Raw genomic sequence first — 54,519 nt, 5'->3', positions numbered from 1 at the left:
ATTAAGGTTCGTGAATATCTCGAGAAAAAACTGGCGAAAGCGTCAGTGAGTAAAATCGTGATTGAACGTCCTGCACAGAACGCCAAGATTACGATTCACACAGCCCGTCCCGGCATTGTGATTGGTAAGAAAGGCGAAGATGTTGAAGTATTGCGTAATGACGTGTCCAAAATGATGGGCATTCCAGTACACATCAACATTGAAGAAATTCGTAAGCCTGATTTGGATGCGGTATTGGTCGGCCAGAACGTGGCTAGCCAGCTGGAACGTCGTGTGATGTTCCGTCGTGCCATGAAGCGTGCGGTTCAGAACGCTATGCGTGCTGGTGCCAAAGGCGTCAAAATCCAAGTAGGCGGACGTTTAGGCGGAGCTGAAATCGCGCGTACCGAGTGGTACCGCGAAGGTCGTGTGCCTTTGCATACTTTGCGTGCCGATATTGACTACGCAAACATCGAAGCACAGACCACCTACGGTATCCTGGGTATCAAAGTGTGGATCTTCAAAGGTGAAGTTCTGGGCGGCATTGAAGAAGTGCGCGCACAAGAAAAAGCACCCAAGAAGAAAGCAGCGCGGTAAGGAGTAGGTCATGTTACAGCCAAAACGTACCAAGTTTAGAAAAATGCAGAAGGGCCGCAACCGGGGCTTGGCATTGCGTGGTAGCAAAGTCAGTTTCGGTGAATATGCCCTGAAATCAATGGGCCGTGGCCGCATTACATCCCGTCAGATTGAAGCAGCGCGTCGTGCCATGACGCGTAAAGTCAAACGGGGCGGTAAGATTTGGATCCGAGTATTTCCTGACAAACCAATTTCCAAGAAGCCTCTTGAAGTGCGGATGGGTAAAGGTAAAGGTAGTGTGGAATATTGGGTTGCCCAAATTAAACCCGGTAAGGTCCTGTATGAAATGGAAGGTGTGTCTGAAGAATTGGCGCGTGAAGCATTCTCGCTTGCCGCAGCCAAACTTCCCGTACCTACCGTATTTGTAAAACGGACGGTGATGTAATGAAAGCTAACGAAATCCGTGAAAAGTCAGTTGAAGAACTGAACAAGCAATTGTTGGACTTGCTTCACGACCAGTTCAAATATCGTATGCAAAAGGCCACCGGCCAATTGAACCAAAATCATGTTTTGGGTCAAGTGCGTAAAGATATCGCTCGTGTCAAGACCGTGTTGAACGAGAAGGCGCGTGAGAAGTCAGGAGCTTAACATGTCAGAATCAAATGCTCGTACAGTAGTAGGTCAAGTGGTCAGTAATAAAGCCGACAAGACCATTACTGTTTTGGTTGAGCGCAGCGTGAAACATCCGATGTATGGAAAGATCATGACGCGTTCAACAAAATTACATGCGCACGATGAGAACAATGAATGCCTAGAAGGCGACGTTGTCACGATTCGGGAGTCGCGTCCGTATTCCAAGCAAAAAACTTGGACTTTGGTCAACATCGTTGAGCGTGCTGCCAGCCTTTAAGGCTGGTAACGCTCAGTGTCTGTGGAGTTTGTAAGATGATTCAAACACAAACGATACTCGACGTGGCGGACAACAGCGGTGCCAAACGTGTTCAATGCATCAAGGTACTGGGTGGTTCTCACCGTCGTTATGCAAGAATTGGTGATCTGATCAAGGTCTCCGTGAAGGAAGCAATTCCCCGCGGCAAGGTCAAGAAAGGTCAGGTTATGAATGCTGTAGTTGTACGTACCAAGAAAGGCGTGCGTCGTGCAGATGGTTCGGTAATTCGGTTCGATACGAATTCCGCAGTGTTGTTGAACAACAACCAAGCACCCATCGGTACACGTATTTTCGGACCTGTTACGCGCGAACTGCGTACTGAAAAATTCATGAAGATCATTTCCCTGGCGCCGGAAGTTCTGTAATTAAAACAGGCTAGACGGTAGCAGGAAGTGGAGGAACGATGAGAAAGTTGAAAACAGGTGATGAAGTCATCGTGATTGCCGGAAAAGATAAAGGCAAGCGCGGTAAAATCACCAAAGTGATCAAAAACGAGCGGTCAGGTGACAAGTTCGTGGTTGCAGGCATCAATAAGGTGAAGAAGCACCAGAAGCCTAATCCACAAGCTAACGTGGCCGGCGGTATTGTAGAAAAAGAATTGCCCATCGCTGCATCTAACGTTGCGATCTTCAATCCGGAAACCAGTAAAGGTGACCGTGTTGGGTTCAAGACATTGGAAGATGGCCGCAAGGTTCGTTTCTTCAAGTCCAATAGCCAGCAGATCGACGAGTAAGGGCGGAATCGGATATGTCAAGACTTAAAGAATTGTACAAATCTGACGTAGTGCCTGCTCTGACCCAAGAGTTTGGCTACAAGAACGTCATGGAAGTGCCACGCGTAACCAAGATCACCCTGAACATGGGTGTTGGTGAAGCGATTGGTGACAAGAAGCAGATTGAAAACGCCATTGCTGATTTAGAAGCCATAGCGGGTCAAAAAGCGGTTGTTACAAAAGCACGTAAATCCATCGCAGGCTTCAAGATTCGTGAAGGCTGGCCGATCGGTGCCAAGGTAACCCTGCGCAAAGAGCGTATGTGGGAATTCCTGGACCGTCTGGTTGATATTTCATTGCCTCGTGTACGTGACTTCCGCGGCATCAATCCTAAGTCGTTTGATGGTCGTGGTAACTACAGTATGGGTGTGCGTGAGCAGATCATCTTCCCGGAAATTGAGTACGATAAAGTCGACAAATTGCGTGGTCTAGATATCACCATTACGACGACAGCTCGTACTAACGATGAAGGCCGTGCTTTGCTGAAAGCTCTGTCCTTCCCATTCCGCAACTAAGCTACGGAGCAGGAGTACAGATATGGCTAAGCAAAGTATGAAGGCCCGCGAAGACAAGCGCGCCAAGTTGGTTGCCAAGTACGCCGAAAAGCGTGCGGCGCTGAAGGCAACCATTAACAATCCAAACAGTTCTGATGAAGAGCGTTGGGAAGCTCAGATCGCGCTGCAAAAGCTGCCGCGTGATGCGAGTCCGGTACGTCAGCAGCGTCGTTGCCAGCTGACTGGCCGTCCACACGCTGTTTACCGGAAGTTCGGTTTAAGCCGAAACATGCTGCGCGCGCACACAATGCGTGGTAATGTACCCGGCCTGAAAAAAGCAAGCTGGTAAAACAGCGCATCGATAAGCAGGGCTGAACGCCCTGTTTTCTGGTTTTAACCAGCCAGAGAACAGGGTTTAAGCCCTGCTGCACATGAGTGAGGAATAACCAATGAGTATGCAAGATACGTTGGCGGATATGTTTACGCGTATTCGCAACGGGCAGCAAGCGGGTAAAGAAACCGTTACCATGCCTGCTTCCAAGTTGAAGAAGTCTGTTGCTGAAGTTCTGATCGCCGAAGGCTATCTGGCTTCTGTAGAAGTGACTGAAGGCCCTAAGCCTGAATTAACAGTCGCCCTGAAATACTATCAGGATAAGCCTGTTATCGAGAGCATCAAGCGCGTTAGCCGCCCTGGATTACGTCAGTACCGTGGTGCTGATAAGATCACTAAGGTGTCTGCTGGCTTGGGTGTGTCCATCGTCTCCACCTCGCAGGGAATTATGACCGATCGTGCAGCCCGTCAGGCTGGCATCGGTGGTGAGATCATCTGCGAAGTATTCTAAGGGGGTTTAACGATGTCTCGTATAGCTAATCAACCGGTAGTTGTACCTGCTGGCGTGGAAGTAAAGATCGCCGACAGTACTGTTACTGTTAAGGGTGGCAAAGGTCAGTTGCAATTGAACCTGCACCCTACCGTCAGCGTCAAACAAGATGCTGGTGTATTGTCTTTCGCCGCCAATGACGGTGCAAAGCAATCGCGTGCCATGGCCGGTACTACCCGTTCTTTGGTCAACAATATGGTCATTGGTGTCAGTCAGGGCTTTGAAAAGCGTCTGCAGCTGTTAGGTGTTGGTTATCGCGCCAAAGCCAATGGTCGTACATTAAACCTGACCTTGGGTTTTTCTCACCCCATCGATTACGAACTTCCAGAAGGTGTAACGGCTGAAACGCCGTCACAAACTGAAGTGGTTGTAACGGGTGTTGATAAGCAACAGGTCGGTCAGGTGGCAGCCGAGATTCGCGCCTTCCGTGCACCAGAACCTTACAAAGGTAAAGGTGTTCGTTATGCGAACGAACAGGTTCGCCGTAAAGAAACCAAGAAGAAGTAAGGGGTAGGGCTAAATAATGGACGCTAAAAAGCAATCTCGTATTCGCCGTGCTCGTCGTAGTCGGATGAAAATTCGTGAACTCGGCGCGAATCGCCTGTGTATTCACCGTACGCCACGTCATATCTACGCCCAAGTCATCTCTCCAGATGGTGGTAAGGTGTTGGCCAGCGCATCGACATTAGATGCAGAGCTGCGCAGTGGTGCAACTGGCAATGTGGACGCAGCGACCAAAGTAGGTCAGTTGATCGCGTCACGTGCCAAAGCGGCTGGTGTTGAAAGCGTAGCTTTCGATCGCTCTGGCTTCAAATATCATGGCCGTGTGAAAGCATTAGCTGATGCTGCCCGCGAAGGTGGATTACAGTTCTAGAGGTGATTATGTCGAACGTCGATCAACAGCAGTCTGTAGAGCTGCAGGAAAAATTGGTTCAAGTGAACCGTGTTGCCAAAGTGGTTAAAGGTGGTCGTGTTTTCGGCTTCACCGCACTGACCGTGGTAGGCGATGGTAAAGGTAAGGTTGGTTTTGGTCGTGGCAAGGCAAAAGAAGTGCCTGCTGCTATCCAGAAAGCAATGGATGCGGCACGCCGCAACGTTGTGACCATTGATTTAGATGGCACCACTCTGCAATACCCGGTTAAAGCACGTCATGGTGCGGCCAAGGTATATATGCAACCGGCCTCAGAAGGTACCGGTATCATTGCAGGCGGTGCGATGCGCGCGGTGTTGGAAATCGCCGGTGTGCACAACGTATTGGCTAAATGCTACGGCTCAACCAATCCGGTAAACGTTGTTCGTGCGACCATTAAAGGTCTTAGCGCAATGCGTTCTCCAGAAGAAGTGGCAGCCAAGCGTGGCAAGTCAGTTGACGAGATTCTGGGGTAAATCATGGCTAACAAAACGTTGAAAGTTGAATTGTTTCGTAGCCCGATCGCAACACTGCCTAAGCACAAGTTGTGCGTACAGGGTTTGGGTTTGCGCAAAATCGGTCAGGTTCGTGAATTAGAAGATACGCCTTCTGTTCGCGGTATGATCAACAAAGTTAACTACATGGTCCGTGTAGTAGGAGAGTAAGTCATGCGTTTGAATGAACTGAGTCCTGCTGCTGGCTCTACGCACAGCCCCAAGCGTGTTGGTCGTGGTATCGGCAGTGGTTTGGGTAAAACGGGTGGCCGTGGTCACAAAGGTCAGAAATCACGTTCAGGCGGTGGTGTTAAGCCAGGCTTTGAAGGTGGTCAGATGCCATTGCAGCGTCGTCTGCCAAAATTTGGTTTTACGTCGCGTAAGCAAGCCGTGCGTTCGGAAATCCGTTTGCATGAGCTGGCAAAAGTTGAAGGCGACGTCGTTGATCTGAAAACGCTGCAAGATGCCAACGTGGTGACACGTAGCATTAAAGTGGTCAAGGTCATCAACTCTGGCGAAATCAATCGCGCTGTTACGGTTAAAGGCTTGAGTGTCACTGAAGGTGCCAAGAAAGCTATCGAAGCAGCGGGCGGAAAAGTAGAGGCGTAACGTGACTAAACAAGGTGCACTGCCGGCTGGCGCACAAAAAGGCATGGGTGAACTCGGTTCGCGCTTGCTGTTTGTGCTCCTCGCCATACTGGTTTATCGCATAGGTGCGCATATCCCAGTACCGGGAATCAATCCAGATCAACTGGCGGCGCTCTTTGAGCGTAACCGGGACACCATCCTGAGTATGTTCAATATGTTCTCAGGTGGTGCTCTTGAGCGGATGAGTATTTTTGCTTTGGGGATCATGCCGTACATTTCGGCATCGATCATCATGCAACTGCTCACGGTAGTAAGCCCACATATAGAACAGCTGAAGAAAGAGGGTGAGGCGGGTCGTCGTAAGATGAGCCAATACACGCGCTATGGCACCTTGGTGTTGGCAACGATTCAGTCGTTGGCCATCGCGGTAGGTTTGGCCAGTCAAGGCATTGCTTTTACTGACGCCTCCGGTGCCGTTTCTTGGCATTTCTATTTTGTGGCAATGGTGACATTGACCGCAGGCTCCATGTTTCTGATGTGGCTAGGTGAGCAGATCACTGAGCGCGGTGTTGGCAATGGTATTTCCTTGCTTATCTTCGCGGGTATTGTGGCCAGTTTGCCAGCTGCATTCGGTCAATCGTTCGAATCAGCTCGCCAAGGTCAACTGAACATCTTGTTACTACTGGGTATCGGTGTGTTCGCCATTGCTGTTGTTGCACTGGTGGTATTCATCGAGCGTGGACAGCGCAAAATAACCATCAACTACGCCAAGCGTCAGCAGGGTCGTAAGGTATTTGCTGCACAAACCAGTCATTTGCCGTTAAAGATCAATATGGCAGGTGTTATTCCGCCGATCTTCGCGTCAAGCTTGTTGATCTTTCCTGCGTCTATTGGCACATGGTTTGGGCAAAGCGAAAGCGCTGGGTGGCTGGCGGATGCAATGGTTTACCTGAGTCCGGGTCAACCGCTGTACTACTTGGTGTTCACTATCGCTGTTGTGTTCTTTTGCTACTTCTATACAGCAGTAACGTTCAATCCGAAAGATGTAGCAGAAAACCTGAAGCGCAGTGGCGCGTTTGTTCCGGGTATTCGCCCTGGTGAGCAAACGGCCCGCTATGTCGATGGTGTATCCGCTCGTTTAACGTTGTTTGGTGCTGGCTATATCGCCGTAGTGTCGTTGGTTCCTCAGGGCTTAGTGCAGGCCGCCGGGGCACCTTTCTTGTTTGGTGGCACGTCATTATTGATCGTCGTCGTGGTGGTGATGGACTTCATGTCGCAAGTGCAATCACACCTGATGTCGAATCAATACGCGTCCCTTATGAAAAAAGCTAATTTGAAAGGCTACAGCCGCTGAGGCTGTTGGTCGTCAGGAGAAAATCATGAAAGTTCGTGCATCTGTTAAAAAGATTTGCCGTAACTGCAAAATCATTCGCCGCAATGGTGCCGTTCGGGTGATTTGTTCAGATCCTAAGCACAAACAGCGCCAAGGATAAGCACTGGAGAATCAGCGCTTGCTTTTTTTAAAAGCAGGCGCTATTCTTCTGCGCCCTTCGTATCAGTGAACCTCTAGCACATATCGTGCTCACAACTTTGCAAACGGAGTAAACACATGGCACGTATTGCCGGCGTTAACATTCCTGACGCTAAGCATGCTGCGATTTCGCTCACCTACATCTTTGGGATTGGGCGGACAACTGCACGTAGCATCTGCGAAGCATCAGGCATTCAGCCAACTCGCAAGATTGGTGACTTGTCAGAAGACGAACTTGATGTCGTCCGTAATGAAGTCGCCAAGTACGCTGTTGAAGGCGACCTGCGTCGTGAAGTTCAGATGAACATCAAGCGATTGATGGATCTGGGCTGCTATCGCGGAATTCGCCACCGTCGCAGTTTGCCACTGCGTGGTCAGCGTACGAAAACGAATGCCCGGACTCGTAAAGGTCCGCGTAAACCTATTAAACGTTAATTAACCGAATTATTGACAGGAAATCGAAGATGGCTAAGCCAGGTACGAACAAGTCACGTAAGAAGGTGAAAAAGCAAATTGGTGATGGCGTAGCCCACATCTTTGCTTCGTTCAACAACACCATCGTGACCATTACGGATCGCCAAGGAAATGCCCTGAGTTGGGCAACGTCCGGCGGCTCCGGTTTCCGTGGATCGCGCAAAAGTACTCCTTTCGCAGCTCAGGTAGCAGCAGAACGTGCCGGTGTAGCCGCACAAGAGTATGGCGTTAAAAACCTCGATGTTGAGGTTAAGGGTCCCGGACCAGGTCGTGAATCGGCAGTGCGTGCATTAAACGCCTGTGGTTTCAAGATCACCAATATTACCGATGTAACGCCGATTCCACATAACGGCTGTCGTCCACCCAAAAAACGTCGCGTGTAAGGAGGGTTCAGAGAGATGGCAAGATATATTGGCCCTACGTGTAAACTGGCACGTCGCGAAGGAACAGATCTGTTCCTGAAAAGCGGTGTACGTTCACTCGATACGAAATGTAAGTTAGAAACAGCACCTGGTGTGCACGGCGCACGTCGCGGACGTCTGTCGGATTACGGCTTGCAGTTACGTGAAAAACAGAAAGTTCGTCGTATTTACGGCATTCTGGAAAAGCAGTTCCGCAACTACTATAAAGCGGCCGCTGCAAAGAAAGGCGCAACAGGTGAAAACTTGCTGCAATTGCTCGAAGGGCGTCTGGATAACGTGGTGTACCGTATGGGCTTTGGCTCAACACGTGCAGAAGCGCGCCAGCTCGTCGGTCACAAAGCGATCGAAGTTAATGGTCAACTGGTGAACATTCCTTCGTACCAGGTTCGTCCTGGCGATGTGGTATCTGTTCGTGAGAAGAGCCAAGCTCAGTTGCGCATCAAAGGCGCGATGGATTTGGCCGGTTCTCGTGCACCTATCGCTTGGATTGAAGTTGACAGCAAGAAGATGAGCGGTGTTTACAAAAACCGTCCAGAACGTTCTGATCTTGCTTCAGACATCAATGAAAACCTGATCGTGGAACTGTATTCCAAGTAATCGGATTGCTTAAAGGTAGGGGCATTTATGCAGCGTTTTATCAACGACTTTCTCATTCCACGACACATCGAGGTACAGGAGATATCGCCAACGCGCGCCAAAGTGGTGTTAGAGCCCTTGGAGCGTGGTTTTGGTCATACGCTGGGTAGTGCTCTGCGTCGTATTCTGCTGTCTTCATTACCCGGAGCTGCCATCACTGAGGTGGAAATCGACGGTGTGTTGCATGAGTACAGTGCTGTAGAAGGTGTAAAAGAAGATGTGTTAGACATCTTATTGAACCTGAAAGGCATTGCCATCAAGTTACACGACCGTGAAGAAGCCACTTTGACGCTGAAAAAGGCGGGCAAGGGTGTGATTACTGCCGGTGACATTCAATTGGATCACGGGGTGGAAATAGCTAACCCTGATCACGTTATTGCAACCTTGGCGGACAATGGCGCAATCAACATGACTTTGCATGTTGTCAGTGGCCGTGGATACCAAACAGCCGAATCGCGCTTTGCACCGGACGAGGATTCTCGTTCAGTGGGTAGGCTGCAATTAGACGCGTCATTCAGCCCTGTAGTGCGCATTGCATATAATGTTGATGCCGCTCGTGTTGAGCAACGTACTGACCTCGATAAATTGACATTGGATATCGAGTCCAATGGCACGATCGAGCCAGAAGAAGCGATTCGCTTTGCCGCAACGATTCTGCAACACCAATTGTCGTCTTTTGTTGACTTGCAGTCTGAGGCTCAAAAAGAGCCTGAGAAAGAAGAAGATCGTATTGATCCTATTCTGTTGCGTCCGGTAGACGATCTGGAATTGACAGTTCGTTCAGCAAACTGCCTGAAAGCAGAAAACATCTATTACATTGGTGATCTCATCCAACGTACTGAAGTTGAGTTGTTGAAAACACCTAACCTAGGCAAGAAGTCTTTGACTGAAATCAAAGATGTACTGGCTTCTAAAGGCTTGTCTTTGGGTATGGTGTTGGAAAGCTGGCCACCTGCCAGTCTGAAAAACGACGACAAAGTACTTGGGTAAACAACGAATCTGTAAGGAATTGAGTCATGCGTCATCGTAAAGCTGGCCGTAAATTCAATCGTAACAGTTCGCATCGCAAAGCGATGCTGCAAAACTTAACCATTGCACTGTTCGAGCATGAATTGATTAAAACGACTCTGCCTAAAGCGAAAGAACTTCGCTCTGTGGCTGAGCCATTGATTACAAAAGCAAAAGTGGATTCGGTAGCTAACCGTCGCTACGCTTTTGACCGTCTGCGTTCTAAAGATGCAGTAGGTAAGCTGTTCACCGATTTGGGTCCTCGTTATGAAGGCCGTCCCGGTGGTTATGTGCGTATTCTGAAGTGCGGTTTCCGCGCCGGTGATAACGCACCCATGGCTTATGTTGAATTGGTAGATCGTCCAGCAGCAGAAGATGTTGCTGAGGCAGCCGAAGCCGAATAAACGTAAGCGTAATGAAAAAAGGCCGCATTTGCGGCCTTTTTTTTGCTGTAAAGAAAGTACACTATTAAATCAGTGTAGTATCTGAACCGTTCGTGTATGTGAAAAGTTTGTGCGAATATCTCAGAGCCGCCTTAATAATTACAACAGCATAAAGTCGCTTGGAGGCTAAATGTTCAAACATGTTTCAATCGTAATGCTGTTGAGTGCCTTGCTGCTTAATTCAACCGTGTATGCTGTGGAATACATGATGGGCGAGCCACTCAGGGTTACGGTGAGTAGCGCCATTTTGCGTTCGGATCCTTGGGTGGGAGCACCCACCATCGATACATTGGATGAGTATGATAATCTGGTTTTTTTGGGTGAATATACGGTAGAACCCATCACGGCGACGGTCCGAGGTCGTTCTATTACAGCGCCTTTCATACAAGTGCGTACCGATGGCGGCCAAGTAGGTTGGATCTTTGCTGGCCTGGTTGAGGTGAACAATGATACCTCACTGCTGCGCGGTAAAGTGCGCTTGGTGGGCGAGGGCGCTTCACGGCAGCAGGTGATAGAGTTATATGGTCGTGATCAGGTGTTACATGATCGCCGCATGACCAGCCAACGTACCCGAGATTTGTTAGACCGCCTAGGGACGGATGAAGCATGGGAGTATTACTATTTCCGAGAAGGTGAGGGGGTTGCTTTCGGTTTCGTCGGTGATCGGGTGGAGGCGGTTGCCGTGCGGCAAGATGTCGTCAGTGACAACAACGCCGTCACCACCTTTTGGCGCTCCGTTGCGGGTTACCTGTCTCGTCCGTTGCGTCCAGAGTGTCATGAAATACCTGCCCCAGCCAGTTGCAGTGATTATCTCCGTTGATGGGTGTGCGGGCTAGTGTTGCGACGACAATACGCTGTGCACCTTGAGTGCGCAGCGTACGGGCGAGTTCATTGACGCTAGCCCCGGTGGTGAACACATCGTCAATCACCAGACAACCACCCTGTAAGCTTGGTGCAGTAAATACCTGGTTCATGGTGCGGGCGCGTTCCAAGCGCGATTGCTTTTCTAAGGCGGGTGTATGAATCACACGCTTCACCGTTGTAAGGTATGGCGCGCCTAGGCCGCATGCTATGCGCTGCGCCAGTAACTCAGCCTGATTATACCCGCGTCGCCAGCGTCGCCGCCGAGCCATCGGCATTCCTATGACCTGCCAACTTGCCCAGCCGTGATCAGGGACTTGAAGGTGCCGGATACGTTGCAGCAAAAGGTCGGTTAAGGGCCGGGCCAAACTCAGTTGTGCGCGGTATTTAAAGCCTTTGATGCATTCTGACCAGGGGCCGGAAAAGTCGCTCACGCTGATCAGTTGGTCGTAGTAGTGCCGTCTCTGCAAACATGCACCACAGACCATGCCAGATGCATACACAGGTGTTTGGCAAAACCGGCAACCGGGCGACGTATGAAGTAGGTCACGCTGGCAGGCTGAGCAAAATGCCCCCTGTAGGCTGGCCTCGCCACATAACGGGCAGTGTGTGCCTAGGCTTGTTGAAATTACGCGTTGGTAGGTGTGTCGAAGACGAGCCAAAATTTCCAATTATCGCATCCTTGATCGTAAACAGTGCAAATGTACGGTTCTTAATTTATTGAAGCAAGTCACACTTTTATTGGTTGATATTTGAACAGTTGATGGTGCGGTGCTAAACTCTATGTCATCAATGTCCACAGTAGGGGTCGTATATGTTGAGTTCTGCGATGAACGTGGGTGTGCAAGGCATTCAATCGGGTATGCGTCAGCTGGATCAGTCAGCTAATGATGTAGCGCGCGCATCGTTCCGTTCGGATACTAAACCCGTCGATACACTGGGTGCACGTGAAGGTTCTCTAGAGCAGGCGGTCGTAGAGCAAGTTGCCTCAACCTATATGGTGAAGGCTAATGCACGTACTGTAGAAGTCGCCTCAGAGACGTTAGGCACCGTGATCGACATGAAGGTGTAACGAGGTAGTCTCGATGTCCACCGTAACCGGTATGTTTCCTAATGCCATAACGCCAGCGTACTCTCTGGAGCGCGGGCAATTGGCTGTGCGGGCACCTGCCGTTGAAAGTGAGCTGTTCAAGCCCGTCAATGAGCCCGACGCCACCAGCGCCACGCTGAATCGCCGTGAATTAAACCCGGACGAACGTTTGATGGGCGGTGCGTCTTTATACTCGCCGAACAAATTTGATAAAACGCAAAAAGCCTCTGCAGAAGCAACAGAAGAACCGCTGCAATCGGAGCAGGAGCTGCGGGCCGCCAAGCGGCGGGGTGAACTGAACGCCGAACAGCAAGCCAAGCTGTCGGAAATAGAACAGTTGGCGCAGCGTGATCGCGAAGTTCGTCGCCATGAGCAAGCGCATCAAGCCGTTGGTGGTCAATATACCGGCGCTGTCAGTTATGTGTTTACGCAAGGGCCTGATGGCCGGAAATACGCCATTGCGGGTGAAGTCAGTGTGGATTTGTCGCGTGCGGGAGATCCTGAAGACACCATTCAGAAAATGGAGCAGATTAAGCGCGCAGCGTTAGCGCCCGCAGAACCTTCCAGCCAAGATCGCCAAATAGCCGCAGAAGCCGCTCAGATTATTGTTGATGCCCGCGCTGAAGCGCTGAAAATTCGCTTGGAGGAGAAGGAAGAGTCGTCTGAGAAACGGCGCAGTTTGCGCGAGGATTTTCAATTAACGACAGAACAACGACGAGAGCGACGTGAAGCCGAGAAAGCAGAGGAAGAGGCCACCAAAGGGATAGACGAAGACAGCAAACCAGTGAATACTGACGTATTGGCTCAGTTGTCTCGTACGCAACAGGTAATCGCTGAATTGCTGCGCAATCAAAGTATTCAAGCCACAAGAGACGAGCTGGGGAAATTCATTAACGCTCAGATTTAATTATGTCTCTTAGTTCAACGTCATTCCTTACCGAGTCACTCGACCCCACTGAAATGGGTTCTGAATTTACCGCCGCAGACGCGCGCTTTTGTTGGCTGGATCAAGGTGTATTAAGCATTGAACCAAACCAACCCAGCGAACTCCCTGCGGCCATACTGACCGTCGGCGTGCACGGTAACGAAACCGTACCCATCCGCTTAGTGGACCATTGGCTGCGTGAATTGTGCGCGGGTTCGACCCCAATTTCCCGACCATTGTTGATCCTTTTAGGTAACCCGGAGGCGGTAAAAATTGGTGAACGCTTTGTCGAGCACAATTTAAACCGTTTATTCAGCGTCGCCTCGGCCGATGCAACCGCACCGGAATGTCGGCGCGCCGTCACGCTCATGGGGTGGGTTCAGCAATTCATCGAGCGCCATCCGGATGGGCTGCATTTCGATATGCACTCCACCATCAAAGGCTCCGATCAAGACCGTTTTGCTATCATTCCAGACGCTTGCCAAGGCCGCAATCTCAACAACCTGCTCAGTTGGTTTAAGCACTTTAGGGTGGATGCTTGGGTACAGAATATTTCCCCTGCCGCAACCTTCTCCAGCTTTACCGCCAATTTGGGCTATCAGAGTGCCACCCTCGAATTGGGACAAGTCAGTACATTGAATGACCCCATTGACCGGTTTCTACCTTTGGTTGATGAGCTGAACCGATTAGCGTATGGGGCGGGTGGTGTATGTGAGCATGAACCGACGGGCTTTCATGTGGTTAGAGAAATTCTTAAATCAGAGGGGGAGTTTGACGTTTGTCTTGAGAATTTCGTCAACTTTCGTCGTTTACCCATGGGGACACTGATTGCCCGTGGCGCATTTGAGGAATGGCGCATAGAGCAAGAAGGTGACGCATTATTGTTTCTCAATCCAGCGGTGCCGGTCGGTCATCGCGTGGCCTTGGTGATTCGCGCCTTAGCTTGAGGTCCGAAGGCGACAGCCCCAAAGGGCTGTCTACAGAGTGGTTTATCGCATGCCGGGGTGTTGAAAGTCGTAAATAGACCCTACACCCAAAATGCGTGTTAATTCATCCAGCGCTGTACGAGATTCGTTCAACAGTGATGGATCCGCCAAGTCCTGCTGTGCCAACTCGTCCCGATAATGCTTTTCCACCCAGGCTGTCAGGTCTTCAAACAGCGCCGGGGTGATGATGCAATTCGATACGGCTTGTATTTCCTGTTCGTTCAGCGCAACGCGCAAGCGCAAGCATGCTGGGCCGCCGCCGTTGCGCATGCTCTGTTTAAGGTCCATCACCACCACTTTATTAATGGGGTTGCTGGTATCCTGTACCAGTCGGTCCAGCAGCTGCCGCACAGTGGTTGAGTCCTCACATTCCTTGGGTACGATCAACGCCATGTTGTCGTCATCCAGCGAGATAAGTTGGCTGTTAAACAAATAGCTGGCAATGGCCTCGGCGACGCTCAGTTCGTCATTAGTAATGCATACGGGGATTAAGTCGGCACCCACTAACTTGCGGTCTATTTCGGCCAGAACTTCATCCGTGTTCAGAAAAGCTTCTTCGTGATAGAACAGCACATTACGGTTGCCGACAGCAATCACGTCGTTATGGAATACGCCTTGGTCAATGACGGCTGGATTTTGCTGAGCAAAGACCACCTGATGCTCTTGTAATCCATGCAAGCGCGCAATGGCCTGACAGGACTCCAAGGTTTGCCGCGCCGGATATTTCATTGGGCGCGGTGCTTCGGCATTCAGGGCGATCTGACCATACACATACAACTCTACCGCCGGGCTGTCGTAGCTTGCACACAGTCGAGTGTGGTTCGCCGCGCCTTCATCGCCAAAATGTGGGCAGCTTGGCACGGCATTGTGTACCACGAAATGCTCTTCATTGGCGAAAATAGCGCGCAGCGCCCGGCCTGTTCCGGGATGTTCAATCGAGCGATGGAACTTGGCGTTCAGGTTCGCCGGGGTGAAATGCACCTTCCGGTCGGGGGTATCGGCACTGCTCGACACGGTCGCCGCATTTGCTGTCCACATCGGGGAGGCTGAGCTGACGGCCGAAAGCAGCGTGGGTGCTTCCTGTGCTGCTTTGGCTAACATCTGTGCCTCGGTGCCCGTAAAGCCCAGGGCGCGAAGGGTAGGCATGTGTGGCCGTTCGTGCGGCGGCAATAAGCCTTGCACCAAGCCCATGTCAGACAGCGCTTTCATCTTGGTCAAACCTTGCAGCGCCGCGGTGCGTGGCTGCGCGATCAGATTCTGGTGGCGTTCGGACGCCACATTGCCATACGACAAACCCGCGTAGTTGTGCGTTGGGCCAACCAGGCCGTCAAAATTTACTTCAAAGGCTTTCATAACGTCATTCCTGGTGGCAGGTTATCAGGCAGGGTAATGATAGAGTTTTCCAGTGAGGCGACCGGATAAGCACAATAGTCCGCTGCATAGTAGGCGCTGGGACGATAGTTGCCACTGAGCCCTACACCCCCAAAAGGCATGGCCGAGCTCGCTCCAGTGGTGGGTTGGTTCCAATTCACGATACCCGCCCGAATCTCACTGAGGAAGTGGTCGTATTCCGTCGCATCGTGGCTCAACAAGCCCGCAGATAACCCGTAGCGGGTATCGTTTGCCAGTGTCAGTGCCTCGTCGAAATTGGTGTAGCGGCGAATGGTTAACAGCGGGCCGAAAAACTCTTCGTCAGCGACCTTTACGCCTGTTAAATCAATGATGGCGGCCGACAATAATGCCGGGTGATCGTTTACCGGCGCCATGCGCAACAAAGAACGACCACCGGCGTTCAGCCAGTTGTCTTGCGCGGCCAATAGCTTGCCAGCGGTTGGCCGGTTAATCACTGTGCCCATAAAGGGTGTAGGGTCGGTTTGATCAAACGCGCCTGACTCCAGTTTTCCGGCAGCGGCTACCAACGCATCAACGAACGCGTCCCCGGCCTTACCTTGTGGCACCATCAAACGTCGCGCACAGGTGCAGCGTTGTCCTGCACTAATAAATGCTGACTGCAGCGTCGCCCATACCGCCGAGGCGGTTTCGATGTCCTGGCCGACAATCAGTGGGTTATTACCCCCCATTTCCAAGGCCAGAATTTTATGCGGCTGGCTTCGAATAGCGACTTGAATGGCCATACCGGTGATGGCGGAGCCGGTGAACAAAATGCCATTCACGGCAGGGTGCTGGGCGAGTGCTTCCCCCGTGGTTCTTGCACCCTGTACGAGGTTGAGTACCCCGTCGGGTAAGCCTGCTGCTTGCCATAATTGCGCGGTCAACTCGGCGGTTTTAGGCGCTTGCTCCGACGGTTTGAACACCACGGTGTTCCCAGCGATCAACGCCGGAATAATGTGTCCGTTCGGCAAGTGGCCAGGAAAATTGTAGGGTCCGAACACGGCCATTACACCGTGTGGACGATGGCGTAAAATGCGCTGCCCCCCAGGCAGGGGTTGGGCGTGTTCGCCGGTGCGTTCATGATAGGCTTTGATCGACAGATCAACCTTGCCGATCATGGCGGTGATCTCGGTGCGCGATTCCCACAACGGCTTGCCGGTTTCGTGGCCGATGGTATGGGCAAGGGATTCTTGGTGCTCTTCCAGTTGGGCCTTAAAACGTTGGATCACCGCAATTCGCGCGTCCAGTGCTGTCCGTTTCCAGCGTTGAAACGCAATCTGTGCAGCGCTGACTGCCGCGTCAACGGTTGCCGCCGAGGCTTCATGACCCGCCCATACCACGTCATCGGTCAGCGGATTACGTGATTCAAACAGGTTGCCGGTGCTGGCTAGCCATTGGCCATTGATCAAATGTACTTCAGGCATCTTGGGCCTCCTCAGGATTAATGCTCATCACACGTACAGGGTCGCCAGCGGTGATGCGTAACATCTCGGCTTGCTCTGGTGTGAGTTCAAGGGTGGGGCCGTCACGGTAGATATGGGTCGCGGTGATGGCGCGAAATTCGGAGAATCGTTCATTACTGATCATCCATGACGGGCGCACAGCGCTGTCTTTTTCGACCCGTTCGACGATCCGGGCATTAACCCGGTCGCTGCGTCTTACGCCTCCTATGCGCTGCAGTTCGCACTCGACGGCAGGGCCCGCATCAAAAATATCCACATAGCCATTCTTGCGGAAGCCTTCGGCTTCGAGCATGGCTAAAGCCGGTTGTGTGTGTGGATGAACGGCGCTGATCACGTCCTGCGCGCTGCGTGGCAGCATGGGGACGTAAATCGGGAACTTGGGCAGCAGTTCGGCAATAAAGACCTTATCGCCCGAGCCGGTTAAGAAATCGGCATCGCTAAATTCCATGTTAAAGAAGCGGCGACCCAGACCGTCCCAAAACGGCGAATTCCCTTCAGCGTCTGAATAGCCACGCATTTCAGCGATCACGCGCTGGCTGAACAGGTTTGGGAACGAGGCTAAAAACAAATAACGGCATTTGGACAACACCGAGCCATTGCGATTGCGTCGATTCGGTTCACGCAAATACAGCGAGCCCAACTCCGTAGCGCCGGTTAAGTCATTGCTCAAAAACAGCGTGGGTGTGCGGCGATACAAGCCCAGGGCTTTGGAGGCTTGAATCACTTCGCCAACTCGGTAGTTGTACCACACTTCATCACGGCCGATGCGGGCTTCAATACCACACAGGCCAACGGGTGGGCCATCGGGCGTTTCCTGAATAACAAAAATATAGTGTGCTTCTTCAGGACTCAAACGCTGTTGAAACGAGGCGACAGCGCGCGCCAATTTGCGCTTCATCAACTCGGGGTTGTCCGGTAGGCTGGTGACACCAATACCGGACTCTCGCGCCATGGCGATCAGCGCATCCACGTCCTGTTCGGCAATCGGGCGAATTAAGGCCATTACACACCCTCCTGAGGCAGACGCATTGCATCGGGTTCAAGCGGTAAAATCAGGCTGGGTGCACCATTGATCATCGCATTGGGCTCGGTCACCCTGAGGCCGTCGGCACGTACTTCCCCGGTCACCATCGCACAACGGAAGTCGACCCCTTCACCTTGGCTGACCAGCCAAGTTTGTGGATGTTCTACCGTCCCGGTGACAACTTCAGATACGGTCCGAATTGCCTGCATTGAGGTGAGTTCATCCAATGGGCCGCGAAAGGTCGGGCCCGCATCAAACGGGTCAACGAAACGGGTTTTGGCCAGACCTTCATACGCCAGCCAGTTCAGTGTGCGTTGCGTAGCCGGATGCGCTTGCCCGATGGCGTCCTGCACGGTTTCGGGCAATAACGTCGTGTAAATCGGGTACGGTGGTAACAGCTCGGCAATCACCGTTTTTCCGTGCAACGAGCATTGGTGGTCGGCGGTAATAAAGTCGAGACCGAAGAACAATTCCCCCACACTCTTCCAAAACACACTCTGCCCGGCACCATCCCAAATCCCCTGAATTTCACAAATCAATTCATCGGCAAAGGCATGGCGATGCGCGGCGATGTACAACAGGCGCGATCGGGAGAGCAGGTTAAATACCGGCGTCGGGCGTAAAGCCGCCGTGAGTGAAAATGAACACAGGCTGGTTAGGCCGGTCAGTTCATGCGACAAATACAGTGCCGATTGGCGCTGGTTGATGCCCAGGTGCCGTGAGGCATGCACTAACTCATCAATGCGATAGCTGTAGAAGGGTTCGTCACCGCCCGCATAAGGCTGAATACCGCAGACGCCGTGTAAATTATCGTCTTCATCGTGCAGGCCAAACAACAGCGTCGCCATGCTGTCCAAGCCAGCAAAGCCCTGTTGTGCTGCGGCTATACGCTCGGCCAGTTGATCACGCACCGGCGGTAAGGTGCTCAGGCGCAATGGGTTGGCATGTAAGAGCGCTTCGAGCGCGGGAAGATCCCGCGCATTAATGGGTTTGACCTGCCACATTACGATGTTTCCTTAGGCGTTGATCACACGGGCAACGGCGCGTTCCAAGCCTTGCATCGCAGCGTCGATGTCGGCTTCTGGAATCACCAGAGAGGGCGCCATGCGCAGTACATCCGGCCCGGCGACCAAGATCATCACACCTTCTTCCAGCGCAGCGTTCACAAAATCTTTGGCTTTGCCTTTCCAAGCGTCGCTCAGTTCAGCACCCATCAGTAAGCCTTGGCCGCGAATGTCTGCAAATACACCATGCCGCGAATTGATTTCCTGCAGGTGGTTCTTCAGGCGCTGATGACGTGCCGTAACACCCGCCAAAACCGACGGTTGGCTAACGATGTCCAATACTTTTCCCGCAACAGCGCAAGCCAGGGGGTTACCGCCGTATGTTGAACCGTGCGTACCCACCACCAAACAGGCCGCCGCTTTATCGGTGGCCAACATGGCGCCAATGGGGAAGCCGCCGCCGAGCGATTTGGCGGTGGTCAATACATCCGGAGTCACGCCATAGGTCATGTAGCTGTAGAGCTGGCCCGAACGGCCTACGCCGGTTTGTACTTCGTCGAACACCAATAAGGCGTCGTGCTCGTCACACAACCGCCGCGCGGCTTCCAAATAGGCTTGATCGGCCGGGCGAACGCCGCCTTCACCTTGTACAGGTTCCAGGACAATGGCACAGGTTTTAGCGCTGACCGCCGCTTCTAAGGCGGCAATGTCATTATAAGGCACATGGGTGATGCCACCCGGTGCCGGACGGAAGCCTTCCGTGTATTTTTCTTGCCCACCAACGCTCACGGTGAACAGCGTGCGGCCATGAAACGAGCCCCGCGCAGACACAATTTCATGCTTCTCTTCGCCGACCTTGTTCCAGGCATAACGCCGCGCCAGTTTGAACGCGGCTTCATTGGCTTCGGCGCCTGAATTGGCAAAAAACACCTTATCGGCAAAGGTCAGTTCGCACAGCTTCTGTGCCAGTGATAAGGCCGGTTCATTGGTATACACATTCGACAAGTGCCACAGTTTATCGGCTTGGTCTTTTAGCGCCTGTACCAGCTCTGGGTGGCAGTGACCCAAGGCATTCACGGCAATGCCGCCGGCGAGATCAATATACTCGCGGCCTTCTTGGTCCCACAGGCGCGAGCCTTCGCCGCGCACAGGAATGACGGAAACGGGTGAATAGTTAGGAACCATTACTTGGTCGAATACGGCGCGGTTGGGATGTAAATCAGTCATAGTCGGTAACCTTCTTTTTGTTGCTTAGCAGTGTATCCCTGTCTTCACGGCAGGCGTGTTTTAAAATGCGACATGGAATTGTGGAAATGCGCCCCTCGGTTAGGGGCTTAGAAGCGTCGTCGGCGGGGATGCTGACGCACGGCAGAGGGTGACAGGCCAAAGGCCTTGCGGTAACAGGTAGCAAAGTGTGCGGGGCTGGAAAATCCCGTCGCCATCGCAATGTCGGCCACAGAGTCTTTACTTTGTTGCAGCATCAGCTTGGCTTGATCCAAGCGTATTTGCAGGTAATACCGGGCCGGAGAAGAATTGAAATACTCTTTGTACCAGCGTTCCAACTGCCGCCGGGAAACACCAATCAATTGCGCCAGTTCGTCCGCCGTAAGCGGTTCCTGGATATTGTTGTGCATCAAACTGTTCACTTCCTGCAAGCCCACAGGCAGGTCGCCCGAGGCCCCTGCGTACGCCGGGTCCGTCGGCGTACGTTCGGCCAGCAAATAACTGTCGAGCTGACCGGCCAGCGCCGGGCTGAAATAGTGGCTCACCCATGACAAACCCAAGTCCCGCGCGGCACTATTACCCAAACAGGTGAAGCGATCTCTATCCACACACACCACCCGGGCGCTGCGCCGAATAGAACCGGGCACTGACCAATCCAAGTCGGCCGGGACATTGATGGTAGCTTCATGCCCGTCCAGCAAGCCTGCCGCTGCTAACCACAGGCTGCCATGGGCAACGCCACACCAGGATGCAAACGGCGTGGCTTCTTGCAGAACCTTGAACAGAGCACTGTCGAGGTCAGGTTTGCGTGCCGGGCCGCCCATCACAAACCAATGTTGAATAGCGGTGGGCAAGCTGGTGGGTAACGGTGAGCTGGGCCATGGTGCTGGCCAGTCGTCGGCCTTGGTGTTCTGTTCAGCAAAAATTTGCAGGGTCAAATCGGGCGCTTCAATTTCCTGCAGCGCGCGTAAAACATCCAATAGAGCCCCCAAGCTGCCCACCGCGAAGCCTGGCGTTAAAATAATACCGACGGTACTGGGCGAACTTTTTTTCAGCACCGGATGGCTCCGAGTGACGTAATATGGGTCATAAGGTTTGAACTTCGCGTGTCTTCGTAAAAGCGGGATAGGAACTTTGACAAATCCGTCACAGCGTCAATACTTTCATGCAGGTACTCACGTTGGTAGCACCTTGCTGCATTACATCATAATGGAGCCGATGGACAAAGCAACTGTGCAAAGCCGCCGAGGCGATCATCCGACAAAAGGATAAACTGTGAAACGAGCTGTCAAAGGTAATGTCCTTGCCACAACGTTCATGGTGTATGCCATGGGCTTTTTTCTATTGCTCACCTTGCTAACGGCGGGGGCGCAATACTATATGAGCTACAGTGTGGAGCAGCGGAATCGTGAAGACTCCATTGTCTATACGATCGATAACTTCGAGCCTTTTTTAGCGGATGCGCTGTGGAATTTCGCCGCAGATTTGTTGGCCGAACAGGTCGATGCCATGGCGCGCAACCCCTATATTACCGGCGTGCGTGTGCTGGATGTCGACGGCTTGATGACCAGCGAAGCGGGTGTTGTTTTGCCGAAACTCAATGGTATCCCCTCGGTGGCCAGTGATTGGGAGCGCGTGCGTCAACACGACACGGTCAAAGGCTGGACCAACGAATACCGTTTTCCTTTGATGCGTGAAATTGGTGGGGAGATGGTGTTGATCGGTGTGGGCCAATTGTTCTCCGCCGATTCGGTGGTGCAGAACCAGTTGCGTCCTGTTTGGGGGCTGACACTGGCGGTCATTCTACTGTCGGCCTTAGCGTTCACGGCCGTGTTGGTGCTGTGCATACGGTATTTTGTCGCCAAACCGCTGGAGTTGGTATCGAAGGCATTGCAGACCATCAGTCCGGGTTCGCACGCCGCGCCTATTTCTCCGCAAGAAGCGTTTTCACTGCAACGCCGCAACGATGAGCTAGGCGAGGTGTACCGTACCATCGAAACCATGCGGCTGGGATTGATTGCGCGCGATGAGGAAATTCGGGCGCACCAGGAAAATTTGGAGGCCATGGTAGAAGAGCGGACGCAGGACTTGCAGCAAGCCAACGACCATCTGGCAGAAACCATTGAAAAACTGACGGTGGCACAGCAGGAATTGGTCGAAGCGGAGAAAATGGCGTCCTTGGGTGGATTGGTCAGTGGCGTTGCCCATGAAGTAAATACGCCCTTGGGGGTTAGCGTAACCGCTGCCTCGCATCTGAGCGACGAGGTGCAGAATATGCAAAAAAGCGTCAACGCCGGAAGCCTTACCAAAACGCAATTCAATGAATTTGTCATCAATGCAGGTGAAAGTTGCGACATTATTTTGGGTAATTTACAGCGTGCTGCCAGCTTGATTCGCAGCTTCAAACAGGTAGCGGTGGATCAAACCAGTGAGGAGCGGCGGGAAATTAAACCGCATGCGTACTTGAATGATGTACTGCATAGCCTAGTACCCAAGCTCAAAAAGACACAGGTTACGGTTGCGGTGGAAGGGGGCGAAAACATTCGTTTGCAAACCTACCCCGGCGCCTTGGCGCAAATCATTACCAATTTGATCATGAATGCCCTCACCCATGCATTTCAAGACGGCGCGCGCGAAGGTCACATTCGGATTGGTCTGCATACGCAAGATGCCTATTTGGCGGTTGATTTTTGCGACGATGGCGTGGGCATGACGCCCGAGATTAGCCGACGCGTATTTGAGCCGTTCTTCACCACACAGCGCGGACGTGGCGGTAGCGGGCTGGGTTTGCATATTGTCTACAACCTCGTAGTGCAGAGGCTGCAGGGCAAAATTCGCTGTGTCAGTCATGAAGGGAAGGGCACCTGTATGCATATTTTATTGCCGCTGAAAGCTGACCAATAAGAAAACAACCGCCTGACGTTTCCAACGTGCTGCAAAGCTGTTAAATTACTGTGCTGAAATGCCGCGTGCTGCGCCTGTCATGAGTTGTTCTCTGGGGTGCAGTGGTGTGTTTTGCGGTAGTATTTTGATGCCATAGCGCTGGTAGGCTAACCTGGCCCAAGCGTACGAGGATTGAGTTGTGAAAAGACGTACCTTCCTAGAAGGCTTATTTGTCTCAGGCGCGGCAGCGGCCTGTGGTCATTACGTATGGTATCACAACCGACTTGGTCAGCCTGTTAAAGTGGCGCATCAACACATCACAGCGCAAGAAATTGCTAATTCGGTGCATATTGAAAATGCACACCAAGAACTGTCCGTGAACATCGAAGAGTTTGCCCGTGGCACTCGGCAGGAAGTTGAGTTGTTGCGCGAGATAGAAGCGCAGGCACAAGCCAGTCTGCCGCAAGATGTTATAGCGCGTGCGACTGAACAGGCCAATCAGTCTTTTCAAGCACCCCATGACGACCATGATCATGGCACTTCAACGGTAGAACACAACGAGCCAGACCCCGAGTACCTAGACCGTATTCGTCGGTTTGATGATGTGTTTGAAAATGATGTGTGGGTCGATCCTGCGGATTGGGAGTTGGTAATATCTGCCAATGCTCGTTTAGAGCGCGTGCGCGAGTGGGTCGGTTTTGGAAATTTTAATATTTTGACGTGGGACGACATGCTGCGTTTTGCGCGGAACGTGCCAACCATTGGTGAATTTACGCCTCGTGAAGTGGCGCTTATGGACGGTATGTTCCACCGGGATGCGTCAGAGCTGGGTTTCATGGGGGAGCGTACGACCACCAATATCGCCGTGCAAATCCGCCCGAACGACGTGGTCAGCATTCCTCGTTCGGGGCATTATTTGTACCGTGGTGAGTCATCTGAGTTGTACGCGCGCATGGTCAATGACATTGGTGATACTCTAATTTTGACGTCTGGTGTGCGCAATGTGGCGAAGCAATTTGACTTATTCCTGGCGAAGCTGCAGCAAACCGAAGGAAATTTGTCGCGGGCATCACGTTCGTTAGCGCCGCCGGGCTATTCTTTCCATGCGTTGGGTGACTTTGATGTAGGCCAGGTAGGCTTGGGGTTAGGCAACTTCTCGTCGGAGTTTGCGAATACCCGTGAATTCCGCAAGTTGCAGGAAATGGGTTACAGCAAAATCCGATACACGGTGGACAACCGCTTTGGCGTCCGCTTTGAACCTTGGCATGTTCGGGTGGGCTGAGCCTCCCTACGGCCAATAAAAAGCCCGTCAAATGACGGGCTTTTTGCTTCATGGCCTTCAGGTAGGGCCCTCTTCAGTCCTGAGCTGCGCGAAAGCGCTCAATCAGCGCCGCACTGGAGCTGTCATAGCCGACCGTATCGCCGGATTGCAAGGCTTTGTAAACCGCATTGCCAAGAACCTTGCCTAATTCAACGCCCCACTGATCGAACGAGTTGATGCCCCAGATATGCCCTTGTACAAACACCTTTTGCTCGTAAAGTGCGATCAGCGCACCAATCACTTCCGGGGTGCCAAGTGTAAACGTCATGGCGTTATGTGGCTGGTTGCCGGGAATTACCTTATGCGGTGCCAAGGCTTTGGCATCCGCTTCCGACATACCTTTGGCGAGCAGTTCAGCGGTAACTTCGGCAGCTGTTTTGCCTTCTAAAAGCGCTTGTTGTTGCCCTAAGAAGTTGGCAAACAACCACGCATGATGATCGGTAATCGGGTTGTGGCTGCGTAATGGCATTATAAAATCGGCCGGAATCAACCGTGTACCCTGATGAATCAATTGGTGGTAGGCATGTTGGCCATTGGTGCCTGTGCCACCCCACACCACGGCACCGGTTTGCCAAGTTACTGCCGTGCCATCTTTGGTGACGCGCTTGCCGTTTGACTCCATATCCATCTGTTGCAAGTGGGCGGGGAAGTCTTTCAGGTATTCGTCGTACACCAGTACGGCTTGCGACTCGGCACCCCAGAAGTTCTGATACCAGATGCCCAATAAGCCAAGTATAACCGGCATATTTTCACCTAAGGGTGCTGTACGGAAGTGTTCGTCCATGGCGTGTGCGCCGGCGAGCAGATGCTCGAACACATCCATGCCGAACACCAAGGCTTGTGGCAGACCAATGGCCGACCACAAGCTGTAGCGGCCGCCGACCCAATCCCACATGTCGAACATATTGTTGGCATCAATACCAAACTGAGTAGCAGCTTGGGTATTGGTGGATACGGCCACAAAGTGATGCTGCACATCAGCTTGGGTCGCGCCGGTGGCTAAAAACCAAGCTCGTGCTGCTTCGGCATTCTTTAAGGTTTCTAACGTCGTGAACGTTTTCGAGCAAATCACAAACAGGGTGGTTTCAGGATCCAGGCCTTTGCAGGCTTCACTGAAATCTGTGCCATCGACGTTAGCCACATAGCGTAAATCGAAACCGGGTTTCCAGTAAGGCTTTAATGCATCGCTCACCACTTTCGGCCCGAGAAAAGAGCCGCCAATGCCAATATTAATAATGGTGCGTAACGGCTTGCCGGTATAGCCGACGAAGGAGCCTTCATCGACGGCGGTCACGAAATCGCGCATTTTCTGCAGGGTTGCGCGTATGGTGGGCATTACATCTTCACCATCCACCGGAACGGGCCGTGCTGAGCGATTGCGTAAGGCGGTGTGCAATACGGCGCGGTGCTCGGTGTTGTTGATGGTGTCTCCCGCAAACATGGCTGCAATGCCTTCGGCTAAACCGCTCTCCTGTGCCAGTTGCAGCAATAAGGTTACAGTGTCATCGGTTAACCGGTTGCGGGAGTAGTCGAGGGTAATGCCCGCTGCCGACAGCGTGAAGCGATCGCTGCGTGCCGGGTCTTGTTGAAACAGCGAGCGCATGTGCTGATCAACGAGGGTTTGCTGGTGGGCGGCCAAAGCCTGCCATGACGGGAATTGGGTTGGCGCAACCATGATACGATTCCTTAACAAAAGTAATGATGTTCTTACGGCTGATCTCCTACGAGGTCAGTCTCATGTATTAGGTAGTCAGGCTGGGCGCAGTATTGTTGATTATTATGATGGTTTTAGGGTGTCGAATCATCGCACCCTACTATGACTTCTATGCGTTTACGCCATTTGCACTGGAATAGCGTTGCTGGTGTGACTGACATCATTGTCGGCGGTCATGTAGATCATGCGGGGCTTGAAGTTCGCCAATTCGGCATCGTCATACATGGCATAGGCACAGATAATGATCTTATCCCCTACGGATGCCTTATGGGCAGCGGCGCCATTCACCGAAATGATACGGCTGCCTTCCTCACCGCGAATCGCGTAGGTGGTAAAACGCTCACCGTTGTCGATGTTGTATATTTGAATTTGTTCAAATTCGCGTATCCCTGCCATGTCCAACAAGTCACCATCGATAGCGCAAGAGCCTTCATAGTTCAGTACCGCGTGGGTAACACGTGCTTGGTGCAGCTTAGCTTTCAACATGAGATGTTGCATACACATACCCATTCAGTTGCCAAAGTAGGTCAAAGTTAACAAGGACGTAGGTAGCTGTGTAAACGGTAGCATTCGCCGACCTTTACACAGCAAACGGGCGGCAAGTATGCCTGATTGGCCTACGCTGTTCAACGGCTCAGGGTGATGTTGTCAATGAGCCGGGCACGCCCTAGCCAAGAGGCGGCGAGGATAACCAGTGCGCGGTCTTCGGGCTCGGCCGGGGCCAAATCCGCTTGGCGGCATACGGTGAAATAGTCGAGCCGCCAAGGGCCCGATTCTAACTGTTCTTTAGCCCACGCGGTTAAGGCGTTGTAGTCGGTAACACCCGCCTCAATGCGTGCCTTGGCTTCTTGCAAGCAGGCATGCAATTGTGGCGCGAGCACACGTTCTTCCGGGGTTAAATAGCCGTTGCGTGAACTGAGTGCTAGACCATCGGCGGCACGTGCCGTCGGTACGCCGATGATTTCACAGGGTATAAATAAATCTTCGACCATACGTTGAATAACGGCCAGCTGTTGGTAGTCCTTGCGGCCAAAATAGGCGCAGTCGGGCTGTACCAGATTCAAGAATTTGCACACCACCGTTGCCACCCCACGGAAATGGTTCGGGCGACTGGCGCCGCAGTGGCGTTCGGTAATGCCATTGACTTCAACCCACGTCAGCTCCAAGTCAGAATACATGTCGTGCACGCTGGGGGTGAACAGCAGGTCGACCCCGGATTCATCCAGCAGGGCTTTGTCGGCATCCAGCGTACGCGGGTAGTTGTCGATGTCTTCGTTCATCCCGAATTGGGTGGGATTAACGAAAATACTGCATACCACAAAATCACAGCTTTCTTGAGCGGCCTTCACCAGGCTGATATGCCCGCCATGCAAATTGCCCATGGTGGGTACAAAGCCAATGCGTTTGCCAGCGGCGCGAGCTGCATTGAGCGCTTCACGCAGCGCCGGGCGAGTGGATACTTGTAACATTAGAAGCTGTGCTCTTCGGCTGGAAACGAACGGTTGCGTACCGCATCGGCATAGGCGGCTATAGCTGCTTGAGGGGTGTCGGCATCGGCCATGAAATTGCGCACAAAGCGCGCATTGCGACCGGGGTTCATGCCCAGCATGTCGTATAAGACAAGGACTTGTCCATCGGTGTCGGCACCCGCCCCAATACCAACGACCGGTACGCGAGATTGCGCGGTCAGGCGCTTTGCCAGTGGTGCGGGTATGCATTCAACCAATAGCACGTCGGCACCGGCGTCTTCTAAGGCTTTGGCATCGGCCAGAAGTTGTTCACCGGCAGTATCGGTTTTGCCCTGTACGCGATAGCCACCAAATTTATTGACCGCTTGCGGGGTTAGCCCCAAGTGTGCACACACGGGTACGCCATTGCGCGCCAAAATTTCAATCGCCGGGGCCAGCCAGGCGCCACCTTCGACCTTGATGATTTCAGCACCCGCTTGCATCAAGGCGTGGGCAGCCTCAAGCGTACGTTCTACCGTGGCCGCCATCATAAAGGGCACGTCAGCCATCAGTAATCCGTTCTGGTTACCTCGTGCTACGGCGCGTGTGTGATACACCATATCGTCCAAGCTCACCGGAACGGTGCTGTCATTACCCTGAATGACCATGCCGAGGGAATCACCCACCAGCAGGACTTCAACGCCCGCAGAACTGACCCAATGGGCTTGCGTGGCATCGTAGGCGGTCAACGCCGCAAAGCGCTGGCCTTCGGTTTTCATTTTTTGCAGGGTGTTGATCGTGACTTTCGTCATGGCAACCTCACACGTATAGAGAGGCGGGAACTATACCGAAAAGCGCGCAAGCGATAAACGCCAATGCAGCTTTTGGTGGTGCTGAGCACAACTATAGATGATTTTTTCTTAATCTGTGGCGTCAGCTCACAAAGACAGATGCTCAACACTCTGGTCGTCGGTCAGTGTCAACCAGTGCTCCAGCGGGTGATCCTGAAATACCAAGTCAGGGGCGAGATCATATAAAGGAATCAACACAAAGGCCCGTTCGGTGATGCGTGGGTGCGGCAACGTTAGCATTTCACTCTGCCGCGTTTCACCCTCGTAATAAAGCAGATCAAGGTCGAGCGTACGCGGGCCCCAATGGCGGTCACGAATCCTACCTTGCGCTTGCTCTATGGTTTGCAAAACGGAGAGCAATGCCTCCGGTTCGAGATTGGTTGATATATCAACCACGGCATTGATGAAGTCGTCTTGATCCTGCGGGCCAATGGGTTGGCTGCGATAATAACCCGACACAGCGACCAGCGAAACGCCTTCGGTGCGCTGGAGGGCATCAATAGCCTTATCTAACTGCGCAATAGGGTCGTCCATATTGCTACCGAGGCCAATAAAGGCCTGATGGAATTGTTTCATTGCGGGCGTCTCCGACGCCGGGCTGGGCGTTTTCCACCGGCCGGTGCACCCAATTTTTTCACCATGGCTACGCGGCCATCGACGTGTTCTTCCTGATAATCTTCCCACCATTGGCCTAAACCATCGGTGACTTCACCGGCAGCTTCACGCAGCAATAGGAAATCAAAGGCGGCACGAAAACGCGGGTGGGTAACCAAGCGTTCGGCGCGCTGACCATGGCGCTGAGGCAAGCGCAGTTGCATCTCCCAAATTTCACGGATACTGATTTGGAAGCGCTTGGGAATCGAGGTACGGCGACCTTGACGAGATAACGCGTCTTGCCCCGCTTGCTGATAGGCGGGCAACGTTGGCATGCCGTGCGCGCTCAACTCAGTGGCTTCGGTATGCATGACCGGCCACAGCATGGCTGCATATAAGAACGCAGGCGTCACCGGTTTACCCTGGGCAATGCGGTCGTTGGTATTGGCCAAGGCCTGACGAATCAATCGGTCATACGAGGCGTTGTCTGTTTGTTGCAGGATTTTCGCGGTGTCCGGGAACAACCGTTTGAACAGGCCGTATTCGTGCAATAAGTCATAGGTACGAACCGCATATCCACCCATGAACAGCTTGAGTACATCATCAAATAAACGCGCGGCGGGAATGTGCTCTAACAGTTCACCCAACGGTTTGATCGGGGCGGCGGTTTGCGCTTCGATGTTGAAATTGAGTTTGGCCGCGAACCGAACGGCGCGCAGCATCCGGACGGGGTCTTCACGGTACCGTTGTTCCGGGTTGCCCATGATGCGAATGAGGCGTTGGGCGATGTCTTCCATGGATTGCGGTAAGGTCACCAAGGAAAAATCTTTCGGCGTGTAGTACATCGCATTTACCGTAAAGTCACGGCGGATCACATCGTCTTCCAAGGTGCCATAGACGTTATCACGGAGCAGCATACCTTTCTGCGAGCGCACATGCGCCGCGTCTTTGCCGCTCGGTTCGTCATCGGTTTCTTCTGCACCGGTACGATAGGTGGCCACTTCAATCACTTCGCGACCAAACAGCACATGTACGATTTTAAAGCGCCGGCCAATGATGCGCGAATTACGAAACAAATCGCGGACCTGTTCCGGGGTGGCGTCGGTCACCACATCGAAATCTTTGGGTTTTAAGCCGACCAGTAGATCACGCACACCACCACCGACCAGATACGCTTCATGATTGGCTTTTTGCAGACGGTACAAAACCTTCAGCGCATTTTCGCTGATGTCTTTGCGTGAAATGGGGTGATGTTCGCGGGGTATATGGGTAAGCGTCACAGTGTCCGAGACCGGCGTGGTGGCTTGGCCAAATAGTCGCTTTATAGCTTGCAGCAACGGGTGAATTCCTTCAGGTGATCAAAAAATCTTCAATGCGGCGCAGTTTAACGCATGGCAGAAGGCCTGAACAGTAGAAGTGATGAGTTGTACCGAGGTTAGTAAGCAGAGCAGAAGATCATCAAGCTGGCCCGAAGGCCAGCTTGCGCAGCAAGTTCACTGTCAACGCATCTTTTTCTTGTTGTTTTCTGCGTCTGGCAGAAACGGCACCTTCTTTTTATTTTTAGGCGGCACCGTAATGTCATGCGCTCGGTTGTTATTTTTGTTTTAGAGCTCGTCTTTCGCACGCTACTAGTAGCAGGCGGCGTGCCAATTTTAAAAAACCCTTTAAAAACAATGTGTTAAGAATTTTCGTATCTTTACGTGAACTTGAATGTGTGACTTTTGTTACCGTTTTACCCAGTCGTGTGTTTCGGTAGGTAACAATGTTTTCATGCAAATTCGGTGACGCCAGAACGGCATGTAATTCCCTGCGTTCCTGATTCTTTGCTCGGAGCAGAACAGTTATACAGTCGAGGTTGACTAGATCAAAGCGTCTGGGCAATCAGGAGGAACGCGCACTTTAAGGTCTGCCGAACAGGGGATAGAAAGTATTGAAAAGTCGGGGGGTAGAGGGCGAAAAGTGAAATTTCAGACAAGAAAAAAGGGCCCTTGTTTTTGTTCTTAGGTGGGCCCTGTCATTCTCTATGTTGTCCGTTTTTGTTTTTGTTGTCGGACTTGTTATTGTACAAGTGTAATAGCAGGGGGCGTGCCAGTTTTTAAAAAACCTTTAAAAACAATAACTTAATAAATTTACTCGGCACTGACTGCCTGTTTACAGAGGGTGTGTGTGGTGATCGGTAACAGGTTGTTGTTACCGCTGTTACCCTTTGCTACTTTTGCGGCGCGGGATGCCCAAGCGTTGGCGACGTTCCCATAAGTTTTTACGACTGATGCCCAGTTTTTGCGCCAGTTCAGTCTCGCTCATGTTTTCTTCATGCTCCAACACAAACTGCACGAAGTAGTCTTCTAAGGACGCATCCTCGGGGCTGGGCGATTCCAAGGGATCCTCGGGTGCGAGCAATGTTGGGTCGCTGTCGTTCTGAATGGGTGTTGGCATTACATGCTCGCGGGCGCGCTGGTCAATGTTCAATACAGCCGCTTCAATTTCCGGGCCTTCGCTCAGTATCAACGCGCGTTGCATGGCATTTTCGAGTTCTCGCACATTGCCGGGCCAATGGTATTCCCGAATGGCCTTGCGTGCGGCGGACGAGAAGGTCGGTTCGGCAAGCCCCATTTTCTCGGCGTATTGATGCAGCAGTACTTCGGCAATCATTAATATGTCATCACCACGCACGCGCAGCGGAGGAATTTTTAGCTCAATCACCTGCAGGCGGTAATATAAGTCTTCGCGAAACTGCCCGGCTTCTACCAGTTCTTTGAGATTGCGGTGGGTAGCGGCGATTAAGCGCACATCCACTTTGCGGGAATGCACCGTGCCCACGCGCCGCACTTCGCGCTCTTGAATCACCCGCAGCAGACGCGCTTGGGCTTCCATCGGCAATTCGCCAATTTCATCAAGGAACAATGACCCGCCATCGGCGGCTTCCACCAAGCCCTGCCGTGCTGATACGGCGCCCGTAAAGGCTCCGCGCTCATGCCCGAACAGTTCGGATTCAATCAGGCTTTCCGGAATCGCCGCGCAGTTTACGGAGATCATCGGTGCCTTAGCGCGCGCACTGTGGTCGTGAATGGCGCGTGCAGCCAATTCTTTACCGGTACCGGATTCGCCATGAATTAGAACAGTGACGGGTGTGGGGGCAATCTTCAGAATTTGTTTGTACAGCAATTGCATGGGTGCGCATTGCCCTACCATTTGGCCGAGGCGCAACTGACCATCAGTGCCGGGGTTTTCGCTGGAACCTTCGCTGCTGGTGGTGATCGCCCCTTGGCGATGTAATAGGATCCGCTTGACCGTTTGTACCATGTCGTCGTGGTCAAAGGGTTTGGCAATGTAGTCTTGCGCGCCCAGTTTCATAGCGTCTACCGCGGAGCGCATGCTCGCGTAGCTGGTCATGATCAATACGGGCACATTGGGGGCGCGCGTGATCATTTCCGTGCCTTCTGCACCGGGCAAGCGAAGATCGCTGATGATGAGATCGAACTGGTCCAGATCGTTCTGACAGGCTTCGTCTACCGAACCGGCTTCGGTAACCGTGAATTCGTTGCGCTCCAGTAAGCGGCGGAGGGCATTGCGGATGATCATTTCGTCTTCGACGACGAGTATGTTGGCCATTATTCTGCTGATTCCGTGTCGCTACTGTATCGGGGAAGGGTGATTATAACCCGCGTACCTCGGCCTTCCAGTCGGAACGCCGGGCTTTCAAATTCCAAGCTGCCAAAATGTTCTTCAATGATGTTGCTGGCTAAGGCTAAACCAAGTCCGGTGCCTTTGCCCACCTCTTTGGTGGTGAAGAAGGGTTCCAGAATGCGGTCTTTTACTGCATCGGGAATGCCGGTACCCCGGTCTACCACTTCAATATGAATACGGTGTGCGTCGGCCAGTGCGGCAATCAATATTTCATCGCGTGGTTTGGAAGCATCACGCGCGTTGGTAAGCAGGTTTATGAACACCTGCCCCAAGCGTTGCGGGTCACACAGTACAATCAACTCGGGTGGCACGGTATTGAGCAGCACAACGGGCTTTTTGTCTTTGCTTAATTGCAGAAGGTTTACCGCATCCTGCACGATTTCATGCAACGCATGCGGGCTATGGTCGCCCTGGCGTTTGGATTGCCCGGCATGGGCATAGCTGACCAGTGACTGTACGATGGTGGTCACCCGTTGCGTTTGTTCACGAATTTGCACCGCCACGTCTTGGACGTCTTTGTCTTGGCTGATGTATTTTAGCTCTTGTGCTAGCGAATCAATGCCGGTAATCGGGTTGCCGATTTCATGTGCCACCCCGGCGGAGAGGCTGCCGATGGCGGCCAGACGTTCGTTGTGAATGAGTTCGTCTTCCAGCAATTTGGTTTGTGTTTGGTCGTCCACCAGTACGACCACAGCCGCTGACTCCACGCTGGACTGTGCGCTGGCATGGGCATCCGGTGCGGAGCGATGCAGGCTTAACCAGCGGCGGCCTTCGTCGGTATCCAACGGCAAGGTGGCAGCATCGGTTTGTTGATCATTCACAAACTGAGAGAGCAATTCATGCCAAGCTGGGGGTAAGGCATTCAACCGGGTGCCCAGCACCTGTTCGGCCGTTAAGCCAACCAACTGCTCCATCACCCGGTTCCACAATAGAATTTCGCCATCGGCAGCGAGCGAAAATACACCAATGGGTAAGCGCATCAAGGTATCGCGGTGAAAGCGGCGTAACTGATCAAGCTCACGCGCCATACCGGTTAACTGGGTATGCAGACCTTCCAGCCGGTTTTCGACCAGGTAGAGGTCTTCAGTAGCGGGGTCGATTTCATTACTGTCTACCGCCAAATAGCGCTCTACCAGGGCTTGCGCCACACTAGGGCCCATCAAGCCAGAGAGGTTCACCTCCAGTCTGTCGCGCAAACGGCGTAAGGCGAATGGGCGATATTCGGCGGAGGTATAGCCTAATTCATTGAGGGCCCGATCCACCTCGCGCTCTGCCGTTACCTGCCCCAAGGGTCGAGCCAATTGCTGCACAAACTCGCGTGCGTTGTGCGCTCGCAGGGCCCGCCGACTGGGTGACAATGGGGCGTTCTGGCTACAGGCACTGGCTGCTGCCAGTTCACGGCGGGACGGTGGGTAACGAATAGACAACCCGACAAACAACGACAAATTAATCAGCAACGCCAACAACGACGAGGTAAACCATTCATCGCCCAGCACCGCAATGGTGGCAGGCAAGGGAAAGGGCAACAAACCGGGTGCCAACAACAGGGGTAAGCCCATCAACAGCAGCCAACTGCCCATACCGCCGATCAACCCGCCGACAAAGCCACGACGGCTTGCACCGGGCCAATACAACAAACCAATTAAGCCGGGAATAAATTGCAACGCGGAGGCAAAGGTCACCAGCCCCAATTGGGTCAGGCTTTGTTGGTCATGCAGCAGCAGCGCCACCAATACGCTGAGAGCTAATAGCGCGGCCACAATGCCACGGCGCATCCACAACAACCAACGGTAAATGTCGGCACTTTCGCGGCGTGGCGGAAAGTACGGCAGCACGCCATGGTTCACCCACATGGATGCCAAGGCCAGCGCTGTTACTACCGTGGTCGTCAGTGCGGCCGAGGCCACCGCCACAAAGAGCGCCAAGGTGAGCTCCGGGAACGACATGAAGGTCGGTATGCTCAGCACAAAAAGCTCGGCAGCGGTCGGGAAGTTCAGCCGAATGCCGCCCCAAAGAATGGGCAAAACCGGCAGCGCGAACAACGCCGCATACACTGGCAAGCCCCACTGCAACCAGCGCGGCTCGGAACGGTCGGGGTGTTCTCGCACCAGAATATGAAACATATGCGGGAAAACGATGGGCGCCAGCACAAACATGATGACCATAGTGAGGCCAGGGGCCAGTGCCAAACGCGGGTTATACCGCAGGTAACGCTCCGCCTCTTGCAGCTGCCAGTTCCACAAGTCAGCTGGTCCGGCGAACAACTGCCACACCACAAAACCGCCCAAGCCGAGCATCACCGCCAACTTCCAAGCACCGTCGAGCGCTAACACCATCACCAAACTGTGATGCCGCTGCGTGGGCGTGCGTTGGCGGTCGCTTAAGAGCATGGTCAGTATCACGGCGACGGCCCCGAACGCTGCCGCAATGTGCAGTACTGGCGTTCCCGGTAACAAAAACTGCACGCTGTCGCTCAAAATGCGAATTTGTAGCGCCAATAAGGGGAGTGCGGTGAGGGTGAGCGCCAAGGCGACCCAAGTTCCGGCGGAACGGGAACGAAAGCGGAAGGCCATCATATCGGCCAGTGAACCCAACTGATAACTCTGCGCAATGCGTAATACCGGGCGCACCAGCACCGGCGCCGCAACAAAGAGCAACACCACACCGACATATAGGGTCAGGAATCCGGCTTGAAACTGGTACGCCAAGGCAAGGCTGCCCATAAACGCCCAAGCGCTGAAATAAATGCTTAACGCCAAGGTATAAATGAGCGGGTTTTCCGACCAGCGACGCGTCAACCAGCCGCGATCGGACGCGATGGCGACCAACCCCAGCAAGGCCAGATAACCGGCCAAACAACCCAATAAAATGCCTAAACTGAAACTCATGGTGTCAGCGTCTCAGTCAGTGCGATACTGCATACAGTGGTCGGTTGCAACGACGGTACATGGTCGAGCCAATGGGCTATGCCCCAACGCAGTATTTCTTCCAAGGTAGCGTCGTTTAGGTGGGCAGGAGGCGCTATGCCCAAGACGTTTAAGGCTTGTAGCATTAAGGGTTTAGCGGCCGAAGGGTCCAGCGCGGGCGCATGATTTTGTTTGCTGAGTTTGCGCCCCTCGGCATCCACCATCAGCGGCAAATGCAAATAGCGCGGCGTCGGCAGGCCAAGACACTGTTGCAGATAGACTTGCCCGGCGGTGGTGTTCAATAAATCATTGCCGCGCACCACATCGGTAATGCCTTGTGCGCCATCATCCACCACGACCGCTAATTGATAGGCCCACAGACCATCTTTGCGGCGCAATATGGGGTCGCCGCCGGTTTCTTGCGGGGTATGACAAATTTGCCCTTGTACACGGTCGTGAAAACACAGCGGGGTATCCGGGGTGCGCAAGCGAATGGCGGAATGTTGCTCAGAAAGACGTTGCTGGCGGGCGCGACAGGTGCCCGGATACACCCCCTCATAAGGGCGCAGTTCTGCCCGTGTGCAGGTGCAGTAAAAGCAGTGCTCTGCCAGCGCTTCCAGTGCAGCCAAATAGGCTTCCGAGCGGCTGCTTTGCCAGACCACCGGGCCATCCCAATGCAGGCCGAAGGCTTCCAGCGTGCGTAAAATATCGTCGGCCGCACCCGGTTGTTCGCGTGGCGGGTCAATATCTTCCATGCGCACATACCATTGGCCATTGTGCGCTCGCGCATCCAAATAGCTGCCAAGCGCCGTTACGAGGGAACCAAAATGCAATGGCCCAGACGGGGAAGGCGCAAAGCGGCCAATGTAAACAGGGCGTGCAGGTGGGTTAGCCATGGCGAGAGAGTTTACCCGCTGGTAGGATGCGCATACAAGCGTCTGTGGTTGAGAGGAGTACCCGCATGCCCGCATTGGCACAACGAGAGCAACAGGTGGCCGCCTTTCAGGTCATGCACATACTGGGCACCGCCCATCGGCTGATGGCCGCAGGCCATGATGTGATTCACCTTGAAGTGGGCGAGCCAGACTTTCCGACGCCGCAGCGCGTGGTTGACGCCGGACAAGCCGCCTTAGCCGCCGGAAAAACCTTTTACACCCCGTCGACGGGCATTCCCGACCTACAACACGCATTGGCTGCCAGTTACCAACGCCGTTATGGCATTCAGGTCGCGCCAGAACGCTTTATTCTTACCCCCGGTGCATCGGGCGCGCTGCAAGTGGTACTGAGCCTAACGCTCGACCCTCAACAAACCTTGTTGCTCCCTGAGCCCGGTTACCCGTGCAACCGGCACATTGCGGCGCTGCTGAACATCCACACTCACTGCGCGCCCTTGCCGGTGGAGCAGGGCTTCACGCTGGATACCCCATGGCTGTCTGAACATTGGACAGAAGAAACCCGCGCTTTACTGGTTGCCAGCCCCGCCAACCCAACCGGTAAAGTGCTGCGCCGGGAAGAACTGCAAGCGCTTAACCTATGGTGCATGCAGCGCGATGCACACTTAATTGTGGATGAAATTTACCAAGGGCTGAACTACACCGGCGAGCGCTCGCATTCCATTCTGGAATTCACCGACGAGGCTTGGGTAATCAACAGCTTCTCCAAATACTATGGCATGACGGGTTGGCGCTTGGGCTGGTGCGTAGTGCCGGAACACGCCATAGATGCCGCCAACCGGCTGTGCCAAAACCTCTTCCTGGCCCCGCCGACGGTATCGCAATACGCCGCATTACGCGCTTTACAGCCGGATATGGACGAAGAATACGCCACCCGGGTCGCCGCCTTTGCGGAACGCCGCACCTGTTTGCAAGCCGGGCTAACCGAATTGGGCTTTACCTTACCCGTTGCCGGGCAGGGCGCGTTCTATTTGTATGCCGACATCTCGCACACGGGCTTGGATGCACTGACCTTCTGTGAACGCCTGCTGGCCGAGCATCATGTCGCCGTTACCCCCGGTGATGACTTTGGCGGCACCCACCCCAATCATTACGTGCGCTTCGCCTATACGTGTGAACCAGAACGCTTAAAAGAAGCCTTGGCGCGCATTGCGCAATTTGTGGAGGGTTTATGACCGACAGCGCTGCAACTCCGCCGCTACCGAACGGCATCACCTACGACACCAATGCTCATGGCCGTGTTATCTTGACCATTGAACACCCCAACGTCAGCGCGCGAATAGCCATGACTGGCGCGCATCTTGTGAGTTGCCGTCCCTCTGGCGAAGACGACCTGCTGTGGATGAGCCCGGTGGACGAACAGAAGCCCGGCACCGCCTTACGCGGCGGCATACCCATTTGCTGGCCGTGGTTTGGTAACGACCGGATGGGCGCGCCCGCGCACGGCGTGGCCCGCACTGCCGACTGGCAACTCGACAGCGTGACCGTGGAACACCAGCAAGTACGGGTGCAAATGTCTATCCCGCCGGAAACCCTAAATTCTTTGCTGCCCGAAGAACGCTGGGCCGTGAGCGTAGAATTTGTATTGGGCCGCAGTTTGGCCGTGCACCTCACCACGCGCAACATCGGCAACGAACCACAACTGCTGAGCCAAGCCCTGCACACTTATTTGCCGGTTAGCGACATCGCCAGCGCAGAAATACATGGCCTAACCAGCGTGCGCTACCTCGATAAACTGACCGACGAGGACCGCCCCGGCCAACCCGGCCCGCTTACGATCACTCAAGAAGTAGACCGCATTTACTACCAGTACGCTGGCCCCGTGCGCTTGAGCAGCGCCGGTAAGAAAGACCTCGCCATAACCCGCAATGGCTGCTCTGCCCTAGTGGTGTGGAACCCAGGCCCGGAAAAAAGCACGACCCTGAGCCAATTCCCGGCCAACGGCTATCAGCATATGGTGTGTTTGGAAGCTGCGAATGCCGGGCCGGATAAGCGCTTGTTAGCGCCGTGGGAAAGCCACACCATCAGCACCACCGTCGGGTATTGAGGGCTCTGGGTTGGCGTAACCTCGCCAACGTCCCGGCATGGACTCTCGGCGTATGCCTCCGGCGCTTCGCGGCAGGCCGGAAGGCGCGCCTTGAGGCATACCCCTGCGTCCATTGCCTGAACTTCGCACCACCTGACGATAATCAAACCTTTCAGCGTGCACATGCACGTTTTTCTGCTAAGCTGACGTAAATGTGATGCGTGTTTTTTTGGGGTATATCCTCAAAAAGCTTCTTAAAACAATGCGTTAGGGTTAGTTTCGTTAGGTTTGTACGCAAGATGGACCCATTTTTCAATTAAGCGATTATACGGCAGCTCAGCTGCGGCTATAACCGCTTAATAGTTATACAAGTGAAGAGGCATTATGGAACGCGGTATAATTATCACACCAAACTATAGGATGCTGGATGGTGGCGGTCTTCAGCTAGCGGGAGGTGTTGAAGCTGTAAATCTTCGCAAGTATCTTTTGTTTTGGGATAAGATCGATTATCCCGTAAATAATATGATTCATGTCGGCGGTGGCCCTGATATTGAATTTCTAATACAAGAGGGAATCGCCACATCTACCGAGGTCAGATTCCAAAGAATGGAAGCACATGAAAATGGGTTGTTATTTATCGCCTCGCAAATGGTTGCTTTTGAACAGAATAATAAAGTCAAAGATAAAGAGTGGAGTATTGCCCAGCCTACACAAAGGCTAATCGTTCCTCAAGAATACTCGAAAAGACAAGGTTGCCTTGAGTTTGAACTGTATGACGCTGTGCAAATTCCAGCTGCTGTTGTTCCTCTTCCAGAAGTTGTCGAGTTCAAAATGCGCAGGAATGCTGAATTACTAGCATTGCGTGACTCAATGGACTCAATAGTCGATCAAATAATGTCATCGCAAGATATCCCAAAAAGAAAAAACAAAGCACTCAACAAGCTGCATCGTGATTTGAATGACTTCAACAGGGTCATGAAAGAGACTAAATTCCAGCGTGTTAAGCGTTCACTCACATCTGTTGCAACAGACCCTTGGTTTGGAGTTGCAGGCGCTGGAGCGTTAATAAAAGACTACCTACCTGAAAATTATCAACCATATGTTCAAGGACTGAATGTTGCTGCTTTAGGTACTTGCGCTCTGAAATTTGCCTACCAAGAGCTATCAGTGGGTAAGTCTATACCAGATGAGTTTAGGCATTTCGCGTACTTGTCTGCTATGCGAAGTGAACTTTTATAACAAGAAGCCAAAGGGGTTAAAGTTATTGATTCTGCAATCTTAAGGGTCAGAGTCATTGATTCTGCATTTCCAGAAAATATAGCGAGGTTGTTCGCCGTTTAATATGCACAGTGAGCATATGAGCTGTTTGCCAAAGCCTCGCAACCACTCGTCAAAACCCTTCCATTTGTATCGGTTATCGACCGCTATGCGAGCGATGAGTCCACACGACATTGATGATGGGTGTTCCTTCTGCAACTCGTCGGGCAGTACTCGGAAGGTGCCGATGATTCAATACATTAAGGGTGTATGATATTTTCATACTTCTGCCGTATCAGGAGCGCCAGCTATGAGTATGCATCGCAAAACCATCACCTCGACTGATCAGCAGGCTAAAAATCGTCTTGCCGTTCTTAGGCAGGCGCTGGTTGAGGGTGAGTCAAGTGGAGAGTCTAAGCCGCTGGATATGTCTTCTATCAAAGCGGCGGGCCATAAAATGAGCAGTGCGAGGACTACCTAGTGTGCCATTGCGTTAAGTGTTTCTGCGGTAGCTGAGATTGCCCTAATACAGCGACAATCAGGATGAAGTCGGTCTCTTTGGTGTAGTAGGCCATATGTTTGCCGATCGGAAAGTAAAATCCGTTGTGGAAAACGTCATCACAACGTCTGCCCAAATCCGGGTTGTCAGCTAAAGTCTGAAAACCCAAAAGTAATGTGGCTTTATATTTATGCCATTGTGGCTCGCCGAAATTTTCGACGGTGTAACTTTTTATCTGAAGCAGGTGGGCTTGCGCTAATCGGCTGAGCTTGTACTGTTTGTTTTGCATGTTTGAGGAGCAATCAAAGAGCGTTTAGAAAAGTAGCACCATCAACCGTCGCACCACTGTCTAAGTCTTTTTTTGCGGATTCAAAATAGTGTTTGAGGTAGTCGAGCTTCATCGCCTCTAACTCTTCAAAGTCTTTCATGGACATGACAACAACCGCATTTTTGCTGTTTTTACTGATGATGACCGGCTCTCGTTGGGCGCTGAGAAGTAGCTCGCCAAAATTTCGTTTGGCGTCGTTTGCTGTTAATGTTTGCATGGCTGGAGCCCTCTCTCAAAGTCACGAAAAATTATAGTCTATGATGTAGGTCGGGCGAAATGATTAAATCGTGCGATTATCCGCCAACTCCTTAGCCAACAAGGAACCTATGACAGATAGAATCAGGCATTTAACAAAGACACTGCTGTCCGACAATTGGTACACCCTGAACAAGTATTCGTTTGAGTATTTGAATGCGTCCGGCGAGTGGGGCAAGCAGGAGCGTGAGGCGTACGACCGGGGTAATGGTGCAACGATTCTGCTGTATAACCCCCAAAAAGGCACCGTCATTCTGACCCGGCAATTTCGTTTGCCGACGTACGTCAACGGCAACCCCGATGGCTTAATGATCGAAGCCTGTGCCGGTTTACTGGATGAGGACGATCCGGAAGACTGCATAAGACGAGAAGCTGAAGAAGAGGTTGGCTACCGGGTCGATAACGTGCGTAAAATCTTTGAAGCCTATATGTCACCGGGGTCGGTGACCGAAATCGTTCACTTTTTTGTAGCGGAATATTCGGACAACATGAGGGTGTCTTCAGGTGGCGGCTTGGACCATGAGCAAGAAAACATTGAGGTGTTAGAGCTGAAATTTGATCAGGCCATGGCTATGGTGGCATCGGGCGAGATCAAAGACGGTAAAACCATCATGCTGCTACAGTATGCGCAGCTCCATGGTTTGTGTGAGCGCTGAATGCTTGATTTCATGCCTATGGCGGCATAATGTAAACCACGCGCCGGAATGGGCCGGCGTCAATATGTTAGGTATTTCGTCTCGACAATACCGTTGCTGCTTGGTTTTTTCTGGATGCTCTGGGATGCGAAAAATCAAACATGGCACGACAAACTGGCGGGCACCGTAGTGGTTCATACAGGTTCTTAACAGGATGAGCGCCTCTATCTTGGAGGTGTTCTTAAGCATAAACGGAAGAAAACATGGAAACCAAACAGATCACTGCTATAGCTATACGGGTATTGGCGCTTTGGCTGCTTGTGCACCTAGTGCTCAGTGGCTCGACTCTTTTTGTTCTCTTCTCGACGGTTAGTAGGCTAGAACAGCACGAGCTTTACCCATGGGTCAGCATTGGGTTTTTAGCGCTCGGGCTTTTGGCTGTTGTGCTGTTATGGCGGCTTTCGGGTAAAGTACTACAGAGTATTGAAGAAGACAGTCAAAAACGCCTACCACAGGGTACGCAAGCCTTCATTATTCAGCTTCTCGGTATTTATCTTTTAGTTACCGCCCTTGTTCAGTTATCTCGGCAAGTGTTTATGATGCCTCATAATGTGGCTGAGTTTCTTCAGTATGTCTTACCTATAGTGGGTAACGGTATGCAAGGCCTAATCGCACTGGCACTGGTGGCTAAAGCAAATGCATGGCAGCGCTTGTTAGTAAGGCTGCGTGGGTAATAGTAACAACATTTCAGGTTAGGAGTTCGCCATGCCCATCAACATTCAACAACTCACTCCCGCCGATCTCGATGGCATGGCGAAACTGGTCACCTTGTTTGGTGAAGTCTTTGACGACTTTGAAACCTACACCGGACATCCACCCGATGCCGCCTACCTGACAAACTTGCTGGCCAGCGATACCTTCATCGCCTTGGTGGCTTGGCAGGGGGATGACGTGGTCGGTGGCTTGGCGGCCTACGAACTGCGCAAATTTGAACAACAGCGTAGTGAGATCTACATATACGACTTGGCGGTCAGTGCATCGTGTCGTCGACAAGGCATCGCAACCGGCCTTATTCAAGAGCTGCAGCGACTAGGCGCTGCACGCGGCGCCTATGTCATCTTTGTGCAAGCCGACACCGACGAAGATGACCAACCCGCGATTAACCTGTATACCAAGCTCGGCACTCGTGAAGACGTTCTGCATTTTGATATCCCGGTTGCGCGATGAAGGACGTTTATTCGCGGCAGGAGGAGCAGGGGCGCCAATCTTTACTCAAAGTTCAACGGCCTCTTGGGTGACTTGATCTCAACCATGCGGTTTTAGCTCATGTTCCGGTACGGGATCCACCTTGCGGCCAACACGCTTTGCCACACCGCAAGTCAGTAGGATTCTGTGTTTGCACCTGTCGTGGCCAACTGGGAATATGCGTTGGAAACTATCTACTCAATTGCCTTCTTTCCCATTGTTTTTGAACCCCGTTTCATTGATAGTACATGCCGATGACTTTGCTGTTCATGCTGGGTGTTTTGTGAGCGATCATCACGGCCCTAAGCGGTAAGTCTGCCCTTATTCTTCACACAATAGCGAGAAGATGATATGCGTGTATCCTTATCAATTGCCCAGCGGTTAGCGTTGGGATTTGGTGTAATTTTGCTGCTCTTGGTGGTTGGCACCGTCGTCGGCATCCAGCAAGTAAGCGTGATTGACCGCACCCTAACCGAGGTTAATGAGGGCGCAACGCTGAAGCAGCGATACGCCATCAACTTTCGTGGCAGTGTGCACGACCGTGCCATCTCCATTCGTGATGCGGTTTTAGCAACCGATAATCAAACGTTAAACCGCCATATCGAAGAGATTCGTACCCTCGAACAGTTTTATGCGGAATCGGCTCGGCCAATGGACCAGTTGTTTACGACCGTTGGTGCGACTAATGAAGAACGTCAATTACTGAACCGTATTAAAGAAATTGAACGCACCACACTAGCCTCTACCGCAGAATTGTTGCGCGTGCGGCAGGGTGGCGATACGGCAGCGGCGGCGCAATTGTTGTCGCGTCAGGTGGCGGGTAACTACACCGAATGGTTGGCACGCATTAATGCCTTTATTGATTACCAAGAAACCTTTATCCGCGAAGACATTGATAGCGTGCAGACACGTGCGTCGGGCTTTGGATTTTTGATGATTGTGTTAACCGCCGTATCTTTGGTGGTGGGTCTTTTGGTATCAAGCCGCATCATTTATTACATGCGTAAAACCTTGGGTGGCGAGCCGGAAGACGTGGCTTCGGCCATTCGTCGGTTGTCGGAAGGTGAACTGAACATCTCCATCAGTTCAAAATACCCCGACAGCGTTATGGGTTCTATGCGGGTAATGGTTGAGCGGTTGAGCGGCATCATTCAGGAAGTACGGTCGGCGGCCGATGATTTGACCGAATCGTCGAACCAATTACGCAGCACGGCGGCCGACAACAATCGTCAGATTCAAGTGCAGTCCAGTGAGGCCGAGCAAATGGCAACGGCCATCAATGAAATGGCAGCATCGGTGGGTCAAGTAGCCAGCCATGCAACCAGTGCCGCGACCGCCACGCAGAAAGCCGACCGCGAAGTGAACAACGGCAATACGAAAGTGCAGGCGACCACCAAGTCCATTCTGCACTTGGCAGAAACCTTAGAGAAAGCGGCGAAAACCGTTGAAGCGGTATCGGCCGACAGCGGCAACATCGAAAAGATCACCGAAGTCATCAACGCCATTGCCGAGCAAACCAACTTGCTGGCCTTGAACGCGGCCATTGAAGCAGCGCGTGCCGGTGAGCATGGCCGTGGTTTTGCGGTGGTGGCCGACGAGGTTCGATCACTGGCCACGCGCACGCAAGAGTCTACACGTGAAATCAGTACCATGATCGTTAAGTTACAAGAAGGTTCTGGTCAAGCGGCCAGCATCATGCAGGCCAGCCGTGAACTTGCACAACAAACGGTAGAGCAGACCCGCGATGCGGAAGGCGCCTTGGCGAGTATTCGCAATGAGGTCACGGCCATTAATGATATGAACCTGCAAATTGCTGCAGCGTCAGAAGAGCAAAGCCGGGTGGCGGAAGAGGTTAATGAAAACATCAACCGGATTCATGATTCCACCATGGCCAGTTCGGCGGGTGCGAATCAGGTCGCGGCGTCCAGTGACGTTTTGGCCGATTTGGCCGATCAGTTAACCAAGAAAGTGAGCTTCTTCCGTATTTAGTTATGGCAGGCTCCTGATGGGCTATAATCAACCACATTGTACGGCAGCCTGCGGGCTGTCGTTTTATTGGTGATGAGGAATAAAAAGACTATGGCGAAAGGCACCCTTTATATTGTTTCCGCCCCGTCGGGTGCAGGTAAAAGCAGCTTGGTGAATGCGTTGATCAAGCGCTTGAGCTACGTGTTTTTATCCATTTCTCATACCACGCGACCGATGCGTCCGGGTGAAGAACAAGGTGAACATTACCACTTTGTCTCGGTGGATGATTTTCAAGCCATGGTCGGGCAGGGGGATTTCCTTGAGCATGCGCAGGTGTTTGATAACTATTACGGTACGTCCAAGTCGTATGTTGAACGTGAGTTGGACAAAGGCCACGATGTGATTCTGGAAATCGATTGGCAGGGGGCGCGGCAAGTTCGCCGTTTGATGCCAGAAGCGCAGGGCATTTTTATTCTTCCGCCATCGCTACACAGCTTGCAAGAGCGGTTGGAAAAGCGTGCCCAAGATTCCGCTGTTGTTATTGCCCGGCGCATGCGCGATGCGATCAGTGAAATGTCGCACTACAGCGAGTACGATTTCTTGATCATCAATGATGATTTCTATAAAGCCTTGGATGATTTTTGTTCCGTGTTCATCGCTCAGCGTATGCGTACGCCCATGCAGGTGCGCATGCAGGAAGGTCTTATCCAGGGCTTGTTAACCCAACCCTAGCGAAGGTATTTATCATGGCAGTTGTATCGCCCCGTCCCGGAAAAGTTGTTTGTGTTGGTCGTAGCTATGCGGCCCATGCTGCGGAATTGAACAATCCGGTGCCAGAAGAGCCCTTATTGTTTATTAAACCCGGTAGCTGTGTGCAAGGGCTGGACGGTATGAGTATTCCAACAGACCGGGGCGACGTGCATTATGAAGCGGAATTGGCCTTGTGGTTAGCGGCGCCGTTAACCAAAGCCTCGGCTGAAGACGCTTGGGCTGCCGTAGGTGGGATTGGTTTGGCGATGGATCTCACGCTGCGTGATAAACAAACGGAACTGAAAAAGAAAGGCTGGCCATGGGAAGTGGCGAAGTCGTTCGATGGCGCCTGTGCTCTTGGTCCGCAACAGGCGGTGCCAGCGGATTTACCCATGCAATTTACGCTCGATATCAATGGCAACACGGTGCAAGCCGGTGATACGGCCATGATGCTATTCGCTTTGCCAGGCTTGCTCAGTGAAATGTCACAGCACTTTACACTTGAAGTCGGTGATGTGGTGTTAACAGGCACTCCGGCGGGTGTGGGTGTGCTGAAGGTTGGCGACCGCTTGGCGTTTATGTTAAACGGTCAGCCCTATCTGGAAACTACAGTCACACAAGCATAAACCATAAAACATCGGGGATGGCTTGATGATATCAAGCCGACTCGTTGTTCGTGGCGGTATCCTCTGCATGTTCTTTTGTATCGGCTTTCGGGTTGGCTTTTACAAAGCGGCCCATCAGTAGGCCTAGCTCAAAAAGAAGCCACATCGGCAACGCCAGAATGGTTTGCGAGAAGATGTCTGGCGGGGTCAGCAACATACCGACCACAAAACACCCCAAGAAAATATAGGGACGCTTTTTACTCAAGGACTCTACGGTCGAGATTCCGGTAATGATCACCAGTACGGTGGCGATGGGAATTTCAAAGGCGACACCAAACGCAAAAAACATCTTCAAACTGAAATCCAGAATGGCGGCAATGTCGGGCGTGATGTTGATATCCACCGGGCCTGCGCCGGTAAAAAACGCAAACACCAAAGGCATGACCACGTAGTAGGTGAAGGCTACGCCCAAGTAGAAAAGCACAACGCTGGAAATGAACAAAGGCACCATCAAGCGCCGTTCGTGCAAATAAAGCGCCGGGGCAATAAAGGCCCATACTTGGTAAAGCGTGAATGGCATGGTCGCCATTACAGCGGTTACAAAGGCGAGCTTAAAAGGCACTAAAAACGGCGAGGCCACCCCGGTTGCGATGATCATCCCGGCGTTTTCTTCCAGCAGGACGCGCAATGGGGCCGACAAAAACATGTAGAGTTCGTTCGAAAACGCATACAACACACCAAACACCACCAAAACCAATAACACGGCACGAATGAGTCGGGTGCGTAGTTCTTTCAAGTGCTCAATCAGTGGCACGGCTTGATCGTGATCACTCATTGGGCATTTTCTCGATTCGGTTCTTGGGTAGTTTGAGCGTCCGCATTAGGGGCCGAGCTTGCGGGCTGAGGTGGTACGATCTCATTGACGGTTGGGTCGTTATCGGCGGGCTCGCGTTTTACGGCTGTTGCACCACCTGAGGTTGTACCATCATTATTAATGAACGTTTGGCCTTTGGTGTCGTCCATGATTTTTTTATTCAACTCTTCCAGCCGGACTTCCTGTTCAATTTGACGCTGAAAATTGCCTACCATGCGTTTGGCTTGGCCAACGTAACGCCCGACCGTACGGGCTGCCGATGGCAGCCGCTCAGGGCCTAAGACAATTAAGGCAATGCCAGCAATGACGGCTAATTCAAGAAAGCCCACGTCGAACATGATGGTTTAGACGTCCTGTTTTTCTTTGCTGTTCTCTTTGCTTTCCGCGAATTGGGCGTCAGCGGTTTTGTTGTCCAGCGCTTGGTCGGCTTTTTTGGCGTCTTCTTTCTCATCATCGTTCATGGCTTGTTTAAAACCTTTTACCGCGCCACCAATATCTTTGCCCATCCCGGTAAGCTTCTTGGTGCCGAAAATGAGTACCACAATCACTAAAACAATGATCAATTGTACGGGGCTGATACCACCAAACATAGGTTATCTCCTGCTCATTACAGACGGCGGTCAGATGCCTGGCCAGCCAAAGTTAAAGGGGTGTTGCTGTACCGTAAGCCGTTTTAGCCATTGTCGGTACGTTCTGCACGTTGCGCTTTTTCGGTCAAACCGGATAAGCCAAACCGGCGATCCAATTCCTGTAAAACCGCTTGCACCGGCACTTCGCAGTGCGCCAGCATCACCAGCGTATGGAACCATAAATCCGCCGTTTCTGCGACCAATTCCTGCGGGTGATCGGGCGTCAGGTCTTTTGCCGCCAGTATGGTTTCGGTGGCTTCTTCGCCCACCTTTTCCAGTATTTTGTTTAGCCCTTTGTCATACAGTTGAGCGACGTATGAACTGCTGGGGTCGGCCGTTTTACGGGCCTGTAGCACCGCTTCCAACGCCAATAAGGTGTCGTTTGTGGCTGCGCTATTCGGCATTATACGCTCCTGTTTCTGATTCGCATCGGTAATGTTACGGACGCCGTAAGCTGGTAATTCCAGCCACTAAGGCAATGCCGATGCCGACATACATTAAAGTGTGTTGCGCTACCTGATCGCCATACACGGCCAGACCCACGCCCGCCAGCGCCAGAATCAATGCAGACATACTGCGATTCGAAGCCGACTCCACCCGCACCTGAGGGGCCGGTGGTGCCTTAGCGAGCTGTTTTACCATTTGTTGCAGGTAGTAGGGAAATTCAGGCGCTTGCTCCAACAAAAAAGGCAGTTGCTGGCGTAAGGTGTTAAAGGTGCGCTTGAACCCAATGCGTTCCTTTAGCCATTTCTCCATGTAGGGCTTGGCGGTTTGCCATAAATCCAACTCTGGGTAGAGTTGGCGCCCTAAACCTTCAATATTCAGCAGCGTTTTTTGCAACAGCACCAACTGCGGCTGCACTTCCATGTCAAAGCGCCGGGCAACTTGAAATAGGCGAATCAGCAGCAGGCCAAAGGAAATTTCTTTCAGCGGGCGAGCAAAGATGGGTTCACAGACCGCCCGAATGGCTTGTTCAAACTGATGGATAGGCGTGGTAGCGGGCACCCAGCCAGACTCCACATGCAAGCGCGCCACTTGGTGATAATCCCGGTTGAAAAACGCCAACAGGTTCATGGCAAGGTAGTGTTGATCCTCTTCTGCCATGGTGCCCACAATACCGCAGTCGATGCCGATGTAGCGCGGCTTCTTGGGGTCCGTAAGGTCTACAAACACATTGCCGGGGTGCATGTCGGCATGAAAGAAAGAATCGCGGAACACCTGGGTGAAGAAAATTTCTACGCCGCGTTCCGCCAGCATTTTCATGTCGGTTCCTGCCGCTTTCAAGGCATCAATTTCGTCGATCGACGTACCATAGATACGTTCCATGACCAAAACATGACGGTGGCAATAATCCCAGTAGATTTCTGGCACATACAGCAGGTCGGAGTCGGTAAAGTTGTCGCGCAGTTGGGTGGCGTTGGCGGCTTCGCGCACCAGATCAAGCTCGTCGAGCAGCGTCTGTTCAAAGTCATGCACTACTTCTACAGGACGCAAACGCCGGGCTTCTGGTACGCGCGCAAGTAACTTGGCGAGTGCTCTCATCCAGGCGAGGTCTTTGCGAATCACTTTCTGGATGTGTGGTCGAATCACCTTTACCACGGCGGCCCGACCATCGTGCATGGTCGCGGCATGAACCTGTGCAATCGACGCCGAGGCCAAAGGCTCCACCGAAAAATCAGCGAAGAGTTCGGTGATGGGCTTTTGCAACGATGCTTCAATCACGGCGATCGCTTGAGTACCGGGAAACGAAGGCACTTTGTCTTGCAGGCGGGCCAGTTCATCGGCGTACTCCGGCGGATAGAGGTCGCGCCGGGTGGATAAAATCTGTCCGAATTTAATGAACACCGGCCCTAAGGCTTCAAAAAACAAGCGTAGACGCATCGGGCCGGGTGTTTTTGGCGTGGGCAGAAACCACGCGCCAATGGCGAGCCAACGCAGCCACAGGGGCAATGCAGCCCAGGGGATCAGGGTGTCGAGACGATAACGCAGAATCAACCAGCCAATGCGCCAAATTCGGAGCCAGTACATGAGTTAGCCTTGCTCCTTTCGTTGCCGTAATCGTGCGCTTAGGCGATCGATGTCAAGCCGTAGTTTATGAATGGCGCGACCATGTTCAGCCGCTTCTGTGCGCGTGACTAACCAACCTTTCTCGCGCAGCAAGTACCGCTCGGTGGCGGCACTAACGCTCGTCGTGGTTTGTTGTACCTGCGACCAAACGCCGCGGCCAATGATACCCAGTTGATGGGCAGCGAGGTCACCCACCTGATCTTCAAGGCAGGCTTCGTAGTCGAAGTCCAATTGACTCACCAGGCTTTGCAATTGCATAAAACTGCTGGTGCTGCCCTCTACTCGAATGGGCAAGCTGGCCAAGGCGGCGGTTTTGTCGTCAGCACGCAGGAGTGCAACGAAGTCCTTTGATTGGCCGCGAATGTCGGCATCGGGTACGCGATCATCGGGCAAGTCAATCAGTAGAACGTTGCTTTCAGCACGCACATCCAAGTCCAGTTTTAGGTCGCTGATGTGGATGCGCCAGCAGGTCGGGGGCAGCGTGGAAAGGCGTGCGCGTGCCGCCGGGGCATAAGCCAGTGCTTTGGCTAGGGCTCGGTTAAGCACGGGCAGAAAGGCGGCCATGGCCTGCTCGGTCATGCTTTGTTCCCAACATGCAAGGCGACGATGCCACCGGTCATGTTGTGGTATTTCACGGTCGCAAAGCCGGCAGTCAGCATCATGCTTTTCAAGGTTTCTTGATCGGGGTGCATGCGGATGGATTCGGCAAGATACTGATAGCTGTCGGCATCGTTGGCGACCAATTTGCCCATTAAGGGTAGGGCGCGAAAGGAATAGAGGTCGTACGCTTTGGACAGCAATGTTGATTGCGGTTTGGAAAATTCCAGCACCAGTAGCTTACCACCTGGCTTGAGGATGCGTTGCATGGACGCGAGTGCGGCATCTTTGTCAGTGACGTTACGTAAACCAAAGGCGATGGTGATAACGTCGAAATGGTTGTCGGGGAACGGTAGGCATTCAGCATTGGCTTGCACGTATTTCACCCGATGACCCAGACCACGGTCGATCAATTTGTCGCGGCCAACACGCAGCATGGATTCATTGATGTCGGCGAGTACAACTTCGCCTTCAGGCCCTACGCGTTGGGCGAATTTGGCTGCTAAATCTCCAGTACCACCGGCAATGTCCAGCACTTTGGCGCCAGTACGAACGCCGCTGAGTTCAATGGTAAACAGTTTCCAGACGCGATGAATGCCGAACGACATGAGGTCATTCATGACGTCATAGCGGGCTGCGACGGAATGAAACACGTCGGCCACCTTCTTCACTTTCTCGTCTTTATTGACCGTTTGAAAGCCAAAGTGGGTGGTGTCGTGTTCAGCCATGAGAGGTTTTCCAAGGTGGCAAATTTGAGGTGCACGCATTGTACCCGTGCGAGGGGCTATCCCTCAAGTTATGCGATGCGCTCAAATTCGAGCTGCCTCAACCATACTGAACCGAGTTATGGCGACTGGGTGCGATAAGTGCAGAAAAGCCGGTAATGAAACGGTCAGACGCCACAAGTACGTCCTAGTAGGCTCCACGGCGTTATCCATGACGCCGAAGGCTGACCTTATTCACCACCGGCTGTTCTGCATCACCAGCCCTTTAATGGCCAGTTGTTCTAAATAGCTGGATCAGATCGGGCTACCGCCAGCCTGAACGATCAGCCACACGCACAGATTCGGGATTGTTAACCCCCAGTGCAGTGATGTTGATCTCGTCAATTTTGAAGTTGCCCCAAGACTCAAGCACAGGGTCTTTAAACACGCCGGGCACGACGGGGAACTCGTTGTTGCCAACGGCAAACATCTCTTGTGCTTCGTCAGACGCTAAGAATTCCAAAAATTTAACGGCTTCCTCTCGGTTAGGGGAGGTCGTCACTAGACCGGCACCACCAACGTTCGCATGTGTGCCATAGCTGTCCTGGTTGGGGAAGATAATCCCTACTTTGCGAGCAGCTTCACGTTGCGCAGGATTGTCGGACTTTAACAAGCGCACGTAGTAGTAATGGTTTGCTAGGGCTACGTCACACTCACCTGCTGCAACCGCTAAAATTTGGTCAGTATCGCCACCTTGCGGATCGCGTGCTAAATTGGCCGCGATACCTTCCGCCCACTCTTGAGTTTCTTCCACACCGCGCCGCTCAATCATGCTGGATAACAAGGATTGGTTGTAAATGTTGCTGGATGTTCTGACGCAAATGTCACCGGGGAAGTCTGCCGAAGCGAGATCTTCGTAGCGCTGTGCTTGACTTGGATCGAAGTTTTCACGGTTGTAGTAGATGACTCGAACACGTTGGCTGAAGCCAAACCACAGGCCGTCCGGGTGACGCATGCTGTCAGGCAAGCGGCTGTTCAACACGTCAGATTCAACACTCTGAAAAACACCTTCTTGCTCTGCCCGCCATAAGCGTCCAGCGTCAATGGTCATCAAAATATCCGCTGGGCTGGCAATACCTTCGCGCTTGATGCGTTGAATCAACTGGTCAGAATCCCCTTCAATGATGTTGACCTTGATGCCCGTCTGCTCGGTGAATGCGTTATAAAGCGCTAAGTCAGAGTCATAGTGACGCGCAGAATAAATATTTACTTCTTGGGCGCTGACTGTACTGACCGCCATAGATGTGGCAATACCCATGGCTAATGTGCAGATCAAACGGTTGGCCATATAAAGCTCCTAGTTTTTGCTGAGGTTAATGTTGGTTATAAATAAAAATGATTCGTATTTAGATGCAGATTACATAGAAAAACTTCTGGGCTGTCAATGGCTCCACGATCCTTTTTGCAATTGATTCGCAAAAGCAGAGGCATTCTTAATTGAAAATCGTTATTCTTGCGGCCATTCAGTTATCGTCAGTAGTGGAGTGACCTGTGAGCAGTGCCGAGCGTGTGGAAACAGCGGTTGACGTTCAGGGTTCAGTCAGTCCGGCTGGGCCTAAAGCGATTCTATCTTTGGAACAGGTGAGCTGCCATTTCGAGCAGGTTAAGGCCGTAACTGAGGTGGATTTGTCCTTACACGCGGGTGAAGTGGTTTGTCTGCTCGGGCCTTCCGGGTGCGGTAAAACCACGTTGTTGCGCGTTGCTGCCGGGTTGCAGCCGGTGACGGACGGTCAGGTTCGTTTGAACGATCAGGTGGTTTCAGACGGCCACGGAATGCTTGTTCCGCCGGAAAAACGCAGTGTCGGTCTGGCGTTTCAAGAATCCGCTTTGTTTCCGCATTTGACGGTGCTCGATAATGTCATGTTTGGCTTGAAGCATTTGAAAGGCCCCGCTCGTCAAGCTAGGGCGCTGGACTTGTTGAAACAATTTGGCATGGCCGAATTTTCCCGTGCGTATCCGCATACGCTGTCGGGTGGGCAACAACAGCGCGTGGCGCTGGCTCGGGCCTTGGCGCCGTCGCCGAAGATCATGTTATTGGATGAGCCCTTTTCCAGTTTGGATGCGCGGCTCAGAGATCAAATCCGCGACGATACGTTGCACGTGTTGAAGCACATCGACACCGCTACCTTGCTGGTCACACACGACCCGGAAGAAGCCATGTTTATGGCAGACCGCATTGCGTTGATGCGGCATGGGCATATCGTGCAAATGGGCAGCCCGACCGACTTATACTGCCACCCGATTGATCCGTTTGTGGTGACCTTTTTTGGCCCTGTGAATGAATACCTAGGTCAGGTACAGGAGAAAACCATTTCAACCCCGGTAGGTTATCTCGATGCGGGGCATTTTTCGCACGGCGATGCGGTGCGGGTGATGATTCGACCGGAAGCGGTGCAAGTGAGGCTGGTATCGCAATCGACCGCAGCGCACCAAACCAGTCATGTGATCATGTCGCGCTTACTTGGCGCGACCAGTCTGGTTCACCTGTGCGCACACGGGCCAGATGGTCAGGAAATGCACTTGCACGCTAAAGTGCCGGGGGTGTTTTTACCAAAAGAAGGCCAGGCGGTAGAGTTATCACTCGACCCGCGGCAGGTGTTCGTCTTCCCGCGTTAATCGGTTCAGGATGCTAGGACGCGCTGCCCGGCCGTCCTTTGCGCATGGCATGGCTCAATAAAATCACCGGCAATATACCCACCACAACAATGGACAATGAAGCCGTGGCGGACTCTGCCAGTCGTTCGTCTGAAGCTAGGCTGTAGGCTCGAACTGCCAAGGTATCAAAATTGAACGGCCGTAAAATAATGGTGGCGGGCAGTTCTTTCATCACATCCACGAACACTAAAATACCGGCGGCAAGCAAGCTGCTGCGCATAATGGGCGTATGCACTTTGCGCAAAGTACCGCTGGCCGTTTGGCCTAAGGTGCGTGCGGCGGCGTCCATCGACGGTGTGACTTTGCCCAAGCTCGCCTCTACCGTATTGAACGACACCGCCAAGAAGCGCACGGTGTAGGCATACAGCAGCACAAACGCCGAGCCACTGAAAATCAATCCGACAATGATGCCGTATTGTTCGCGGGTAAACAGGTTTATGCGCTGATCAAGCCAAGTCAGCGGAATCATAATACCCACTGCGATCACTGACCCCGGAATCGCATAACCCATGGCGGCCACGCGGGTGGCACTGCGCACTAAGGCTCCGGGGTTCAGTCGCGCGCCGTAACTGAGTAGTACGGCGAAGGCTACCGCCAATAAGGCGGCGGCACTCGCCAGCACCAAGCTGTTGCGTGCAAATTCATAAAACCGTGTGCCCAATAGCGCATCGCCGGTGGTCACCGCCATATTCAGCAGTAAACCGGCTGGGACGATAAAACCAATGAGAATGGGCAGTGCGCAGGCCAGCACGGCAAGCCACTTTTTACCGCCACGCAAAACGAATTCCGGTAGGGGTTGATAGCGTGCTTGGGTAAAGTAACGCCGTTGCCCGCGTGAACTGCGCTCCAACAGCACCACGAGAATAACAAACACCAACAAGC

66 protein-coding genes and 1 pseudogene (2 of these 67 running past the window's edge) are annotated in these 54,519 nt (G+C 52.7%); 39 read left to right on the top strand and 28 right to left on the bottom strand.

What is annotated here, in order from left to right:
• From rpsC to ACFOSD_RS15030, 22 genes are all read left to right on the top strand, one after another.
• Positions 1-576: the 3' portion of a 30S ribosomal protein S3 gene (gene rpsC / locus ACFOSD_RS15135; protein WP_380698050.1), read on the top strand. The gene continues 108 nt to the left of window position 1, outside the view; the window shows 576 of its 684 coding nt (coding positions 109-684); its start codon lies beyond the left edge, outside the window; its stop codon occupies positions 574-576.
• 10 nt (positions 577-586) lie between these two features.
• Entirely contained in the window at positions 587-1,000 is a 414-nt protein-coding gene (gene rplP, locus ACFOSD_RS15130; RefSeq protein WP_380698048.1) for a 50S ribosomal protein L16, read from the top strand.
• Complete coding sequence (gene rpmC, locus ACFOSD_RS15125; protein ID WP_380698046.1) at positions 1,000-1,203, top strand: 50S ribosomal protein L29; 204 nt, start codon at positions 1,000-1,002, stop codon at positions 1,201-1,203. The genes rplP and rpmC overlap by 1 nt, the downstream gene beginning before the upstream one ends.
• 1 nt (position 1,204) lies before the next feature.
• On the top strand, positions 1,205-1,465 hold the full coding sequence (gene rpsQ, locus ACFOSD_RS15120) for a 30S ribosomal protein S17 (protein ID WP_380698044.1): 261 nt from the start codon (positions 1,205-1,207) through the stop codon (positions 1,463-1,465).
• 35 nt (positions 1,466-1,500) lie between these two features.
• The gene (rplN, locus tag ACFOSD_RS15115) at positions 1,501-1,869 is read left to right on the top strand and encodes a 50S ribosomal protein L14 (RefSeq protein WP_380698042.1); all 369 of its coding nucleotides are present in this window, start codon (positions 1,501-1,503) and stop codon (positions 1,867-1,869) included.
• A gap of 38 nt (positions 1,870-1,907) precedes the next feature.
• Entirely contained in the window at positions 1,908-2,237 is a 330-nt protein-coding gene (gene rplX / locus ACFOSD_RS15110) for a 50S ribosomal protein L24 (RefSeq protein WP_380698040.1), read from the top strand.
• 14 nt (positions 2,238-2,251) lie between these two features.
• A complete protein-coding gene (gene rplE / locus ACFOSD_RS15105; protein ID WP_380698038.1) occupies positions 2,252-2,791 on the top strand; it encodes a 50S ribosomal protein L5 in 540 nt (179 codons plus the stop codon).
• A 22-nt stretch (positions 2,792-2,813) separates the two neighbouring features.
• A complete protein-coding gene (gene rpsN / locus ACFOSD_RS15100) occupies positions 2,814-3,119 on the top strand; it encodes a 30S ribosomal protein S14 (protein ID WP_380698036.1) in 306 nt (101 codons plus the stop codon).
• A gap of 100 nt (positions 3,120-3,219) precedes the next feature.
• Positions 3,220-3,612, top strand: a complete 393-nt coding sequence (gene rpsH / locus ACFOSD_RS15095; RefSeq protein ID WP_380698034.1) for a 30S ribosomal protein S8 — start codon at positions 3,220-3,222, stop codon at positions 3,610-3,612.
• A 12-nt stretch (positions 3,613-3,624) separates the two neighbouring features.
• Positions 3,625-4,158 carry a 50S ribosomal protein L6 gene (gene rplF / locus ACFOSD_RS15090; protein ID WP_380698032.1) on the top strand — a complete coding sequence of 178 codons (534 nt, stop codon included), beginning with the start codon at positions 3,625-3,627 and terminating at the stop codon, positions 4,156-4,158.
• Between the two features lie 16 nt (positions 4,159-4,174).
• Positions 4,175-4,525 carry a 50S ribosomal protein L18 gene (rplR, locus tag ACFOSD_RS15085; RefSeq protein WP_380698030.1) on the top strand — a complete coding sequence of 117 codons (351 nt, stop codon included), beginning with the start codon at positions 4,175-4,177 and terminating at the stop codon, positions 4,523-4,525.
• Positions 4,526-4,533: 8 nt separating this feature from the next.
• Entirely contained in the window at positions 4,534-5,037 is a 504-nt protein-coding gene (gene rpsE / locus ACFOSD_RS15080; protein WP_380698028.1) for a 30S ribosomal protein S5, read from the top strand.
• 3 nt (positions 5,038-5,040) lie between these two features.
• Positions 5,041-5,226, top strand: coding sequence for a 50S ribosomal protein L30 (gene rpmD / locus ACFOSD_RS15075; protein WP_380698026.1), 186 nt, complete (start codon positions 5,041-5,043; stop codon positions 5,224-5,226).
• A 3-nt stretch (positions 5,227-5,229) separates the two neighbouring features.
• Positions 5,230-5,664 (top strand): 50S ribosomal protein L15, encoded by a 435-nt coding sequence (rplO, locus tag ACFOSD_RS15070; RefSeq protein ID WP_380698024.1) that lies wholly within the window; start codon positions 5,230-5,232, stop codon positions 5,662-5,664.
• Between the two features lies 1 nt (position 5,665).
• Positions 5,666-6,997 carry a preprotein translocase subunit SecY gene (gene secY, locus ACFOSD_RS15065; protein ID WP_380698022.1) on the top strand — a complete coding sequence of 444 codons (1,332 nt, stop codon included), beginning with the start codon at positions 5,666-5,668 and terminating at the stop codon, positions 6,995-6,997.
• A gap of 25 nt (positions 6,998-7,022) precedes the next feature.
• Positions 7,023-7,136: a 50S ribosomal protein L36 gene (gene rpmJ / locus ACFOSD_RS15060; protein WP_380698020.1), complete on the top strand. Its 114-nt coding sequence runs from the start codon at positions 7,023-7,025 to the stop codon at positions 7,134-7,136.
• Positions 7,137-7,252: 116 nt separating this feature from the next.
• Complete coding sequence (gene rpsM, locus ACFOSD_RS15055) at positions 7,253-7,609, top strand: 30S ribosomal protein S13 (protein WP_304995049.1); 357 nt, start codon at positions 7,253-7,255, stop codon at positions 7,607-7,609.
• Positions 7,610-7,638: 29 nt separating this feature from the next.
• Positions 7,639-8,031, top strand: a complete 393-nt coding sequence (rpsK, locus tag ACFOSD_RS15050) for a 30S ribosomal protein S11 (RefSeq protein ID WP_380698017.1) — start codon at positions 7,639-7,641, stop codon at positions 8,029-8,031.
• A gap of 15 nt (positions 8,032-8,046) precedes the next feature.
• Positions 8,047-8,667: a 30S ribosomal protein S4 gene (gene rpsD, locus ACFOSD_RS15045; protein WP_380698015.1), complete on the top strand. Its 621-nt coding sequence runs from the start codon at positions 8,047-8,049 to the stop codon at positions 8,665-8,667.
• 27 nt (positions 8,668-8,694) lie between these two features.
• Positions 8,695-9,696, top strand: a complete 1,002-nt coding sequence (locus ACFOSD_RS15040) for a DNA-directed RNA polymerase subunit alpha (protein WP_380698013.1) — start codon at positions 8,695-8,697, stop codon at positions 9,694-9,696.
• A gap of 26 nt (positions 9,697-9,722) precedes the next feature.
• A complete protein-coding gene (rplQ, locus tag ACFOSD_RS15035) occupies positions 9,723-10,118 on the top strand; it encodes a 50S ribosomal protein L17 (protein ID WP_380698011.1) in 396 nt (131 codons plus the stop codon).
• A 169-nt stretch (positions 10,119-10,287) separates the two neighbouring features.
• Complete coding sequence (locus ACFOSD_RS15030; protein ID WP_380698009.1) at positions 10,288-10,977, top strand: hypothetical protein; 690 nt, start codon at positions 10,288-10,290, stop codon at positions 10,975-10,977.
• Here the strand turns inward: ACFOSD_RS15030 and ACFOSD_RS15025 are convergent.
• Both ACFOSD_RS15025 and ACFOSD_RS15020 read right to left on the bottom strand, forming a co-directional pair.
• On the bottom strand, positions 10,874-11,488 hold the full coding sequence (locus ACFOSD_RS15025) for a ComF family protein (RefSeq protein ID WP_380698082.1): 615 nt from the start codon (positions 11,486-11,488) through the stop codon (positions 10,874-10,876). The two genes, ACFOSD_RS15030 and ACFOSD_RS15025, sit on opposite strands and share 104 nt — an antisense overlap.
• Positions 11,489-11,497: 9 nt before the next feature.
• A pseudogene (locus ACFOSD_RS15020) lies at positions 11,498-11,680 on the bottom strand (double zinc ribbon domain-containing protein); the annotation flags it as partial.
• A 152-nt stretch (positions 11,681-11,832) separates the two neighbouring features.
• Here ACFOSD_RS15020 and ACFOSD_RS15015 point away from each other — a divergent pair.
• Genes ACFOSD_RS15015 through ACFOSD_RS15005 form a run of 3 tightly spaced genes read left to right on the top strand, consistent with a single transcriptional unit; the run spans position 11,833 to position 13,980 of the window.
• Positions 11,833-12,090: a hypothetical protein gene (locus tag ACFOSD_RS15015; protein ID WP_380698007.1), complete on the top strand. Its 258-nt coding sequence runs from the start codon at positions 11,833-11,835 to the stop codon at positions 12,088-12,090.
• 13 nt (positions 12,091-12,103) lie between these two features.
• The gene (locus ACFOSD_RS15010; RefSeq protein ID WP_380698005.1) at positions 12,104-13,015 is read left to right on the top strand and encodes a putative metalloprotease CJM1_0395 family protein; all 912 of its coding nucleotides are present in this window, start codon (positions 12,104-12,106) and stop codon (positions 13,013-13,015) included.
• 2 nt (positions 13,016-13,017) lie between these two features.
• Positions 13,018-13,980, top strand: a complete 963-nt coding sequence (locus ACFOSD_RS15005) for a succinylglutamate desuccinylase (protein WP_380698003.1) — start codon at positions 13,018-13,020, stop codon at positions 13,978-13,980.
• Between the two features lie 42 nt (positions 13,981-14,022).
• On the opposite strand, the gene astB is transcribed toward ACFOSD_RS15005, so the two are convergent.
• From astB to ACFOSD_RS14975, 6 genes are all read right to left on the bottom strand, one after another.
• Positions 14,023-15,372, bottom strand: coding sequence for an N-succinylarginine dihydrolase (gene astB, locus ACFOSD_RS15000; protein WP_380698001.1), 1,350 nt, complete (start codon positions 15,370-15,372; stop codon positions 14,023-14,025).
• Complete coding sequence (astD, locus tag ACFOSD_RS14995) at positions 15,369-16,835, bottom strand: succinylglutamate-semialdehyde dehydrogenase (RefSeq protein ID WP_380697999.1); 1,467 nt, start codon at positions 16,833-16,835, stop codon at positions 15,369-15,371. Before astD ends, astB begins: the two co-directional genes overlap by 4 nt.
• A complete protein-coding gene (gene astA / locus ACFOSD_RS14990; RefSeq protein WP_380697997.1) occupies positions 16,828-17,877 on the bottom strand; it encodes an arginine N-succinyltransferase in 1,050 nt (349 codons plus the stop codon). Before astA ends, astD begins: the two co-directional genes overlap by 8 nt.
• Entirely contained in the window at positions 17,877-18,902 is a 1,026-nt protein-coding gene (locus ACFOSD_RS14985) for an arginine N-succinyltransferase (RefSeq protein WP_380697995.1), read from the bottom strand. The genes astA and ACFOSD_RS14985 overlap by 1 nt, the downstream gene beginning before the upstream one ends.
• 12 nt (positions 18,903-18,914) lie before the next feature.
• Positions 18,915-20,129 (bottom strand): aspartate aminotransferase family protein, encoded by a 1,215-nt coding sequence (locus ACFOSD_RS14980; protein WP_380697993.1) that lies wholly within the window; start codon positions 20,127-20,129, stop codon positions 18,915-18,917.
• A gap of 107 nt (positions 20,130-20,236) precedes the next feature.
• Positions 20,237-21,184 carry a GlxA family transcriptional regulator gene (locus ACFOSD_RS14975; RefSeq protein WP_380697991.1) on the bottom strand — a complete coding sequence of 316 codons (948 nt, stop codon included), beginning with the start codon at positions 21,182-21,184 and terminating at the stop codon, positions 20,237-20,239.
• Positions 21,185-21,401: 217 nt separating this feature from the next.
• On the opposite strand from ACFOSD_RS14975, the gene ACFOSD_RS14970 reads away from it, so the two are divergent.
• Together ACFOSD_RS14970 and ACFOSD_RS14965 are read left to right on the top strand one after the other, a co-directional pair.
• On the top strand, positions 21,402-23,030 hold the full coding sequence (locus ACFOSD_RS14970) for a sensor histidine kinase (RefSeq protein ID WP_380697989.1): 1,629 nt from the start codon (positions 21,402-21,404) through the stop codon (positions 23,028-23,030).
• A 178-nt stretch (positions 23,031-23,208) separates the two neighbouring features.
• Positions 23,209-24,291 (top strand): D-alanyl-D-alanine carboxypeptidase family protein, encoded by a 1,083-nt coding sequence (locus ACFOSD_RS14965; protein WP_380697987.1) that lies wholly within the window; start codon positions 23,209-23,211, stop codon positions 24,289-24,291.
• A 73-nt stretch (positions 24,292-24,364) separates the two neighbouring features.
• On the opposite strand, the gene pgi is transcribed toward ACFOSD_RS14965, so the two are convergent.
• The 9 genes from pgi to gluQRS all read right to left on the bottom strand — a co-directional run bounded on the left by pgi (position 24,365) and on the right by gluQRS (position 36,426).
• Positions 24,365-26,005, bottom strand: a complete 1,641-nt coding sequence (pgi, locus tag ACFOSD_RS14960) for a glucose-6-phosphate isomerase (protein WP_380697985.1) — start codon at positions 26,003-26,005, stop codon at positions 24,365-24,367.
• Positions 26,006-26,161: 156 nt separating this feature from the next.
• Positions 26,162-26,542, bottom strand: coding sequence for an aspartate 1-decarboxylase (panD, locus tag ACFOSD_RS14955; protein WP_380697983.1), 381 nt, complete (start codon positions 26,540-26,542; stop codon positions 26,162-26,164).
• 128 nt (positions 26,543-26,670) lie between these two features.
• A complete protein-coding gene (panC, locus tag ACFOSD_RS14950) occupies positions 26,671-27,513 on the bottom strand; it encodes a pantoate--beta-alanine ligase (protein WP_380697981.1) in 843 nt (280 codons plus the stop codon).
• Positions 27,513-28,304, bottom strand: coding sequence for a 3-methyl-2-oxobutanoate hydroxymethyltransferase (gene panB / locus ACFOSD_RS14945; RefSeq protein ID WP_380697979.1), 792 nt, complete (start codon positions 28,302-28,304; stop codon positions 27,513-27,515). Before panB ends, panC begins: the two co-directional genes overlap by 1 nt.
• 126 nt (positions 28,305-28,430) lie before the next feature.
• A complete protein-coding gene (gene folK / locus ACFOSD_RS14940) occupies positions 28,431-28,919 on the bottom strand; it encodes a 2-amino-4-hydroxy-6-hydroxymethyldihydropteridine diphosphokinase (RefSeq protein WP_380697978.1) in 489 nt (162 codons plus the stop codon).
• Complete coding sequence (pcnB, locus tag ACFOSD_RS14935; protein WP_380697976.1) at positions 28,916-30,274, bottom strand: polynucleotide adenylyltransferase PcnB; 1,359 nt, start codon at positions 30,272-30,274, stop codon at positions 28,916-28,918. Before pcnB ends, folK begins: the two co-directional genes overlap by 4 nt.
• 862 nt (positions 30,275-31,136) lie before the next feature.
• A complete protein-coding gene (locus ACFOSD_RS14930) occupies positions 31,137-32,549 on the bottom strand; it encodes a sigma-54-dependent transcriptional regulator (protein ID WP_380697975.1) in 1,413 nt (470 codons plus the stop codon).
• On the bottom strand, positions 32,549-35,512 hold the full coding sequence (locus ACFOSD_RS14925; RefSeq protein WP_380697973.1) for an ATP-binding protein: 2,964 nt from the start codon (positions 35,510-35,512) through the stop codon (positions 32,549-32,551). Before ACFOSD_RS14925 ends, ACFOSD_RS14930 begins: the two co-directional genes overlap by 1 nt.
• A complete protein-coding gene (gene gluQRS, locus ACFOSD_RS14920; RefSeq protein WP_380697971.1) occupies positions 35,509-36,426 on the bottom strand; it encodes a tRNA glutamyl-Q(34) synthetase GluQRS in 918 nt (305 codons plus the stop codon). The genes ACFOSD_RS14925 and gluQRS overlap by 4 nt, the downstream gene beginning before the upstream one ends.
• Before the next feature lie 65 nt (positions 36,427-36,491).
• Between gluQRS and ACFOSD_RS14915 the strand changes: the two genes are divergently transcribed.
• The 4 genes from ACFOSD_RS14915 to ACFOSD_RS14895 all read left to right on the top strand — a co-directional run bounded on the left by ACFOSD_RS14915 (position 36,492) and on the right by ACFOSD_RS14895 (position 40,247).
• Positions 36,492-37,658 carry an aminotransferase class I/II-fold pyridoxal phosphate-dependent enzyme gene (locus ACFOSD_RS14915; RefSeq protein WP_380697969.1) on the top strand — a complete coding sequence of 389 codons (1,167 nt, stop codon included), beginning with the start codon at positions 36,492-36,494 and terminating at the stop codon, positions 37,656-37,658.
• Entirely contained in the window at positions 37,655-38,530 is an 876-nt protein-coding gene (locus tag ACFOSD_RS14910; RefSeq protein WP_380697967.1) for a D-hexose-6-phosphate mutarotase, read from the top strand. Before ACFOSD_RS14915 ends, ACFOSD_RS14910 begins: the two co-directional genes overlap by 4 nt.
• Positions 38,531-38,893: 363 nt before the next feature.
• Positions 38,894-39,748 carry a DUF6236 family protein gene (locus ACFOSD_RS14905; protein WP_380697965.1) on the top strand — a complete coding sequence of 285 codons (855 nt, stop codon included), beginning with the start codon at positions 38,894-38,896 and terminating at the stop codon, positions 39,746-39,748.
• A 328-nt stretch (positions 39,749-40,076) separates the two neighbouring features.
• Positions 40,077-40,247 (top strand): type II toxin-antitoxin system ParD family antitoxin, encoded by a 171-nt coding sequence (locus tag ACFOSD_RS14895; protein ID WP_380697963.1) that lies wholly within the window; start codon positions 40,077-40,079, stop codon positions 40,245-40,247.
• Here ACFOSD_RS14895 and ACFOSD_RS14890 read toward each other — a convergent pair.
• Positions 40,240-40,554 carry a type II toxin-antitoxin system RelE/ParE family toxin gene (locus tag ACFOSD_RS14890; RefSeq protein WP_380697961.1) on the bottom strand — a complete coding sequence of 105 codons (315 nt, stop codon included), beginning with the start codon at positions 40,552-40,554 and terminating at the stop codon, positions 40,240-40,242. The genes ACFOSD_RS14895 and ACFOSD_RS14890 overlap by 8 nt on opposite strands.
• A gap of 13 nt (positions 40,555-40,567) precedes the next feature.
• Positions 40,568-40,810, bottom strand: a complete 243-nt coding sequence (locus tag ACFOSD_RS14885; protein ID WP_380697959.1) for a type II toxin-antitoxin system Phd/YefM family antitoxin — start codon at positions 40,808-40,810, stop codon at positions 40,568-40,570.
• Positions 40,811-40,919: 109 nt separating this feature from the next.
• On the opposite strand from ACFOSD_RS14885, the gene nudK reads away from it, so the two are divergent.
• The 7 genes from nudK to ACFOSD_RS14850 all read left to right on the top strand — a co-directional run bounded on the left by nudK (position 40,920) and on the right by ACFOSD_RS14850 (position 46,072).
• Positions 40,920-41,504, top strand: coding sequence for a GDP-mannose pyrophosphatase NudK (nudK, locus tag ACFOSD_RS14880; RefSeq protein WP_380697957.1), 585 nt, complete (start codon positions 40,920-40,922; stop codon positions 41,502-41,504).
• A 48-nt stretch (positions 41,505-41,552) separates the two neighbouring features.
• Positions 41,553-41,693, top strand: coding sequence for an RDD family protein (locus ACFOSD_RS14875; protein ID WP_380697955.1), 141 nt, complete (start codon positions 41,553-41,555; stop codon positions 41,691-41,693).
• A 53-nt stretch (positions 41,694-41,746) separates the two neighbouring features.
• The gene (locus ACFOSD_RS14870; protein ID WP_380697953.1) at positions 41,747-42,217 is read left to right on the top strand and encodes a hypothetical protein; all 471 of its coding nucleotides are present in this window, start codon (positions 41,747-41,749) and stop codon (positions 42,215-42,217) included.
• Positions 42,218-42,248: 31 nt separating this feature from the next.
• Positions 42,249-42,710, top strand: coding sequence for an AAC(3)-I family aminoglycoside N-acetyltransferase (locus ACFOSD_RS14865; RefSeq protein WP_380697951.1), 462 nt, complete (start codon positions 42,249-42,251; stop codon positions 42,708-42,710).
• A gap of 369 nt (positions 42,711-43,079) precedes the next feature.
• Positions 43,080-44,717: a methyl-accepting chemotaxis protein gene (locus ACFOSD_RS14860; protein WP_380697949.1), complete on the top strand. Its 1,638-nt coding sequence runs from the start codon at positions 43,080-43,082 to the stop codon at positions 44,715-44,717.
• A gap of 90 nt (positions 44,718-44,807) precedes the next feature.
• The gene (gmk, locus tag ACFOSD_RS14855; protein ID WP_380697947.1) at positions 44,808-45,428 is read left to right on the top strand and encodes a guanylate kinase; all 621 of its coding nucleotides are present in this window, start codon (positions 44,808-44,810) and stop codon (positions 45,426-45,428) included.
• Between the two features lie 14 nt (positions 45,429-45,442).
• Entirely contained in the window at positions 45,443-46,072 is a 630-nt protein-coding gene (locus ACFOSD_RS14850; protein WP_380697945.1) for a fumarylacetoacetate hydrolase family protein, read from the top strand.
• A gap of 31 nt (positions 46,073-46,103) precedes the next feature.
• On the opposite strand, the gene tatC is transcribed toward ACFOSD_RS14850, so the two are convergent.
• The 8 genes from tatC to ACFOSD_RS14810 form a co-directional block, all read right to left on the bottom strand.
• Complete coding sequence (gene tatC / locus ACFOSD_RS14845; protein WP_380697943.1) at positions 46,104-46,886, bottom strand: twin-arginine translocase subunit TatC; 783 nt, start codon at positions 46,884-46,886, stop codon at positions 46,104-46,106.
• Positions 46,883-47,263 (bottom strand): Sec-independent protein translocase protein TatB, encoded by a 381-nt coding sequence (gene tatB, locus ACFOSD_RS14840; RefSeq protein WP_380697941.1) that lies wholly within the window; start codon positions 47,261-47,263, stop codon positions 46,883-46,885. The genes tatC and tatB overlap by 4 nt, the downstream gene beginning before the upstream one ends.
• Positions 47,264-47,269: 6 nt before the next feature.
• Positions 47,270-47,515, bottom strand: a complete 246-nt coding sequence (tatA, locus tag ACFOSD_RS14835; protein ID WP_380697939.1) for a Sec-independent protein translocase subunit TatA — start codon at positions 47,513-47,515, stop codon at positions 47,270-47,272.
• Positions 47,516-47,598: 83 nt separating this feature from the next.
• Positions 47,599-47,958: a phosphoribosyl-ATP diphosphatase gene (locus ACFOSD_RS14830; protein WP_380697938.1), complete on the bottom strand. Its 360-nt coding sequence runs from the start codon at positions 47,956-47,958 to the stop codon at positions 47,599-47,601.
• Positions 47,959-47,992: 34 nt separating this feature from the next.
• Complete coding sequence (gene ubiB, locus ACFOSD_RS14825; protein WP_380697936.1) at positions 47,993-49,582, bottom strand: ubiquinone biosynthesis regulatory protein kinase UbiB; 1,590 nt, start codon at positions 49,580-49,582, stop codon at positions 47,993-47,995.
• A 3-nt stretch (positions 49,583-49,585) separates the two neighbouring features.
• On the bottom strand, positions 49,586-50,200 hold the full coding sequence (locus ACFOSD_RS14820; RefSeq protein WP_380697934.1) for a ubiquinone biosynthesis accessory factor UbiJ: 615 nt from the start codon (positions 50,198-50,200) through the stop codon (positions 49,586-49,588).
• Positions 50,197-50,946 (bottom strand): bifunctional demethylmenaquinone methyltransferase/2-methoxy-6-polyprenyl-1,4-benzoquinol methylase UbiE, encoded by a 750-nt coding sequence (gene ubiE / locus ACFOSD_RS14815; protein ID WP_380697932.1) that lies wholly within the window; start codon positions 50,944-50,946, stop codon positions 50,197-50,199. The genes ACFOSD_RS14820 and ubiE overlap by 4 nt, the downstream gene beginning before the upstream one ends.
• Before the next feature lie 301 nt (positions 50,947-51,247).
• Positions 51,248-52,240 carry a Fe(3+) ABC transporter substrate-binding protein gene (locus ACFOSD_RS14810; protein ID WP_380698078.1) on the bottom strand — a complete coding sequence of 331 codons (993 nt, stop codon included), beginning with the start codon at positions 52,238-52,240 and terminating at the stop codon, positions 51,248-51,250.
• Between the two features lie 233 nt (positions 52,241-52,473).
• Between ACFOSD_RS14810 and ACFOSD_RS14805 the strand changes: the two genes are divergently transcribed.
• A complete protein-coding gene (locus ACFOSD_RS14805) occupies positions 52,474-53,598 on the top strand; it encodes an ABC transporter ATP-binding protein (RefSeq protein WP_380697930.1) in 1,125 nt (374 codons plus the stop codon).
• A gap of 13 nt (positions 53,599-53,611) precedes the next feature.
• Here the strand turns inward: ACFOSD_RS14805 and ACFOSD_RS14800 are convergent, their stop codons facing one another.
• Positions 53,612-54,519, bottom strand: the 3' portion of a protein-coding gene (locus ACFOSD_RS14800; RefSeq protein ID WP_380698077.1) for an ABC transporter permease. The gene runs 760 nt beyond the window's last position; 908 of the gene's 1,668 nt are visible here — the last part of the coding sequence; its start codon lies beyond the right edge, outside the window — the gene reads right to left on this strand; it ends in the stop codon at positions 53,612-53,614.

Origin of the sequence: Salinispirillum marinum, from assembly GCF_042650105.1 — a bacterium.
GTDB lineage: Bacteria > Pseudomonadota > Gammaproteobacteria > Pseudomonadales > Natronospirillaceae > Salinispirillum > Salinispirillum marinum.
Note: the sequence above shows the minus strand (reverse complement) of the source record. Positions and strands in the feature narration are given on the sequence as shown.

Coding starts and splice junctions, on each gene's coding strand:
- rplP (WP_380698048.1), top strand. CDS start 587: ATGTTACAGCCAAAACGTACCAAGTTTAGAAAAATGCAGAAGGGCCGC.
- rpmC (WP_380698046.1), top strand. CDS start 1,000: ATGAAAGCTAACGAAATCCGTGAAAAGTCAGTTGAAGAACTGAACAAG.
- rpsQ (WP_380698044.1), top strand. CDS start 1,205: ATGTCAGAATCAAATGCTCGTACAGTAGTAGGTCAAGTGGTCAGTAAT.
- rplN (WP_380698042.1), top strand. CDS start 1,501: ATGATTCAAACACAAACGATACTCGACGTGGCGGACAACAGCGGTGCC.
- rplX (WP_380698040.1), top strand. CDS start 1,908: ATGAGAAAGTTGAAAACAGGTGATGAAGTCATCGTGATTGCCGGAAAA.
- rplE (WP_380698038.1), top strand. CDS start 2,252: ATGTCAAGACTTAAAGAATTGTACAAATCTGACGTAGTGCCTGCTCTG.
- rpsN (WP_380698036.1), top strand. CDS start 2,814: ATGGCTAAGCAAAGTATGAAGGCCCGCGAAGACAAGCGCGCCAAGTTG.
- rpsH (WP_380698034.1), top strand. CDS start 3,220: ATGAGTATGCAAGATACGTTGGCGGATATGTTTACGCGTATTCGCAAC.
- rplF (WP_380698032.1), top strand. CDS start 3,625: ATGTCTCGTATAGCTAATCAACCGGTAGTTGTACCTGCTGGCGTGGAA.
- rplR (WP_380698030.1), top strand. CDS start 4,175: ATGGACGCTAAAAAGCAATCTCGTATTCGCCGTGCTCGTCGTAGTCGG.
- rpsE (WP_380698028.1), top strand. CDS start 4,534: ATGTCGAACGTCGATCAACAGCAGTCTGTAGAGCTGCAGGAAAAATTG.
- rpmD (WP_380698026.1), top strand. CDS start 5,041: ATGGCTAACAAAACGTTGAAAGTTGAATTGTTTCGTAGCCCGATCGCA.
- rplO (WP_380698024.1), top strand. CDS start 5,230: ATGCGTTTGAATGAACTGAGTCCTGCTGCTGGCTCTACGCACAGCCCC.
- rpmJ (WP_380698020.1), top strand. CDS start 7,023: ATGAAAGTTCGTGCATCTGTTAAAAAGATTTGCCGTAACTGCAAAATC.
- rpsM (WP_304995049.1), top strand. CDS start 7,253: ATGGCACGTATTGCCGGCGTTAACATTCCTGACGCTAAGCATGCTGCG.
- rpsK (WP_380698017.1), top strand. CDS start 7,639: ATGGCTAAGCCAGGTACGAACAAGTCACGTAAGAAGGTGAAAAAGCAA.
- rpsD (WP_380698015.1), top strand. CDS start 8,047: ATGGCAAGATATATTGGCCCTACGTGTAAACTGGCACGTCGCGAAGGA.
- ACFOSD_RS15040 (WP_380698013.1), top strand. CDS start 8,695: ATGCAGCGTTTTATCAACGACTTTCTCATTCCACGACACATCGAGGTA.
- rplQ (WP_380698011.1), top strand. CDS start 9,723: ATGCGTCATCGTAAAGCTGGCCGTAAATTCAATCGTAACAGTTCGCAT.
- ACFOSD_RS15030 (WP_380698009.1), top strand. CDS start 10,288: ATGTTCAAACATGTTTCAATCGTAATGCTGTTGAGTGCCTTGCTGCTT.
- ACFOSD_RS15015 (WP_380698007.1), top strand. CDS start 11,833: ATGTTGAGTTCTGCGATGAACGTGGGTGTGCAAGGCATTCAATCGGGT.
- ACFOSD_RS15010 (WP_380698005.1), top strand. CDS start 12,104: ATGTCCACCGTAACCGGTATGTTTCCTAATGCCATAACGCCAGCGTAC.
- ACFOSD_RS15005 (WP_380698003.1), top strand. CDS start 13,018: ATGTCTCTTAGTTCAACGTCATTCCTTACCGAGTCACTCGACCCCACT.
- astB (WP_380698001.1), bottom strand. CDS start 15,372: ATGAAAGCCTTTGAAGTAAATTTTGACGGCCTGGTTGGCCCAACGCAC.
- astD (WP_380697999.1), bottom strand. CDS start 16,835: ATGCCTGAAGTACATTTGATCAATGGCCAATGGCTAGCCAGCACCGGC.
- astA (WP_380697997.1), bottom strand. CDS start 17,877: ATGGCCTTAATTCGCCCGATTGCCGAACAGGACGTGGATGCGCTGATC.
- ACFOSD_RS14985 (WP_380697995.1), bottom strand. CDS start 18,902: ATGTGGCAGGTCAAACCCATTAATGCGCGGGATCTTCCCGCGCTCGAA.
- ACFOSD_RS14980 (WP_380697993.1), bottom strand. CDS start 20,129: ATGACTGATTTACATCCCAACCGCGCCGTATTCGACCAAGTAATGGTT.
- pgi (WP_380697985.1), bottom strand. CDS start 26,005: ATGGTTGCGCCAACCCAATTCCCGTCATGGCAGGCTTTGGCCGCCCAC.
- panD (WP_380697983.1), bottom strand. CDS start 26,542: ATGCAACATCTCATGTTGAAAGCTAAGCTGCACCAAGCACGTGTTACC.
- panC (WP_380697981.1), bottom strand. CDS start 27,513: ATGTTACAAGTATCCACTCGCCCGGCGCTGCGTGAAGCGCTCAATGCA.
- panB (WP_380697979.1), bottom strand. CDS start 28,304: ATGACGAAAGTCACGATCAACACCCTGCAAAAAATGAAAACCGAAGGC.
- folK (WP_380697978.1), bottom strand. CDS start 28,919: ATGAAACAATTCCATCAGGCCTTTATTGGCCTCGGTAGCAATATGGAC.
- ACFOSD_RS14930 (WP_380697975.1), bottom strand. CDS start 32,549: ATGGCCAACATACTCGTCGTCGAAGACGAAATGATCATCCGCAATGCC.
- ACFOSD_RS14925 (WP_380697973.1), bottom strand. CDS start 35,512: ATGAGTTTCAGTTTAGGCATTTTATTGGGTTGTTTGGCCGGTTATCTG.
- gluQRS (WP_380697971.1), bottom strand. CDS start 36,426: ATGGCTAACCCACCTGCACGCCCTGTTTACATTGGCCGCTTTGCGCCT.
- ACFOSD_RS14915 (WP_380697969.1), top strand. CDS start 36,492: ATGCCCGCATTGGCACAACGAGAGCAACAGGTGGCCGCCTTTCAGGTC.
- ACFOSD_RS14910 (WP_380697967.1), top strand. CDS start 37,655: ATGACCGACAGCGCTGCAACTCCGCCGCTACCGAACGGCATCACCTAC.
- ACFOSD_RS14905 (WP_380697965.1), top strand. CDS start 38,894: ATGGAACGCGGTATAATTATCACACCAAACTATAGGATGCTGGATGGT.
- ACFOSD_RS14895 (WP_380697963.1), top strand. CDS start 40,077: ATGAGTATGCATCGCAAAACCATCACCTCGACTGATCAGCAGGCTAAA.
- ACFOSD_RS14890 (WP_380697961.1), bottom strand. CDS start 40,554: ATGCAAAACAAACAGTACAAGCTCAGCCGATTAGCGCAAGCCCACCTG.
- ACFOSD_RS14885 (WP_380697959.1), bottom strand. CDS start 40,810: ATGCAAACATTAACAGCAAACGACGCCAAACGAAATTTTGGCGAGCTA.
- nudK (WP_380697957.1), top strand. CDS start 40,920: ATGACAGATAGAATCAGGCATTTAACAAAGACACTGCTGTCCGACAAT.
- ACFOSD_RS14875 (WP_380697955.1), top strand. CDS start 41,553: ATGGGCCGGCGTCAATATGTTAGGTATTTCGTCTCGACAATACCGTTG.
- ACFOSD_RS14870 (WP_380697953.1), top strand. CDS start 41,747: ATGGAAACCAAACAGATCACTGCTATAGCTATACGGGTATTGGCGCTT.
- ACFOSD_RS14865 (WP_380697951.1), top strand. CDS start 42,249: ATGCCCATCAACATTCAACAACTCACTCCCGCCGATCTCGATGGCATG.
- ACFOSD_RS14860 (WP_380697949.1), top strand. CDS start 43,080: ATGCGTGTATCCTTATCAATTGCCCAGCGGTTAGCGTTGGGATTTGGT.
- gmk (WP_380697947.1), top strand. CDS start 44,808: ATGGCGAAAGGCACCCTTTATATTGTTTCCGCCCCGTCGGGTGCAGGT.
- ACFOSD_RS14850 (WP_380697945.1), top strand. CDS start 45,443: ATGGCAGTTGTATCGCCCCGTCCCGGAAAAGTTGTTTGTGTTGGTCGT.
- tatC (WP_380697943.1), bottom strand. CDS start 46,886: ATGAGTGATCACGATCAAGCCGTGCCACTGATTGAGCACTTGAAAGAA.
- tatB (WP_380697941.1), bottom strand. CDS start 47,263: ATGTTCGACGTGGGCTTTCTTGAATTAGCCGTCATTGCTGGCATTGCC.
- tatA (WP_380697939.1), bottom strand. CDS start 47,515: ATGTTTGGTGGTATCAGCCCCGTACAATTGATCATTGTTTTAGTGATT.
- ACFOSD_RS14830 (WP_380697938.1), bottom strand. CDS start 47,958: ATGCCGAATAGCGCAGCCACAAACGACACCTTATTGGCGTTGGAAGCG.
- ubiB (WP_380697936.1), bottom strand. CDS start 49,582: ATGTACTGGCTCCGAATTTGGCGCATTGGCTGGTTGATTCTGCGTTAT.
- ACFOSD_RS14820 (WP_380697934.1), bottom strand. CDS start 50,200: ATGACCGAGCAGGCCATGGCCGCCTTTCTGCCCGTGCTTAACCGAGCC.
- ubiE (WP_380697932.1), bottom strand. CDS start 50,946: ATGGCTGAACACGACACCACCCACTTTGGCTTTCAAACGGTCAATAAA.
- ACFOSD_RS14810 (WP_380698078.1), bottom strand. CDS start 52,240: ATGGGTATTGCCACATCTATGGCGGTCAGTACAGTCAGCGCCCAAGAA.